Genomic DNA, 50,121 nt, shown 5'->3' with positions numbered 1-50,121 from the left:
GCAAGGACGCCACCGTGGCCACGCCGTACGACTGGCTGACCGCCTCTATCGAGGTGGTGCGCGACCGCATCATCGACCAATGGATCAAGGCGACCAAGGAAGCCTACGAGGAAAAGGAAAAGCGCGTCTACTACCTGTCGCTGGAGTTCCTCATCGGCCGGCTGATGCGCGACGCCTTTTCCAACCTCGGCGTGATGGAGACGATGCGCGCCGCGCTCGCCTCGCTAGGCGTCGATCTCGACCTGATCGCCGGGCTGGAGCCGGATGCGGCGCTCGGCAACGGCGGGCTGGGGCGGCTGGCCGCCTGCTTCATGGAGTCCATGGCCTCGCTCGGCCTGCCGGCCCACGGCTACGGCATCCGCTACGATTACGGCATCTTCCGGCAGGTTCTCGCGGAGGGCGTCCAGCACGAGGTCCCGGAGGATTGGCTCGCCTTCGGCAACCCTTGGGAATTCGAGCGGCCCGACCTCTCCTGCCCGGTGGGATTCGGCGGCCATGTCGAGGAGGTGACAGAGGAAGACGGAGCCGTCCGCCACGTCTGGCACCCGGCCGAGACGGTGACGGCCGTCCCCTACGACACCCCGGTCGTGGGCTGGCGCGGCCGGCGCGTGAACACGCTGCGGCTCTGGTCGGCCCGCGCGCCCTCCCCGCTCGATCTCGACGCGTTCAACCGGGGCGACCATGTCGGCGCCACGGCCGGGCGGGCCCGCGCCGAGGCCATTTCCCGCGTCCTCTATCCTTCGGACGAAAGTCCGGCGGGGCGCGAGCTGCGCCTGCGGCAGGAATACTTCTTCACCTCGGCCTCGCTCCGGGACCTGATGCGGCGCCACCCCGACCCCGGCAAGCTGCACGAGCATGCGGCGGTCCAGCTCAACGACACCCATCCCGCCCTCGCCGTCGCCGAATTGATGCGCCTCCTCGTCGACGAAAAGGGCATCGGCTGGGAGCAAGCCTGGACGGTCACCCGCGAGACCCTGAGCTACACCAACCACACCCTCCTGCCCGAGGCCCTGGAGACCTGGCCGGTCGAGCTGATGGAGCGGCTCCTGCCGCGCCACATGCAGATCATCTACCTGATCAACTGGCACAGCCTCCAAAGCCTGGAAGGGCCGCGGACGGAGGATTTCATCCGAAGCGTCTCGCTGATCGACGAGACGAGCGGCCGCCGCGTGCGGATGGGCCACCTCGCCTTCCTCGGCTCGCACAAGGTGAACGGCGTCTCCGCGCTGCATACGGACCTCATGCGCGAGACGGTCTTCCGGGATCTGGCGTCGCTCCATCCCGGCCGGATCGTCAACAAGACCAACGGCATCACCTTCCGCCGCTGGCTCCAGCAGGCGAATCCCGGCCTGACCGCGATCCTGGTCGACGTCCTCGGCCCCGGAATTCTCGACGATCCGGGCCTGCTCGCGGGCCTCGCGGCCCATGAGGGCGACCCCGCCCTGCGCGAGCGCCTCCGGGCGGCGAGGGCGCGCAACAAGATCGCGCTCGCGCGGCTGATCGAGGAGCGGGCAGGCACCCGCGTCGATCCGTCCGCGATCTTCGACGTCCAGGTCAAGCGGATCCACGAATACAAGCGCCAGCTTCTCAACCTCGTCGAGACCGCCGCGCTCTACGAGGCGATCCGCGCCGAGCCGCACCGGAACTGGACGCCGCGCGTCAAGATCATGGCCGGCAAGGCGGCGCCGAGCTATCACAAAGCCAAGCTGATCATCCGCCTCGCCCACGACCTCGGCCGCCGGATCGAGGAGGACCCGTCGATGCGCGGGCGGCTGAAGCTCGTCTTCCTGCCGAACTACAATGTCAGCCTCGCCGAGCGGATCGTCCCGGCCGCCGACCTCTCCGAGCAGATCTCGACCGCCGGCATGGAAGCCTCGGGCACCGGCAACATGAAATTCGCGCTGAACGGCGCGCTCACCATCGGCACGCTCGACGGGGCCAATGTCGAGATCCGCGAGCATGTGGGGCCTGACAACATCACGATCTTCGGCCTGACGGCGCCGGAAGTGGCGATACGCCGCTCCGATCCCGACCACGGCCGCGCCGCCATCGCCCGCTCGCCCCGCCTCGCTTCCGCGCTCCATCTCATCCGGTCGGGGGGCGTCTCGCCGGACGAGAAAGGCCGCTACGCCGCCCTCGTGGACGGCCTTTCCGACGACGACGCCTTCATGGTGACCGACGATTTCGACGCCTATTGGGAGGCCCAGCGCGGGCTCGACGCGCTCTGGGCCGACCAAGCCGCCTGGTGGCGCCGCAGCATCGCCAACACGGCAGGCATGGCCTGGTTCTCGTCCGACCGGACGATCCGGGAATATGCCCAGGATATCTGGCGCATGCCCGTGGAGTGAGAGGACGTCGCCGGCGGTTCGGGCTGCCTATCAGTCCGCCGCCCCGCCGCCGGTGGCTGCGCCCGGATCGGGCCGCGTCTTCCTCGGCCCCCGCAGCCTCGCGATTTCCGCGAGGCGCCGGGCCATGGCCTCGCCGGCCGCCCTGTAGCCAAACCGGCGCTCCAGATCGCGCCTCGCTCTCCCGCCCAATTCGCGCGCGAAGGCGGGATCGTCGAACAGCCTGCGCATCTGCCGGGCGGCATGCGCGACCGAGGGCTCGGCCCAATGCAATCCCGCCTCGAAAGACGGGATGCCGTCTTGCGGCGGGACCAGCCGGCAATCGACCAGCAGGCTGTTGTCGTCGTCCATGAAGTCGAGATTGCCCGAGAATCGCGTGGCGACGACGGGCCGCCCGAGCAGCATGGCCTCGGCCATCGTGAAGCCCAGGCCCTCGCCGCGGTGCAGGGAGACATAGGCATCGCCGGCCGCGATCAGGCTCAGCGTCTCCCGGCGCGAAAACGTCCCATCGATGACCGTGACGTTCGCGCCCTCGGCGGCCGCCTCCAGCAGCGCGAGCGAGGCCGGATGCTCCTCCCCGAACGAGGTCTTGACGACGAGCCGGGCGCGCGCCTCCCCGGCGAAGGCCTTCTTGAACGCCTCGATCAGGCCGAGCGGATTCTTGCGCTCCATCCCGCTCGTCATGGGAAACGCGAAGACGAACACGAACTCGTCACCGAGGCCGAAGGCGGAGCGCGGCAACGGCTCGAAGGGCTCGATCTCGATGCCCGGCCGCATGACGTGCACCGGCTGGCGGCAGCGCTTCCTCAGGCGGCTCGCGACGAATTCCGTCGGGGCCCATAGCTCGTCGCATTGAAGGGCCATGCGGTCCCAGGAGGCCGGGATCTCGTCGAACTCCCCGTACCAGTAGCCGATCCGGTAGGTCGCCTCCTTCCGCGGCCGCAATCCGGCGAGGGGAAAGGCCCGCAGGAAAAGCGGCTCCGGCTGGACGTGGATAATCGTGGTGTCATGGACTTCCAGCCCCTGGAAGCGATGGCCGATCGCCTGGTCTGTCGGCAGCGAGACCGGAACGTCGCGCAGGCTGCACGCGACGCCGTTCAGGGCGAGGCCCTTCGCGATGCTCTCGCTGGAACTGCGCAGGCCGGACAGGCAGGCGAAATGTCCCAGGATATTCACGCCCGGCTGGACGATCTCGCGCGCCAGGCCGCGGTCGAGGCGCTCCGACAGCCAGGAGCGGGGCAGGAAATGCAGATCGCAGGCACGCGAGGCGAGGTGATCCAGCAGCGCCTGCGCCGAATCCTCATCCTCCATGGCTCCGGGAAAGCGTGCGCGCCAATCCGGGCGCGCGGCATAGGCGACGCGGATCTGGTCCGCATCGCTCATGATCGTCGGATACGTCTGGGCGAAGATGCCGTCATCGGAGCAGCCATGGGTCTCCGCCACCCACTCGGCCAGCTTCGCGACGCCGAAGACCGTCCCCCCGTCCGGCACAGCCTCCTGCCAGGACGGGGTCATGGCCCAGGTCTCGCAGAGGGCGGCCTGGGCGTCCTGCGCATTCGCGACGAGAAACCACCAGACGCTCTCCAGCGTGACGGCCTCGCCACCGAGCGCCGCGAACAGGACCCGGCAAGCCTCCCCGGCGCCGCCCGGCAGCAGGAACAGCGGCACCTCCTGCCGCAGCGAGCGGTCGAAGACCAGGATTTGGCGGGCGGACGCGCCGAGATCGGCCTCGAAAGCCGCGTCGATCCAGGCGCGATGCTCCGGCGGGAGGCCGAGCAGGCGCAGCCCCTCGGTCTTGACCCAGAGGGCGAAGCCGCCCTGCGCTCCGTCCCGCAAGGCGGTCGGGAAGAGCGCGCGAAGGTCCCGACGCCGCCGGATGAATTCCAGCACGATCCGCGCCCCCGCCCGGAGGCCGGGTTCCATGTCAAGCGGATCGAAGGGCCAGTTCACCTCGCTCCACGGGATCCCGGCGGCCGTTGCCACGGCACCGTCATCGAAGATGTCGAGCGCTCCGCCGGCCTGTCCCGCGAGCCGATCCACGTCGACCTGGATCGGGGTCGGGCCACCGCCGGCCGCGGGAGCCTTGCGCAGAACCGGCACGAAGCTCCCGGTATCGAGGCCCGGATGGAAGAACGGGTCGGCGGCCAGGCCACAGGAGCGGATATGCCTCGCGAAAAGGATCTGGTCGCTCGAGGGATTGGTATATCCGCGCGAAGCGCCTTCGTGATGCACGAGCACGGCAGAGGGCACATAGACCGTTCGGAAGCCCGCCCGGGCGATATCCATGCACAGCGCGACGTCGCTGTACGAAATCCGAAAGCGCTCGTCGTAGCCCCCGACGAGATCGAACCTCTCGCGCCGCATGAGCTGGCAGGCCCCCGTCACGGCGATGCAATTGCGCGTGGTATTCGGCGTGCCGATCGGCCCCCAGTGATTTTCGGGCGCACGATGGAACACGTGGGCGGCGAGCGTGAACAGGCCCAGCACGACCCCCGCATGCTGAATCCCGCCGTCCGGGTAGAGCAGCTTCGCGCCGACCACGCCGATTCCGGGCTCGCTCGCCTGCCGGACCAGCTCGTCGAGCCAATCCGGCTGGATCACCTCGATATCGTTGTTCAGGAACAACAGGAACTCGCCGCGGGCTTCGGCGGCGCCGAGATTGCAGGCGCGCGAATAGTTGAAAGCCTCGTCGAACGGCACGATCCGAGCCGCCTTTTCCCGAAGCTCGTCGTAAAGCTCGAGCGTTTCCGGCTCGGCCGAGCCGTTATCGACGATGATCAACTCGAAATTGTCGTAGGCTGTCTTGTGATAGAGACCGTCGGCGCAGACGCGCAGCAGATGAGAACGGTCCTTGTTCGGGATGATGACGGAAACGAGCGGGCGCTCGGGGAGCGCCCAGCTCGCCCGGAAGGTCCCGTCCGGCGCGCGGGTGACGCGGGCCTCCCGGCCGCGCCGGCGCCAGCAGGCTTCGAGAACCTCGACATGGTGCCGGGCATCGCCCTCGGGGAGCCTGCGGTCCCGCGCATCTTCGCCGGCGCGCCGGCACAGGATCTCGGGCAGGTGCGCGATCGCCCGCGTGCGCTCGGCGACGCGCAAATTCAGATCCCATTCCGCCGCGGCCCCCGCCGCAGCCGAGGGGAGCGCCCCGAGCGCGACGCTCCGGCGGATCGCCGTGAGCCGGCCGAAATAATTATAGGCCGTGAGAAGATCCGGCGACCAGCCGGGCTTGAGCACCGCCTTGCCGCCGGACGGCTTGCAGACCTGACGCTCGTCGCCATAAGCGACGTCGCAGGCCCGATCGAGGATGAATCCCGACAGCCTCGCGAGCGCATCCTCCTCGACGACATCGCCCGCGTCGAGGAGGACGATGAAATCCTTCCTCGCCGCAGCGATGGCGGCTGCGAGAAATGCATTTTGCGCCACCGCGACGATCCGGATGTCCGAACCAGCCTCGCTTGTGACGCGGCGCTTCAGTCCCTCGACGGTGTCGGCCGCGGCGGCGCCGGCCGGGCCCAGGACCAGCTCGAAGAAAACGCCGGACTGGACGGCGAGGCTGCGGAAGGTTGCGCGCAGATCGGCTGGGTCTCCATCGGCGCAGATCAGGCTGAAGCTCACGGGCTCCGCCTTGCCGGGCCTCGCGCTCGGCCGCGGATCGGGGGCGAAGGTTCGTCCCTCGCCGAGGCCGAGCTCGATATAGTGCACCAGGGGATTGAACCCGGATGCCGCAACATCCGGGTTGGCGTTCAGGTAGGCGCGGGTGTCGAAACGCGGGCCCGCCGCCCGGCCCTCCGCCACCCCGACTTCAAGAAAATGGGCAAGCGGCCCGCCCGGGAACCCGATCGCATCCGGGTAGGCGCGAACGTACCAGTCAGCATCAAAAAATCCCGACGCTTCTATGATCTTTTTATTTCGAAGAAATCTTTGCTTTGATTTTCTATTCTTCTTGAGAAAGAATAGATTGCGCCACATCGTCGATTTTTCCGCCATAAATCCCAAGGGCACCATCGGTGCAATCGACGAGACATATCGACGTTGAGCCGCAGGTTCAAGAATTTCGCCACCCCGGCGACGGCATGCCCTACGTTCCAGGCCAGACCGGCACGCCGATCAGGAGCGGGTGCAGCCAGCGCGCGAAGACGTACCAGGCGAGCGTGCCGAGGACGAGCGCGACCGCATCCGCCCAGGCGCTGGGGGGAACAGCCGTCGCCTCTGCCGTCTCCGCGCGCCGCTTGAGGCTGATCCGCGCGATCACCGCCCAGGCGAGGAAGCCGCCGAAGAGCAGGATCGAGCCGAGATCGCCATTGGCCAGGAGATGAGCCGTCGCCCACAGCTTCACCGCCACGAGCATCGGATGCTTCAGCACGCGCCGAATATGGCCCGGCAGATACGCCGCCGGAAGGCAGATGAAGGACGCCCAGACGAGCAGCAGCGCGAGATGGCGCGTCCAGAGCGGCGGGTTCCAGATCTCGATCGGGCCCTCGCGCCGATAGACGCCGAAGCCATGGGCGATCAGAACGAGGCCGAGCAGGGCGAGAAGGGAATAGGCGCCCTTGTAGGGCAGCGGCCCCAGGCGCTCGATCAGTGCGGCGCGCGCCGCGCGGCGCGTCGTGAGCAGGTGCACGCCGAGGAACAGCGCCAGCCCCGCGATCAGGAAAGGCATCGCGAATCTCCGAAATGTCCCGGCAAGCTACACCGGGTAGAAGCAGGAGGGAGAATTCGCCGCCGCAGGGAAGTTCCACGCCCGTTGCCCCCCCCGACCGGCCTCCTCGCCGCCCTCGCCGTGCTCGGATGGCCCGCGGCCGCGGCGAGCGCCGCGCCCGCGGCGGCCGCGCCCCCGCCCCTGGTCGCCGTGACGATCGTCGGGGCTCCCGAGACCGTCTATTCCCCTGCGCGCGGCGCCTGCGACGGCGACGACGTCCCCGACGCCAATGCGCGCGCCTTCCGCGATGCCGAGGGTCATGTGGTCCTCTTCGCGATGCATATGAAGAACCGCGCCCTGCGCGGGCCCGATTTCGACCGCCTCGCCCTGGATTGCACGCCGCCCCTCGCCTCGCGGGGCGATCCCGACCCCGCCCGCTACGACGATGCGAGCTGGATCACGGCAACCTGGACCGAGGACGGCAGGCGCGTCGAGGCACTCCTCCATCACGAATACCGGGCGAACACCCATCCGGGCCGCTGCACGCATCGGGACTACCTCGCCTGCTGGTACAACACGGTCGTCGCGGCCCGGTCCGCGGATGGGGGGCGAAGCTTCCAGCGCGATTCGCCGCCAGCCGTCGTCGCGGCTCCCCCCTTCCGGCAGGAGGTGGGGCAGGGCCGCCATCGCGGCTTCTTCAACCCCTCCAACATCTTCGGCGAGGGCCGCCACCGCTACATGATGACCTCGAGCACGGGCTGGGCGGGCCAGCCCGGCGGCCCCTGCCTCTTCCGCACCGACACCCCCGACAGGCCGGAGAGCTGGCTGGCCTTCGACGGCCGGGCCTTTTCCATCCGCTTCGGCGATCCCTATCGGGACGCGCCGAAGCCGAAGCCCTGCCAGGTCCTCGCCCCCTTTCCGGCCCCGGTCGGGGCGGTGGTCCGCCACCGGGCCAGCGGCGCCTGGATCGCCGTCTTCCAGGCCAGGGCGGATGGGCGCCTCTTCCCGCAATCGGGCTTCTACACCACCGCCTCGCGCGACCTTCTGCATTGGGACGAGCCGCGGCTCCTGCTCGCCGGCGCGACCCTCTACGACGATCCCTGCGGGGCGGGCGGAAGCCTCGTCAACTATCCCTCGATCATCGACCGCAACGCCCGCGGCCGGAACTTCGACGATATCGGCGACACGGCCGATCTGTACTTCACGCGCCTCGCGGTCGAGGGCTGCCGCGTGACCTCGGACCGGGAGCTGCTGCGCCGCCGGCTGGCGATCAAGGTCCTCTGACGACTGGCCCGCCCTCCCCGAACCCGCGCCCGGCGACGCAAGCGGAAGCAAGGACGGACGACGTTTCAGCCATGCTTCCAAGGCGGACATGCGGGCCAACTTCGGACGTCCGTACAGGATAGGACAGTACATATTCGAACGATACGGCTGCTTTGAAGGCAAAAAATCCTATATCTTGGGAGGACACACAAGCTTTCGTGAGATCTATCCGGCGATCGCGAACCGTCTTCAAGCCACGCGTCGGGCCGGAAATACCAGACGCGACATGAACGATCCGGGTTTTTGTTCGTTGGCTGCCCATGTTCTCGCTCAATCATGGAGGCATACTGATGAACAGACCGACGCTGACCACCCTTCTCCTCGCTTCCTGCCTCGCGGCAGGCTCGGCAAGCGCGCAGACCACGGCCCCGTCATCGCCCGCGCCGGGCATGACTCCGGCCGAACGGACTGTGCCGTCCGAGCGGTTCGTAAAGATGCAGGGCATGGACGAATTCAAGGCGTCGAAATTCGTGGGCCTCGCCGTCTATGGCAGCGAAGGCGAGAAGATCGGGGATGTGAGCGAAATCCTGCTCGATGCACGCGGGAACGCGAAGGCCGTCGTGATCGGCGTCGGCGGCTTCCTGGGAATCGGCCAGAAAAACGTCGCCCTGCCCTGGTCGGCCGTCACCTGGTCGAACGAAGCGGCCCCCAGCCGCACGGCCGGGGCCGATCGGCCGTCCACGACGGGAAGCACGACACGTCCCGCCAACCCGATGGGAACCGGCCCTGCCGGCATGCCGCCGACCCGCGGCCCGGCCGAGCAGGCCGCCTATAACGGCTACCCGGATCACGGGGTGGTCCGATTGTCCAAGGCCGAGTTGAAGGAGGCCCCCGCCTTCCGATACGTGGCGGATACCGGCTCGACCAGCCGCTAGCGGCAATCGGCCAACAAGCCTCGGCGCCCCGGCGCCGAGGCTCACTCGATTCTCTGCCGGCTACAGGGATCCCGATTCGATGTTCGCCGCGCGCGTTTCGAGCGTCCTGCGGTTGATGGCCAGCGCGAGCAGGGTGCAGATGGCTCCCGAGAGGAGATAGACGCCGACCCAGGCGAGGCCGAGGCGGCTCGAAACCGTCAGCGCGACGAGGGGAGCGAAGCCCGCCCCGATGAGCCATGCCAGGTCGGAGGTCACGGCCGAGCCGGTATAGCGATAGCCGGCCTCGAAATTGGAGGCGACGGCGCCCGCGGCCTGCCCGTAGGAGAGGCCGAGGAGGCCGAAGCCGACGACGACATAGATGGTCTGCCCCGCGAGGCTGTCGCCGAAGACGAGCGGCGCGGCGATGCTGCACAGGCTGAACACGCCGATCAGCGCCGCGGTGATGGCCAGGAGGGTCTTGCGCCCGATCAGATCGGCGATCAGGCCGGAGGTCATCATCGAGCCGCCCCCCACGATGGCGCCGGCCACCTGCACCATCAGGAACTCGGCGACCGAGCGGCGGGTGAACAGGTTGATCCAGCTCACCGGAAAGATCGTGACGAGGTGGAAGAGCGCGTAGCTCGCGAGCGGCACGAAAGCGCCGATCAGGACGTCGCGGCCGCTGGACCGCAGCACCTCCGAGATCGGCACCGCCTGGAGGTCGCGGCTCTCGAAGAGATCGGCGAATTCGGGCGTCGCGACGATGCGCAGCCGCGCGAAGAGGGCCACGACGTTGATCGTCATGGCCACGAAGAACGGGTAGCGCCAGCCCCAGCTCTGGAAATCCTCCGCGGTGAGTGAATCGAGGAAGAAGGCGAAGAGGCTCGCCGCCAGGATGAAGCCGAGGGGCGCGCCGAGCTGCGGCAGCATCGCGTACCAACCGCGCCGATTCGGCGGCGCGTTCAGGGCGAGGAGCGAGGAGAGCCCGTCCCAGGCGCCGCCGAGCGCGAGCCCCTGTCCGACCCGGCACAGGATGAGGATGAAGGCGGACCAGTGGCCGATGGTCGCATAGCCGGGAAGGAAAGCGACGGAAGCCGTGCATAATCCCAGCAGGAACAACGCGATGGTCAGCTTGGCGACGCGGCCGTGCCGCCGGTCGACCGCCATGAAGATCACGGAGCCGAGCGGCCTGACGACGAAGGCGAGCGCGAAGACCATGAACGCGTAGAGGGTGCCGGTCACCCGGTCCACGAAGGGAAAGACCAGCGTCGGGAACACCAGCACGCAGCCGATGCCGAAGACGAAGAAATCGAAGAATTCCGACGTCCGGCCGATGATCACCCCGAGCGCGATCTCGCTCGGCTCGACCTTGTGGTGGTGGTGATCGTCGGAAGCGGCCCTCGCGCCGGGTCCGATCGCCGCGCTGTTGGGGTCGGCAGCTGCTGCGGTGCTCATGACCGTTTCCCTGCTGGTGCGAGACGGCGTTCGGAATGTCTAGCGCCGCGCGTTCCGACTGGATTAGGATGCGAACGGCCGGCGCGTCAAACGCCGCGGTTCGGGAGGGGGGCATCCGTTGGTTTTGCATCGGACGAAGATGACGTTGCCCCGGAAGCCGGCGCGGCCCGCGCTCTTCGCGCGGCGCGCCTCGGCCCTCCTGCTCCTGCCGCTCCTCGCGCTGCTGGGCGGCTGCCAGGCCGTGCTGCTCTCTCCCTCGGGGGACGTGGCCCTTCAGCAGCGCAACCTGATGCTCGTCTCGACGGCGCTGATGCTCATGATCGTCGTGCCGGTGATGGCGCTGATCGTCTACGTCGCCTGGCGCTACAGGGCCACCAACCAGGCTTCCGAGGCCGAATACGCGCCGGAATGGAATCACTCCCTGCCTCTCGAAGTGGCGATCTGGACCGCGCCGCTCCTCATCATCATCGCCATTGGAGCCATCACCTGGCTCAGCACCCATCTTCTCGATCCGTTCCGGCCGCTCGGGCGAATCGACACGAATCGGCACATTCCCCAGCTCACCGAACCGCTCCAGGTCGAGGTCGTCGCGCTCGACTGGAAATGGCTGTTCATCTATCCCGAGCTCGGCATCGCCTCGCTGAACGAGATGGCCGCGCCCGTCGACCGGCCGATCTCCTTCCGAATCACGGCGTCGCACGTGATGAACTCGTTCTACGTCCCGGCCCTGGCGGGGCAGATCTACGCGATGCCGGCCATGCAGACGCAGCTTCACGCCGTCATCAACGAGCCGGGCGCCTATAAGGGCTTCTCGGCCAATTACAGCGGCGCGGGCTTCGCGCGCATGACCTTCACCTTCCACGGCCTCGAGGACAGCGACTTCGACAAGTGGGTCGCCAAGGCGAAGAGCCAGGGCACCGGGCTCGACCGCGCCGTCTACACGGAAATCGCGAAGCCGAGCGAGGCCGATCCCGTGCGGTATTTCTCCACCGTCGAGAAGGGGCTCTTCAATGCGATCGTCAACATGTGCACGGCCCCCGGCCAGATGTGCGTGGATGAGATGATGCGAATCGACGCCAAGGGGGGCGCGGGCGTCCATAGCCGGGAGAACCGGGAGCGCCTGCGCTACGACCGGGTGCGCGACGTCCCCGGCCACGGGGCGGGACACGAGACGCCCGCCGCCCCCGCTCCCGGGGCGAACGGGGGGCACCAGGGCCATGGCGGCCCCGCCCCGGCCAAGTCCGGGATCTGACCGAGCACAGAACGGCGGGGGCCGGCAGGCCGCGCAAACACAAGATCGACGAGACTCAGAATGTCCTCAGGCTCCACCCTTCAACATCTGATCTTCGGCCGCCTCACGCTCGATGCGATTCCCTACCACGAGCCCATCCTGATCGTGACGTTCCTCGGCGTGGCGGTCGGCGGGATCGCCCTCGTCGCCCTCCTCACGCGTCTCAAGCTGTGGGGCTACCTGTGGACGAACTGGATCACCAGCGTCGACCACAAGAAGATCGGGATCATGTACATGATCCTCGGCCTCATCATGCTGCTGCGCGGCTTCTCCGACGCGCTGCTGATGCGGGCCCAGCAATCGGTCGCCTTCGGCGCCAACGAGGGCTTTCTTCCTTCCCACCATTACGACCAGATCTTCACCGCCCACGGCGTCATCATGATCTTCTTCGTGGCGATGCCGTTCGTCACGGGCCTCATGAACTACGTGGTGCCCCTGCAGATCGGCGCGCGGGACGTGGCCTTTCCCTTCCTGAACAATTTCAGCTTCTGGATGACGGTCGGCGGCGCGGTCCTGATCATGGCGTCGCTGTTCGTGGGCGAGTTCGCCCGCACCGGCTGGCTCGCCTATCCGCCGCTCTCGGGGGCGGCCTATAGTCCGGGCGTCGGGATGGACTACTATCTCTGGGCGCTTCAGATCGCGGGCGTCGGGACCACGCTCTCCGGCATCAACCTCATCGCGACGATCGTGAAGATGCGCTGCCCCGGCATGACGATGATGCGCCTGCCCGTCTTCACCTGGACCTCGCTCTGCACGAACGTCCTGATCGTGGCGACCTTCCCGGTCCTCGCCGCCACGCTCGCGCTCCTGACCCTCGACCGCTATGTCGGCACGAACTTCTTCACGAACGACCTCGGCGGCAACCCGATGATGTACGTGAACCTGATCTGGATCTGGGGCCACCCGGAGGTCTACATCCTGGTCCTGCCGGTTTTCGGCGTGTATTCCGAGATCGTCTCGACCTTCTGCGGCAAGCGGCTCTTCGGCTACGCCTCGATGGTCTATGCGACGGTCTGCATCACGATCCTGTCCTACCTCGTCTGGCTGCATCACTTCTTCACGATGGGGGCCGGCGCGAGCGTGAACTCGTTCTTCGGGATCGCCACCATGGTCATCTCGATCCCGACCGGGGCCAAGATCTTCAACTGGCTGTTCACGATGTATCGGGGCCGCATCCAGTTCGAGGTGCCGATGATGTGGACGGTGTCCTTCATGCTGACCTTCGCGATCGGCGGCATGACGGGCGTCATGCTGGCCGTGCCGCCGGCCGACTTCATCCTGCACAACAGCCTGTTCCTGATCGCCCATTTCCACAACGTGATCATCGGCGGTGTCGTGTTCGGCATCTTCGCCGCCATCACCTTCTGGTTCCCCAAGGCCTTCGGCTACAAGCTGGACCCGTTCTGGGGGAAATGGTCCTGCATCCTCTGGGTCTCGGGGTTCTGGGTCGCCTTCACGCCGCTCTACGTGCTCGGCCTGATGGGGATCACGCGCCGCCTGAACCGGTTCGAGGACACCTCGCTCCAGATCTGGTTCGTGATCGCGGCCCTCGGCGCGCTCCTGATCGCCGCCGGCATCGGCTGCTTCCTGATCCAGCTCGTGGTCAGCTACCTGCGGCGCGAGGAGCTTCGCGACGTGACGGGGGATCCGTGGGGCGGGCGCACGCTCGAATGGTCCACCTCCTCGCCCCCCCCGGACTACAACTTCGCCTTCACGCCGGTCGTGCACGAGCTCGATGCCTGGGCGGACATGAAGAAGCGGGGCTACCGGCGGCCGATGGGCGGGTTCCGGCCCATCCACATGCCCAGGAACACGTGGGCCGGTGTGGTCCTGGCCGGCCTCTCCACCGTCTGCGGCTTCGCGCTGATCTGGTACATCTGGTGGCTCGCGGCCTTGTCCTTCGCGGCGGTGATCGCCACGGCGATCTTCCACACCTTCGACTACGATCGCGATTTCCACATCCCGGCCGACGAGGTCGTCCGAACCGAAGAGCAGCGCTCGCAGCTGCTCGGGCAGGCGTGACATCATGAGCGATCATGCGACCGCGCTGAGCGGATACGACCGGAACGTCTTTTACGTCCAGGAAGAGCACGGGCACCACGAAGGCTCGACCATGCTCGGCTTCTGGATGTACCTGATGAGCGACTGCCTCGTCTTCGCCATCCTCTTCGCGACCTACGGAGTCCTGGGCCGCTCCTTCGCCGCCGGGCCCTCCGGCGCCGACCTGTTCGACCTGCGGCTCGTCGCCCTCAACACGGCGATGCTGCTCTTCTCCTCCATCACCTACGGCTTCGCCATGCTGGCCATGAACGGCCACGATGCCGGGGCGACGCACGGCCGGCGCTTCCTCGCCAAGTTCCAGGGCGCGGCCAATGCGGCGAAGGTGGAGCAGACCATCTCCCGCGTCTTCGGCGATGCCGGGCGGATGCAGGTGTGGCTCGTCGTGACCGGCCTCTTCGGCGCGGCCTTCATCGCCATCGAGCTCTACGAGTTCTCCCATCTCATCCACGAGGGCGCGACGCCGCAGCGCAGCGCCTTCCTGTCCGCCTTCTACGCGCTCGTCGGCACGCACGGGACGCACGTCACCTTCGGCCTGATCTGGCTCGTGACGCTGATGGTCCAGGTGAAGAGGCGGGGCCTGATTCCCGAGAACCGGCGCCGGCTGCTGTGCCTCAGCATGTTCTGGCACTTCCTCGACGTCGTCTGGATCGGCGTCTTCACCTTCGTCTACCTGATGGGTGTGCTGCCATGAGCGGAGCCGCAGCCGAAACGCCGCATGCCGAAGCCGGCCACGGCCACGGGGAAGCCCATCATCATCACGACGCGACCGGGCACGGCACGCTGCGCGACTACGTCACCGGGTTCGTCCTCTCCGTCATCCTGACCGCCATTCCCTTCTGGCTGGTCATGGGCAACGTGCTCGGCAGCTCGGTCGCCACGGCCCTCACGGTCATGGCCTTCGCCGTGGTCCAGATCGTGGTCCACGCGGTCTATTTCCTGCACATGAATACGAGATCCGAAGGCGGCTGGACGATGCTCGCCTTCATCTTCACCATCATCGTCGTGGTCATCTGCCTCTCGGGATCCCTGTGGGTGATGTACCATCTCAACGACAACATGATGCCGCCCCACACCATGCACGACATGCGCACCATGCCGTGAGCGAGGCCGGAAGGGGGGATCGCGATCCCCCCGCCGCGGACGCGGTGCGGACGCGGCGGCAGGCGATCGTCATCGGCCTCCTCGCCGCGACCGCCGCCGTCACCTGTTTCGGGCTTGGAATCTGGCAGCTCGAGCGGCGGGCCTGGAAGCTCGACCTGATCGCGCGCGTCGAAACGCGCAGCACCGCGCCTCCCGCCGCGCTCCCGCCCCCCTCCGACTGGACCGGCCCCGCCCTCGCCGGGTTGGAATATCGCCGGGTGAGCGCATCGGGGCGCTTTCGGCACGACCTCGAGACCTTCGTCCAGGCCGTGACCGAATACGGGCCCGGCTTCTGGGTGCTGACGCCGCTCGAGACGGAGGGCGGCTTCACCGTCCTCGTCAACCGGGGCTTCGTGCCGCCCGAGCGACGCGACGCGGCGAGCCGCGCCGCCGGCAATGTCGGTGGGACCATCCATGTGACCGGGCTCGCGCGCCTGAGCGAACCGGGCGGCGCCTTCCTGCGCAGGAACGACCCGGCGGCCGATCGCTGGTATTCGCGCGACATCGCGGCGATCGCGGCCGCGCGCGGCCTCGACCGCGTGGCGCCCTATTTCGTGGACGCCGACGCGACGCCCAATCCCGGCGGATGGCCCGTCGGCGGGCTCACGGTGCTCGCCTTCCGCAACACGCATCTCGTCTATGCGCTGACCTGGTTCGCGCTGGCGCTGATGGCGACGGGCGCCCTCGCCTATCTCATCCGCCAGGAAGCCGCGTCCCGTGGCGGAAAGCACACATCTCCGTGAGACGATGCTCCGCGCCGCCCCCGGTGCCTTGATCGAGCCACGTTCCTGGGCTGGTAGCATGCCACGGGCGATCGAAGGAACATCCGTGGCCATTCTCTCCAATTTCCAGATCACCGATCTCATCGCCCATTACGGCTACTTCGCCATTTTCGGCGTGATCCTGCTGGAAAGCGCAGGACTTCCTCTTCCGGGAGAGACGATCCTCCTGTCCACCGCCGTCTATGCCGGCTCGACCGGCCAACTCGACATTCGGCTGATCGTCGGGGCCGCAATGGTCGCGGCGATCCTCGGCGACAATATCGGCTATTGGGCGGGGCGCTGCTTCGGGCTGCCGCTCCTCGTGCGCTACGGCCACAAGATCGGGCTCGACCACGGGCGCCTCAAGCTCGGCCAGTATCTCTTCCAGAAGCATGGCGGGAAGATCGTCTTCTTCGGCCGCTTCACCGCCATGCTGCGGGCCTATGCGGCGGTCCTGGCCGGCGTGAACCGCCTGGACAGCCGCCGCTTCATGTTCTTCAACGCGGTCGGAGGCATCGCCTGGGCCTCGCTGATGGGCTTCGGCGCCTATCTGTGCGGGCGCTCGATCGAGCATGTCGTCGGCCCCATCGGCCTCACGCTCCTCGCCCTGGTAATCTTCGGCAGCGTGGCCCTGTGGCGCTTCATGCGACGGCACGAGGCGCGCCTCCTCGTGGCCGCCGAGGCGGCCCTTCCGGGGCCCCTCGTCCGCTAGATTCCCTGCCGGGCCCTCTCTCCCGGCAAACATTTCGCCATGGTTTCGCCGGGTGGGCGTGTCATCCGGTCGCCCGCATGCGTCGGTGCGATTGACCTCGCCACGTCGCGACGATACCTCGCATCCCGTCAGGCTCCCGCCCGCGCGAGCCCGAGGGCTTTCGAAAGCTTCCTCATGCCGTCCTTCCTCCGCCGTGTCCGGCCGCTCCTCCTGTCGGCGATGCTGTCCGCCGCCGCCCTCGCGCCCGCGGGCGCGCAGACCGCCTTCACGCCCGACCAGCGCACGGCCATCGAAGGCATCATCAAGGACTATCTCCTGAAGAACCCGGAAGTGCTTCAGGAGGCCATCGGGGAACTGGAGAAGCGCCAGGCCGATGCGCAGCGCAAGGCGCAGGCCGACGCCCTCGCCGAGGTGCGCGACGAGGTCGTGTCGGCGAAGCACGGGGTCGTCGTCGGCAATCCCCAGGGCGACACCACCCTGGTCGAGTTCTTCGACTACAATTGCGGCTACTGCAAACGCGCGCTCTCCGACCTGCGCGGCCTGATGAAGGCCGATCCGAAGCTTCGCGTCGTGCTGCGCGACCTGCCCGTGCTCGGGCCGGATTCGGTCGAAGCCTCGAAGATCGCCATCGCCGCGAAGGCGCAGCTCTCCGGGGAGAAGGCGTTCGAATACCATTCGCGGCTCCTGGAGAGCCGCGGGCGCGTCGGGGGCGAGCAGGCTTTGGCGCTGGCCAAGTCCATGGGCCTCGACATGCCACGCCTCCAGCGCGACCTGGAGAATGCCGAGATCCGCGCGACCGTCGCCGCCAATATGAGGCTCGCCGAGCGCCTCGGCATGACGGGGACGCCCGCCTATGTCGTCGGCAACGAAGTGATTTCAGGAGCCGTCGGCATCGAGCCCCTGCGGCAGGCGATCGAGACGGCCCGCAAATGCGGGAACGCAAACTGTTGAGCAATCGAGCCATGAGCCGTCAGACGGCCGAGTCCTCCTCGTCCAAGGGCAAGTCGTCGGGCAACCGTCCCTTCGATCCCGAGCTCGTGCGCGAGCTTGCGAACCTCATCTCCGATACGGATCTGACCGAGATCGAGGTCGAGAAGGGCGACTTGCGCATCCGCGTCGCGCGCACGATCTCCGTCGTCGCGGCGCCCGTTGCCGCGCCGGCCGCGATCGCCCCGATGGCGCCGGCCGCCCCCCACGCGGAGGCCAGGGCTGCCGACGCCAAGCACCCCGACGCCATGACCTCGCCCATGGTGGGCACGGCCTATCTGCGCCCGGCGCCGGGCGCGAAGCCCTTCATCGAGATCGGCTCCAAGGTCGCCGTGGGCGACAAGCTCATGCTCATCGAGGCGATGAAGACCTTCAACGACATCGTGGCCGCGCGGGCCGGCACCGTGACCGCCATCTATGTCGAGGACGGACAGCCGGTCGAATACGGAGAGCCGCTCGTGGTGATCGAGTAGGCGGGCGGTGCGCGTGTTCGACAAGATCCTGATCGCCAATCGCGGCGAGATCGCCCTCCGCATCCTGCGGGCCTGCAAGGAACTCGGCATCGCGACCGTCGCGGTCCATTCGACCGCCGATTCGGACGCCATGCATGTCCGCCTCGCCGACGAGAGCGTCTGCATCGGCCCCCCGCCCGCCCGCGAAAGCTACCTCAACATCCCGGCCCTGATCGCCGCCTGCGAGATCACCGGGGCCGACGCCGTCCATCCCGGCTACGGCTTCCTGTCGGAGAATGCGCGATTCGCCGAGGTTCTCGAGCATCACGGCATCGCCTTCATCGGCCCGAAGGCGGAGCATATCCGCATGATGGGCGACAAGATCGAGGCCAAGAAGACGGCGCGCCGCCTCGGCATTCCCTGCGTGCCGGGCTCGGAAGGCGGCATTTCCGACGATGCCGAGGCCGCGCGCGTCGCGGCCGAGATCGGCTTTCCCGTCCTCATCAAGGCGGCCGCCGGCGGCGGCGGACGCGGCATGAAGGTCGCTCGCACCGCCGAGAGTCTCCCCGATGCCCTCGCCACCGCCAAGGCCGAGGCGCTCGCCGCCTTCGGGGACGATGCGGTCTATCTCGAGAAATATCTCGAGAAGCCGCGCCATATCGAGATCCAGGTCCTCGGCGACGGCCAGGGCGGGGCCATCCATCTCGGCGAGCGCGACTGCTCGCTCCAGCGCCGGCACCAGAAGGTCTGGGAAGAAGGCCCCTCCCCCGCCCTCAACGAGGAGGAACGTGCGAAGATCGGCGGCACCGTGGCCCGGGCGATGCAGGAATTGCGCTATGCCGGCGCGGGCACGGTCGAGTTCCTCTATGAGGACGGCCGCTTCTACTTCATCGAGATGAACACCCGCGTGCAGGTGGAGCATCCGGTGACGGAGATGATCACCGGCATCGACATCGTCAACGAGCAGATCCGGGTCGCGGCCGGGGGCCGGCTCTCGGTCACCCAGAGCGAGGTCAGGCTCTCGGGCCATGCCATCGAATGCCGCATCAATGCCGAGCATCCGACCACCTTCCGGCCCTCGCCCGGCCAGATCACCTACTTCCATCCGCCGGGCGGCTTGGGCGTGCGGGTCGATTCGGCCGCCTACCAGGGCTATCGCATCCCGCCCCATTATGATTCGCTGGTCGGCAAGCTCATCGTGCACGGGCGCAACCGCAACGAATGCCTGATGCGCCTGCGCCGCGCGCTCGACGAATTCGTCGTCGACGGGATCGAGACCACGCTGCCGCTCTTCCGCACGCTGGTGCGCAACCCGGATATCCAGAACGGCCAGTACGACATCCATTGGCTGGAGCATTTCCTGGCCAGGGAGGGAGTCGTGGCGTGAGTCGCGCCCGGCGCTGAGGACGCCCGAGCATGGCCGGCCCGCAACGCGCCGAGATCACGCCCGAGATCCTGCTGCGGGCCTATGCCGCGGGCCTCTTCCCCATGGCCCAGGATGCGGACGATCCCGGCCTTTTCTGGGTCGAGCCGGAGCAGCGGGGAATCTTCCCGCTCGACGAGATCCATATTCCCCGCCGGCTCGCGCGGACGGTGCGTCAGGATCCGTTCGAGATCAGGATCGACCACGATTTCGACGCCGTCCTCGCCGGTTGCGCCGAGCCGATGGAGGGTCGCGAGCGGACCTGGATCAGCGGCCGCATCCGGCAGATCTACGGCGCGCTGTTCGAGGCCGGCCATTGCCACACGGTCGAGGCGTGGCAGGAGGGGCGACTGGTCGGCGGGCTCTACGGCGTGCGGCTCGGCGCGGCCTTCTTCGGCGAATCGATGTTCCATCGCGCGCGCGACGCTTCGAAGATCGCCTTCGTGCATCTCGCCGCGCGCCTGCGCCGCGGCCGCTTCCGGCTGCTCGACGCGCAATTCGTGACCGATCACCTCGAAACGCTCGGCGCGGTCGAGCTGGCGCGCGCCGACTACCTGCCGATCCTCGCCGAGGCCGTCGCCGCCGAGGCGCAATGGTGGTCCTGGCCGAGGGGCGAGGCCGTCTCCGGCCGCGAGGCGCTGGACGCGCTCAGCGCGCCGGGTTGAAGCCGCCGTAGCCGGGCGGGCTCGGGGGAGAGGCCGTCGCGCCCTCGTTGGTCGGATAATAGCGCCGGCTGGCCTGGCGCGGCTGCACCTCGCGGCCGCGCGGGCCTTCGACGTCGATCTGCCCGGCGGAATTGGTGCGCTTGGCCTGGCGCTGCTGGCGCTTCTCGGGCTTCGCCTCGGCCGTGGGCGGGGCGTCGTCCTTTTCCTTGGCGTCGGCGATGACGGCCGTGCCGCCCTTACAATCGGTCAGCCAGACGTCATAGATGGGATGCTCGACGCCGTGCAGGCCCGGGCTCGCCGCGAACATCCAGCCCGAGAAGATGCGGCGATACTTGTTGTCGAGCGTCACCTCGTCGACCTCGACGAAGCCATCGGTCTGCGGCGCCTCGGTCGGCGGACGCGAATAGCAGACGCGCGGGGTGATCTGGAGCGCGCCGAACTGCACCGTCTCGTCGACGGCGACGTCGAAGGCGATGATGCGGCCGGTGATCTTGTCGAGGCCGTTGAACACGGCGGTCGGATTCTTGATCTTGTCCGCCCGGGCCGGGGCGAGGGCGAGGAGGACACCTCCCGCGACCAGGAATCCGGCCGCGATCCCCGTCACCGCCTTGATGGCTCTCGTCTGCATTCTCGGCTCAATCCCTCGGCGCGCCGTCCGGCACGCTCTTGCGCCGCGCGATTCCGGCGCGGCTGGCCTTCCGAGCCGTCCCATCTCATGCGCTCTGGACGAAAGTAAGGCTGCCTTGCGCTGCCGGGAGCGGCGCTCCGGTCAGCCGGCTCGATTCGCCGCCTCGTCCGGGGACCAGGCGACGTAATCGCCCGTGGCCGGCGGCCGGCGGCCTGTCGCCTTGGTGGAACCCGGCGGGCGATACGCCTCGGGCGTGCCGGTCATGTTGGGAAGATGCGGCAATTCCCATTCGCGAGGCGTGTAGTTCTCCTCGGAGGGCGGGATGTCGTGGGTATGGGCGAGCCAGGCCCGCCAGGAGGGCGGCACGTTCGACATCTCGACCGTGCCGCTATAGATCACCCAGCGAAGCTCGGGCCCCGCCGAAGGGTCGATGTGGCGGGCGAGCCCCTTGTAGTAGACGTTGCCGAACTCGTCCTCGCCGACCCTCTCGCCGTGCCGGCGGGTGAACCAATAGGTTCCCCAGGTCTGGCCGTTCCACCAGGTGAAGGTGCGGGTGAGGAAGTCGATGAGTTTCATGCCGTCGCCGAACGCTCGCGCCGAAACCTCCGGTTAGGCCGAGCGGCGCCCCGTGTCCAGCGCCGAACGCTCCGATGCATCCGCGCAACGCTCGCATTCTCCTCGCGCCGCCATCCCCGTCATCCACAGCCGCGCACAGCGAAATCGGGCTTCCGGCGATTTCGTCCATGGCCGGACAAGCCTTTGATCCGCTTCGGCAACCCTTTTTTAGGAACCGCCACCCCACCATATCTAGTGTGCGGAACGGCCGCACCACGCAACACGTAGTGGTCCGACCCATGATTGACGGTGAGGCGAGACTCGCACTAGCGTCGAATTCCGCTGCGGATGCGCGCCAGGATGCGCGCCCCCGCGGCCTCCTCAGTGCGACGCGTGCCCCTGCCGGACTGTCTTTCCGGGACGGGCGGAGCCTTGCGCGGCACTGACGGATTTGGAACGGGCGGCGGCCCGGCGCGGAAGGGACGGAACGATGCGGATCGAGCGGCGACACACCACGGCCAATGCCTCTCCCTACGAGGCCATCCCCTTCCGCACGGCGACCAGCGAGATCCGCAACCCGGACGGCTCGACCGTCTTCAAGGCGGACGGGATCGAGGTGCCGGAGGCGTGGTCGCAGGTCGCCTCCGACGTCCTGGCGCAGAAATATTTCCGCAAGGCCGGCGTCCCGGCGCGCCTCCGGAAGGTCGAGGAGAACGGCGTCCCCTCCTGGCTCTGGCGCTCGGTGCCGGACGAGGAGGCTCTTGCCGCGCTTCCGGAGGGCGAGCGCTACGGCTCCGAGAGGACGGCCGCGCAGGTCTTCGACCGCCTCGCGGGCTGCTGGACCTATTGGGGCTGGAAGGGCGGCTATTTCTCGGCCGAGGAGGATGCGAGCGCCTTCCATGACGAGTTGCGCTTCATGCTGGCCGCGCAGATGTGTGCGCCGAACTCGCCGCAATGGTTCAATACGGGCCTGCACTGGGCCTATGGCATCGACGGGCCGGGCCAGGGCCATTTCTACGTCGATCCCTTCACGGGCGAACTGACCCCCTCCGCCTCCGCCTATGAACACCCGCAGCCCCATGCCTGCTTCATCCAGGGCGTGCGGGACGACCTCGTCAACGAGGGCGGCATCATGGATCTGTGGGTGCGCGAGGCGCGCCTGTTCAAATACGGCTCGGGCACGGGCTCGAACTTCTCGCGCCTGCGCGGCGAGGGCGAGCGGCTCTCGGGCGGCGGCAAGTCCTCGGGCCTGATGTCCTTCCTGAAGATCGGCGACCGGGCGGCCGGCGCCATCAAGTCGGGCGGCACGACGCGGCGCGCCGCCAAGATGGTGGTCGTCGACATCGACCACCCCGACATCGAGACCTATATCGACTGGAAGGTGCGCGAGGAGCAGAAGGTCGCAGCCCTCGTCACCGGCTCGAAGATCGTCAAAAGGCATCTCAAGGCGGTGCTCCGGGCCTGCGTGCAATGCGAGGCCGACGGCGACGCCTGTTTCGAGCCGGAGAAGAACCCCGCCCTCAAACGCGAGGTGAAGCTCGCCCGGCGCGCCCAGGTGCCGGACAACTATATCCGCCGCGTCATCCAGATGGCCCGCCAGGGCCTGACCGAGATCGATTTCCCGACCTTCGACACCGACTGGGATTCGGAAGCCTATCTCACGGTCGCGGGCCAGAACTCGAACAATTCCGTCTCGCTGACGGACGATTTCCTGCGGGCGGTCGAGGGAGACGGCGACTGGCACCTGACCTCCCGCACCACGGGCAAGGTGACGAAGACGCTGAAGGCGCGCGACCTCTGGGACAGGATCAGCGCCGCCGCCTGGGCCTCGGCCGATCCGGGCCTGCATTTCAACACCACCATGAACGACTGGCATACCTGCCCGGCGGGCGGGCGGATCAGGGCTTCCAATCCCTGCTCCGAATACATGTTCCTGGACGATACGGCCTGCAACCTCGCCTCGGCGAACCTCCTCGCCTTCTACGACCGCGAAACGCGCCGCTTCGACGTCGACGGCTACGAGCATCTCTGCCGGCTCTGGACGATCGTGCTCGAGATCTCGGTCATGATGGCGCAGTTCCCGAGCCGGGAAATCGCGGAATTGTCCTACGAATACCGCACGCTCGGCCTCGGCTACGCCAATATCGGCGGCCTGCTCATGACGATGGGCCTCGGCTACGATTCCGACGAGGCCCGCTCGCTCTGCGGCGCGCTGACAGCCATCATGACCGGCACGAGCTATGCGACCTCGGCCGAGATGGCGAGGGAACTCGGCCCCTTCCCGCGCTATGCGGAGAATGCCGAGGCGATGCTGCGGGTGATCCGCAACCACCGCCGCGCCGCCCATGGCGAGACCTTCGGCTACGAGTTCCTTCAGACGAACCCGGTCCCGCTCGACCGGGCCCATTGTCCGCAGGTCGATCTCGTCCAGCGCGCCGCGGCGGCCTGGGACAGGGCGCTCGACCTCGGCAAGAGCCACGGCTTCCGCAACGCCCAGGCGACCGTGATCGCGCCGACCGGCACGATCGGCCTCGTCATGGATTGCGACACGACCGGGATCGAGCCCGATTTCGCGCTGGTGAAGTTCAAGAAGCTCGCCGGCGGCGGCTATTTCAAGATCATCAACCGCGCCGTGCCGGATGCCTTGCGCGCGCTCGGCTATCGCGAGCACGAGATCGCCGAGATCGAGGCTTACGCGGTCGGCCACGGCTCGATGGGGCAGGCGCCTGCCGTCAATCCGGCGACGCTCAGGGCGAAGGGCTTCACGGACGAGGCGATCGCGGCCGTCGAAGCCGGCATGAAGAGCGCCTTCGACATCAAGTTCGTCTTCAACAAATGGACGCTCGGCGCCGATTTTCTCACGAAGGTGCTGAAGGTCCCGGCCGAGAAGCTGGACGACCCCTCCTTCGAGCTTCTGCGCCATCTCGGCTTCCCGAAGGACGAGATCGAGGCGGCCAACGTCCATGTCTGCGGGGCGATGACGCTGGAGGGCGCCCCGCACCTCAAGCGCGCGCATTACAGCGTCTTCGACTGCGCCAATCCCTGCGGGCGGCTCGGCAAGCGCTATCTCTCGGTGGAGAGCCACATCCGCATGATGGCGGCGGCGCAGCCCTTCATCTCGGGGGCGATCTCCAAGACCATCAACATGCCGAACGACGCGACGGTCGAGGATTGCGCCAAGGCGTATATGCTCTCCTGGCGCCTCGCCCTGAAGGCGAACGCGCTCTACCGCGACGGCTCGAAGCTGTCCCAGCCGCTCAATTCCGCCCTCGTCTCGGACGAGGAGGACGAGGTCGACGATGCGGTCGAGGCGCTTCTCGCCCAGCCGACCGCCGCCCGCACCGCCCAGATCGCCGAGCGCATCGTCGAGAAGGTGATCGAGCGGGTGGAGAAGGTCGAGGTGCCGGTGCGCCTGCGCGAGCGCATGCCCGACCGCCGCACCGGCTATATCCAGAAGGCCGTTGTCGGCGGCCACAAGGTCTATATCCATACGGGCGAATATGCCGACGGGCGCCTCGGCGAGATCTTCATCGACATGCACAAGGAGGGCGCGGCCTTCCGGGCGATGATGAACAATTTCGCCATCGCCATCTCGCTCGGCCTGCAATACGGCGTGCCGCTCGAGGAATATGTGGAGGCTTTCACCTTCACCCGCTTCGAGCCGGCCGGATTCGTCGCCGGCAACGAGCGCATCAAGAACGCGACGTCGATCCTCGACTACGTGTTCCGCGAGCTGGCCGTGTCCTATCTCGGCCGCACCGACCTCGCCCATGTGAACCCGGAGGAGATCGGCCACGACGTCCTGGGCTCCGGCGAGGGCGAGGGCCGCCCGGCGCCCGCCGAGGCGCAGCCCGCCGGGAGCCCGGCGGCACCGGCGAGGCCCCTCCCCGCCGGCATCGCCTCCACCGGCTTCCTGCGCGGCAAGCCGGCCGCGCTCCAGGTCTTCGAGGGCGGCCGCTCGGTCGCGGCGGGCTGGGCGACGGCCGGCGCCACGGCGCTGAAGGCGGATGCTGTGCTCGACCCGGCCACGGGCCAGCTCGGCTTCCTCGCGGTCGCCGACGCGCCGCCGGTCTCCAAGGCGTCCCGGCGCGAGGCCACGGTCGCCGAGCGCCGCAGCGAGGCGCGCATGAAGGGCTACGAGGGCGAAGCCTGCCCCGAATGCGCGAATTTCACGCTGGTGCGGAACGGCACCTGCCTGAAATGCGACACCTGCGGCTCGACGACGGGTTGCAGCTGATTCCGCCGCGCCCCCCTCCCCCCGCTTGCGGTGGGGAGGGCCGGGCCGGAGCGAAGCGAAGGACCGGGGTGGGGGGCGGCTCAGCCTGCCGACAGGTCGGGCATTCGCGTCAGCGCCCCCACCTCGGTCGCGCCTTCGGCGCGACTCGGCCCTCCCCGCCACTTCGTGGGGGGAGGGTGGGTGCGCCCCTCAGAGCCCCGAAACCGTGTGCCCGCCATCGACCGTGACGCAGGTTCCCGTCATCCAGCGGGACGCATCGGTGGCGAGGAGGAGGAAAGGCGCGTCGAGATCCTCGAGCTGGCCGAGCCGGCGCATGGGAATGCGCTTGATCAGCGCAAGACCGGGCTCGGACTGAAAGAACTCCTCGTTGATCTCGGTCGAGATGTAGCCGGGGGCGAGCGCGTTCACACGGATGCCGTAGCGCGCCCATTCGAGGGCGTGGGCCGCCGTCATCTGCACGACAGCGGCCTTGGTCGCCGCGTAGATCGAGACGGCACCCGCCACCCGGTGCGCCAGGACCGAGGCGATGTTGACGACGGCGCCCGGCCGTCCCGCCGCCCGCCAGGCGCGCGCCGCCTCCGTCGAGACCGCCCAGACCCCTTTCACGTTGGTATCGACGACCGCATCGTACAAAGCCTCGTCGATATCGAGCGCGGGCCGGTTGTCGGCGATGCCGGCATTGTTGACCACCACGTCGAGGGGAGAGGCCATGCTCGCGCCCGCGACCGCCCTCTGGACGGAGGCCACGTCCGACACGTCGAGTTCCACCGCCTGGGCGCCCTCGGCGCCGAGCTCGAGCAGCTTCTCGACCAGGGCCTCCAACCGGTCCCGCCGGCGCGCGCCGACGGTGACGAGCGCGCCGTGGCGCGCGCAGAGCTGCGCGAAATGGCGCCCGAGCCCGCTCGAGGCCCCCGTGACGAGGACGTGACGTCCCTTCAGCATCGCACCGAGATCCAAGGCCCCCTCCTCCCGAGAAGCAGCTCAGGCGCCGCCGTGATTGCGCGACAGCGCGGAAAGCTGAGCGTTCGTGCGCTCCAGGCGGCTGGCGAGCTCGCGCATCACCGCGATCGACATCTGCGGGAATTGCGTGAGCAGGTCCAGGAAAACGCGCTTGTCGATGCGCAGGGCGGAGACGGGCTCCGTCGCGACGATGGTGGCGCTGCGCGGACTGTCCGACAGGATTCCCATCTCGCCGACGAGGGCGTTGCGCCCCAGCTCGGCCACCTTGAACTGGCCCTCCTTCGATCCGAGGACCACGTCGGCCTTGCCGTCGAGAATGACATAGGCCGCGTCGGCCGCATCGCCCTGGGTGAAGAACCGCTGGCCCGGCGCGAAGCTGATGCGCTCCGAGGTGAAGGCGAGCAGCTTCAGGCGCGAGCGCTCGATGCCCCGGAACATCGGGACCTGGCGCAGGGATTGAACTTCGCTTTCGAGCGTCATGTCTCGCCTTCCGGTCTATTCGGCCGCATCGCGCCGCGGAGTCTCGCGCGCATCGCTCGTGTCGTCCCCGGCATCCGGCTCCCCAGCCTTCGAGGCGATCTCGACGATGGCACCGTCCTTGAACCCGATGGCCTCGCCGAAAAGCGGAAGGAGCCGATCGTTCGGCAGGACCATGACCAGCGTGCGGCCGGCCATGCCTTCCTGGAGGAATCCGACCAGATCGGGAAGGGAGCGTTCGGCGAAGGGCGCGAGCGCGCCGTCCACGACCAGGATGTCGGGCCGCCCCACGAGGCAGCGGATGAGATTGATCGCGGCGCGCTGCTGCGGCGTGAGGCGCCGGCCGGCGGGGCCGACGGCATGGTCGAGCCCGACGCGCTCGATCTCCGTCGACAGCTCCATCTCGGCGATCACCCGCGCACCGACGGCGCGGACCTCTTCCCTCGCATTGGCGATGGTCTCGTCCACCCGCCCGAACAGAAAATCGTCCCGGAGCGGAGCAGCCAGGGCGACCTTGTCGGGATCATAGAACTCGACGCCGGGATCGGGAGCCTCCTCGAGCATCGCGCGCATCTTCCCGCGCGCCGCCAGCAGGCGCTCGCGCATCCGCCCGTCGAGCAATCCGAGACGATGGCGCGGCTCGATATAATCGAGCGGCAGCGTCAGCAGGCGCCGGCGCTCCTCGCGCGAGAGCCTCCCCCGCCCCTTCCCCTGCGCGCGCTTCACGATCGCCCCGAACTCGTCCAGCTCCTCGGCATGGACAAAGGAGAACTGCTCGAAGAGCGGATGTCCGGGCGGCAAGCCGCGGAAGATGTCCGTCATCGTCTCGGCAATGGCGACGCCCATGCCCACGAGATCGTCCGTGAGATGCTCGCCGTCGAGGACGCGCCGGAAGCCGGCATGCTCGACGATCGCCGCCCCCTTCAGCTCCGGCGAGACGGGCACGCCGAAGAGGAGATTCTCGACGATGGTCGATTGCGTGTTGTAGCGCGCCGGATCGAAGCTCTCGACATAATGGGCCATGCCCTCCTCAGCGAGGCGCTCCTGGAAACGGCGGCGCGCCTCCACGATGCGCTCGGCGAGGCCCGGCTGGCGCGCCGGATCGATCATCCCGTCCAGGCCGAAACGATAGACATCCTCCCCGAGCCCGATCCGGTTCAGGAAGGAAATGAGCTTCGCGTCGAGTTCGAGGCCGTCCGTGGTCCCGCTCCTGTCGAGATCGAGCCATTCCGCCTGGATGCTGGCGAGGGGATTGCCCGTCCGCCGCGCCTCCGCGACCCGCAGAAGCTCCCCTTCGGTCTGCGAAACCTCGCCGATCTGGTGCTGGCGCAGCCCATAGACGAGATTGTCCCTCAGGCTTCCCGCGAAGAGGTTCGGCTCGTGCCCCGCATAGGCGATGCGGCGGCCGACGCTCTCCGGGCCGAGGCGCAGCAGGTCGCGCTCGCCGATCCTGACCTCGCCCGAATGGTGCTCGGCGCGGCCCGCGAGGAGGCGCGCGAGAAGGCTCGCGGCGGCCGTGCCGTCCGAGAGAATGGCCAGACTCCCCGGCAGGGACACGACCGCCTCGCCGCCGTCGATGACCGCGACGCCGTGGCTGTCCCACATCTGGAGCGCATCGATGCGGAGCTGGCCCGCGAGAGGGAAATCCTCTCCCTCCTCTTCCTCCGATTCCAGCTTGTCGGGGGAGAAATAGGCGACGACCTGATCGTATTTCACCTGCACGTCGAGACGCTGCTGGTCCCAGTCGATCAGCTCCTTCAGCGGCGGCGGCAGCTCGCGATAGGCCGCGATCACGGCCACGAGCTGGCCGATATCGAGCTTGCCGGTCAAGGCGAAATAGCCGCCCACCGAATAGAAGAAGAACGGCGTGATCTGCGACAGGAGATTGTTCAGGAACTTGACGATGAACTTGCGCTTGTAGATCCTGAAGCGGATATCGAACAGCTTGTAGAGCCGGTCGCCGATCTCGGCTTTCTCCCAGCTTTCGGCGCGGTGGACGTGGACGGCCTCGATTCCGTCGATGACCTCGCTGACGCGTCCGGCGAATTCGCGCGAGGCGAGCTGGCGCTGGCGGCCCAGCACCAGCAATTGCCGGCGCAGGCGCGGGATGATGATGAACTGGACACCGACGACGAGCGCGGCCAGGAGCCCGAGCCACAGGCTCTGCATCAGGATGAAGCTCATCGCCGTCAGCGCCTGGCTGCCGAGCATCAGGGGCTGGATATAGGCGTCGCCGATGAAGCCGCCGATCGGCTCGACCTCGTCCTTGATGATGGTCGCGGCCTCGGCGGAGCGGACGTTGCGCTGGGCCTCGGGCGTGAAGCGCAGCGCATAGCCGAACAGCTCGAAGCGCAGCCGCCGCATCATGCGCTCGCCGAGCGCGCCCTTGGCGACGTTGATCCAGTACTTGAAGAGGCCGTTCACCAGGACGAAGAACAGGAATACGAAGGAGAGCCCGAGCAGCAGCCCCACCCGGCCGACCTCGAAGCCGGGAAAGAAGACCGTCTCCCCGCCACCCAGCCACTTGGGCCAGGAGAGCGACAGGTCGAGGAAGGTCGCCGTCATGCGCCCGGCCTCGAAGGCGCGCCCCTGGATCGCCTCGTTGACGATCTTCTTCGGCAGGTCGAGCGAGGCGTAATAGAAGGGCAGCGAGGCGAGCACGACGGCAAAGATGAGCAACTGGTCGCGCTTCGAGTGGCGCCAGATATATGTGAACAGGCTCTTCGTCATCGGATCGCCGTCTTAGCACGGCGGAGCGAAGCGGCCATATCGCCCTTGCGTGCGCTGCCGCGCATGCGGGCTGGACGGGCGGGGATGATCGGCGCGCGGTTCGTGGTAATCTGACGGCTCGGACAGGGGTCGCGCGGGGCGACCGGAAGCTGCCAGGATCTGGGATGCCCAATATCTGCGAAGAGGCGGCGCGAGGGCTTGCCCGGCCGCCCGAGGCGGCCCCCCGCGCGCGGGTGATGATCTACAGCCACGACACGTTCGGTCTGGGTCATCTGCGCCGCTCCCGCGCCATCGCGAATGCGCTCGTCGCCGAGCGCCCCGGCCTTTCGGCGATCATCGTGTCCGGCTCCCCGGTGATCGGCTCCTTCGAGTTCGGGCCGGGGGTCGATTATGTCCGCGTGCCTGGCGTGACCAAGCTTCCCGACGGCGACTACCGCTCGCTCAACCTCAATCTTTCGATCGACGAGGCCACGCGGCTGCGCGAGGCGCTCATCCTGCAAACCGCCGAGACCTTCGATCCCGACGTGCTGATCGTCGACAAGGAGCCGACAGGCTTTCGCGGCGAGGTGCTGCCGACGCTCGACGCCATGAAGCGGCGGGGCTGCCGGATCGTGCTCGGCGCCCGCGACGTCATGGACGAGCCGAGCCTCCTCGTTCCCGAATGGGAGCGCAAGGGCGCCGCCGAGGCGCTCGCAGCCTATTACGACGAGATCTGGGTCTACGGCCTCGGGGAAATCTACCGCCCCCTCGACTGCCTGCGGCTGCCCGAGACGCTGGGGCGAAGCATCCTCTATACGGGATATCTGCGCCGCGAATTGCCGGCCGAGCCGGCCCTGACCCGCTATCCCGCCATCACGCGCCGGCCCTTCGCACTCGTCACCACCGGCGGGGGGGGCGACGGCGACGACGTCATCGAATGGGTGCTCTCGGCCTACGAGGCCGATCCGGACATTCCGCTTCCGGCCCTCGTCGTCTTCGGCCCGTTCATCAACCGGGACCGGCGGCGCCTCTTCCTGGAGCGGATCGCGCGCCACCCCATGCTCGACGCCATCGCCTTCGACACCAAGCTCGAATTGCTGATGAGCCGCGCCGCGGCGGTCGTCGCGATGGGCGGCTACAACACGTTCTGCGAGATCCTGTCGCTCGACAAGCCCGCGCTCATCGTGCCGCGCACCCGCCCGCGGCGCGAGCAGCTCATCCGCGCCGTCGAGGCCGAGCGTCTCGGGCTCGTCTCGACCCTGGTCGAGAGCGAGACCGGCCGCGACCCGATGGCCATGGCGAGCGCCCTGCGCGCCCTGCCCTCCCGCCCCCGCCCCTCGGAGGTCACCGTGCCGGGACTGCTCGACGGCCTCGATTCCATCCGCGGCCGCATCGCCTCCATCCTGGAGGCGGGCAAGCGCACCGCCCTGCCCCAGGCGGCGGAATAGGCGGTGGACGCCCCCCGATTCGCGGTCGTGCTGAAGGGATATCCGCGGCTGTCGGAGACCTTCGTCGCGCAGGAGCTTCTCGGCCTCGAGCAGCGCGGCCTCGCCTTCGACATCTGGTCGCTGCGCCATCCGACGGACCGCGCGATCCATCCGATGCACAAGGCGATCCGGGCGTCGCGGCGCTATCTGCCGGAATATCTCCATCGCGAGCCCCTTCGCGTCCTGCGCGGATTCGCCGATGCCGTGCGCCGTCCGGGCTTCGGCGCGCTGATGAAGGTCTTCGCGGCCGATCTGCGGCGCGATCCGACCGCGGGCCGGCTGCGCCGCCTCGGCCAGGCCTGCGTCCTCGCCCGCGAGCTCGATCCGCGGATCCGCCATCTCCACGTGCATTTCCTGCACACGCCGGGCTCCGTCGCCCGCTATGCCGCCCTTCTCAGCGGGCGAAGCTGGAGCTTCTCGGCCCACGCCAAGGATATCTGGACCATTCCCGACTGGGAGAAGCGCGAGAAGATCGCGGACGCCCGCTGGGGCGTCACCTGCACGCGAGCAGGGCAAGAGCATCTCGCCGCCCTCGCGCCCGATCCCGGGCGGGTCTCCCTTCTCTATCACGGGCTCGACCTGTCCCGCTTCCCGGAACCGCCGGCGAGGCCGCCGCGCGACGGCAGCGATCCCGCCGATCCCGCTCGCATCCTCTCGGTCGGACGGGCGGTCGAGAAGAAGGGCTTCGACCTGCTGCTGTCGGCACTGGCCGCCCTGCCGCCCGACCTGCATTGGACCTTCGCCCATTGCGGGGGCGGCCCGCTCCTGGCCGCGCTGAAGGCGCAGGCCGAGAGGGCCGGGCTCGGCCGCCGCGTCGCCTTTCTCGGGCCCAAGGCGCAGCCGGATATCGTCGCCCTGATGCGCGAAGCCGATCTCTTCGCGCTGCCCTCGCGCAAGGCCGCAGACGGCGACCGCGACGGCCTGCCCAACGTGCTGATGGAAGCCGCCTCCCAGCATCTGGCGAGCGTGGCGACGGATTTCTCCGGCATTCCCGAATTCCTCCGGGACGGCCGGGAAGCGCTGCTGGTGCCGCCGGGCGAATGGGAGCCGCTCTCCAACGCGCTCAACCTGCTCATCCGCGACCCGGCACAGCGGGAAGCGCTCGGCCGCGCGGCGGGGGAGCGCCTACGCGAAGCGTTCGGCGCGCAGGCCGGGCTCGACCGGCTGGCGGCGCGCCTTCTCGCCGAGACGGGAGCCTCGCCCCGCCGCGAGGACGAGGATGCGCGCGGCGCCGCCGGCGCATGATCCCGCTCGCCTTCTACGCTCCTCTCAAGAGCCCGAACCACCCGGTCCCCTCGGGGGACCGCGCCATGGGCCGCCTTCTCCTCTCGGCGCTCCGCCTTGCCGGGTTCGGGCCGGAACTCGCGAGCGAATTGCGCAGCCTCGACCTTGCGGGCGATGCCGAAGCCCAGCAGCGCATCCGGGCGGCGGGGGAGACCGAGGCCCGCCGGCTCGCCGCCGTCTATCAAACCCGGCCGCGCGAGAGCCGGCCCCGGCTCTGGCTCACCTATCATTGCTACTACAAGGCACCGGACTGGATCGGCCCCCCCGTCGCCGAGGCGCTCGGCATTCCCTATGCCGTGGCGGAAGGCTCGCGGTCAGCGCGGCGCGCCTTCGGCGCCTTCGCCCTCGGCCATGCCGGATCGGAAGCCGCACTCGACCGCGCGGATTGTCTCTTCGTGATGACGCCCCATGACGAGGAAGACCTCGCAGCCGCGCTCCGTCCCGGCCAGCGCCTCGTCTCCCTGCCGCCCTTCCTGCAAGCGGATGCCTGGACACCGCCTCCCCGCGAGGCGCCGCACGGCGATCCCTCTCGCCTCCTCGCCGTCGCCATGATGCGCGAGGGAGACAAGCTCGCCTCCTACCGGCTTCTCGCCGAAGCCCTGGCGCGGCTGCCGGCGGAGGCGCCCTGGCGTCTCGACATCGTCGGGGACGGGCCGGCACGGGAGGCCGTGGAAAGCCTCTTCGCGCGCTTCGGGGAGCGGGCCTGCCTGCGCGGCGCCGTCCTCGAACCGGCAGCCCTCGCCGCCCTCTACGGCGCGTCCGATCTCCTCGTCTGGCCCGCCATCGGCGAAGCCTACGGCATGACGCTGCTCGAGGCCCAGGCTTGCGGCTGCCCGGTCCTCGCGGGGCGCGAAGGCGGCGTGCCGGCGATCCTGCGCGAGGGCGAGACCGGCCTGCTGGCGCCCCCGCGCGATGCCGGCTCCTTCGCGGCGATGCTCGCGGGCCTCCTGGCCGATCCGGCGCGCCTGCGCGCCATGCGCGAGCCGGCGCTCCGTTTCGTCCGCTCGGAGCGCGACCTGCCCCAGGCCGCGGCCATCCTCCGGTCGGCGCTGGGGCCACTCGCCGACGCAACGCAGGCGGCATCATGAGCCTGCGCATCCTCATCGCCGTCACGCATCTCCTGGGCGCGGGACATCTGGTGCGCGCGAGCGCGATCGGCCGGGCCCTGGCGCGCCGCGGCCACCACGTCACGCTCGCCTCGGGCGGGGCGCCGATGCCTCTCGCGGATGCGAGCGGGCTCGACCTCGTGCAGTTGCCGCCGGTGAGAGCGCCGCTCGGCGATTTCTCGGTGCTCCTCGGCGAGGACGGCCAGCCGGCCGGTCCCGCCTATCTCGACCGGCGCCGCCGGCTTCTCCTCGCGACCTTCGCGCGCCTGCGCCCGCATGTCGTCGTCACGGAGCAGTTTCCCTTCGGCCGCCGCAATCTCGCGGGCGAGTTCCAGGCGCTTCTCGACGCCGCGGCGGCACAGGTCCCGCCGCCCGTGCTCCTCGGCTCGGTGAGGGACATCCTGGTCGCACCAGCCAAGCCCGAGAAGATCGAGCGCGCCCACGCCCTCGTCGCCCGCCGCTATGCTGCCATCCTGGTCCATGGGGACGAGGCCGTCGTGCCGCTCGGGCGCTCCTGGCCCGTCGACGAGGCACTGCGCCGAAAGCTCGCCTATACCGGCTATGTCGGCCCCGGCGAGGCGGCGATCCTGCCCGCAGGACCCGACGACGGCTCGATCCTGGTCTCGGGCGGCTCGAGCGCCGCGGCCCTGCCGCTCTATCGGGCGGCCCTCGCCGCCGCCCGCCTCGATGCCTCGCGGCCCTGGCGGGTGCTGGTCGGCTCCGCCGTCGAGGAGGAGGTGTTCCGGCAGCTTCTCGCCGAGGCGCCGCCCGGCGCCGCCGTCGAGCGCGCCCGGCGCGACTTTCGGTCCCTCCTGGCGCGGGCTGCTGTCTTCGTCGGCCAAGCCGGCTACAACACCGTGATGGACATCGTCGCGACGCGCGCCCGAGCGGTGCTCGTGCCCTTCGAGCTGGGACAGGAGACCGAGCAGCGGCTGCGGGCCGAATGCCTCGCAGGAGAGGGCCTCGCCACCCTCCTGCCCGAGGCCGAGCTGACGCCGCAAAACCTGCTGGCCGCCGTCGCCGCCGCGGCCTCCCGCCCGCGTCCCGCCTTCGCGATCGGCCTCGACGGACAGGAGCGCAGCGCCGACCTCGTCGAAACATTCGCGGCCGCCCGGACCGGATCCGGCGCCGAGTCGGCGCAATGAGCGCCGCGGCGATCGCGGCCCTGCGGGGCGAATTCGACCGCCTCGCGGCCGAAGGGCGCCGCATCGGCTTCTGGTGGCGGGACGACGATGCGGTCGCGCCGGGCGCAACCCTGGACCGCCTTCTCGGTACGCTATCGAACTGCGGCCTGCCCGTCTCCCTTGCGGTCATCCCGTCCCGCGCCGAGCCGGCCCTTGCCGAGCGCCTGCGGGGGGAAGACGGTGTCACGGTTCTCGTGCATGGCTGGCGGCATGCGAATCACGCGCCGCCCTCCGACAAGAAGGCCGAGTTCGGCTCCCACCGCCCGCTGGCGGAGCGAGCCGGGGAAGCCGGAAAAGGGCTCGCGGCGATCATGGAAGCCTTCGGGCCGCGCGCGCTCCCCGTCTTCGTGCCGCCCTGGAACAACATCGCGTCCGATCTCGTCCCACGCCTGCCGGTCCTCGGCTTTCGCGCCCTCTCCTGCTTCGGGGAGCCGCGGGGAACGGGGCAGATCGACCGGATCGACACGCATCTCGACCCGATCGACTGGCCGGGCACGCGCAGTCTCCTCCCGCCGGAAGCGCTCGTCGCCATGATGCGGCGCGCCCTCGCCCGCGGGGTCGAGACTTTCGGCTTCCTGACGCATCATCTCGTGCACGACGAGCGGCTGTGGTCCTTCTGCGAGGGGATCGCCGCGCTCGCCGCCGATCATCCGGCGATCCGGCCGATCGGCCTGCGCGACATGCCGCCCCGGGCGGAGCCGGCGCGGACATGACGCGGCTGCCGCTCCTCTCGGTGCAGAATCTCGGCGTCGAGATCGCCTCCGACGGCGGCCGGTTCCCGGCGGTCCAGGGCCTCAGCTTCTCCATTCCGAGGGGGAAGACGGTCGCGATCGTCGGCGAATCGGGGTCGGGCAAATCGGTGACCGCGCAGGCGATCATGCGCATCCTGCCGAAGGTGGCGCGGATCACCTCGGGCTCGATCCTGTTCGACGATCCCCAGGACCGCCACCCTCCCCTCGACATCACGGCGCTGCCGGCCGGGAGCGAGACGATGCGGCAGATCCGCGGCGGGCGCATCGCCATGATCTTCCAGGAGCCCATGACCTCGCTCTCGCCGCTCCACACGGTGGGCGACCAGGTGACGGAAGCGCTCCGGCTGCATGCCGACGTCACCGCGGCCGAGGCGAAGGCGCGCGCCGTCGAGGTCTTCCGCCGCGTCGGCTTTCCCCATCCCGAGCGGGCGCTGACGACCTATCCTTTCGAGCTGTCGGGCGGCCTGCGCCAGCGGGCGATGATCGCCATGGCGCTGATCACGCGCCCGGCCCTCCTCGTCGCCGACGAGCCCACGACCGCCCTCGACGTCACGACCCAGGCCCAGATCCTCGACCTGATCCGCGAGCTTCAGGAGGAGACGGGCATGTCCGTCCTCCTGATCACGCACGATCTCGGCATCGTCGCGAACATGGCCGACGACGTCGTGGTCATGTATCGCGGGCGCGTCATGGAGGCGGGCGACCGCGAGAGCATCTTCCGCCGCCCCCAGCATCCCTATCTCAAGGCGCTGATGCGGGCAGTTCCCCGCTTCAACATGGAGCCGGGCGAGCGCCTGACCCCGCTGCGCGAGGCGGCGAGCGCGGTGCCCGCCGCGCGGCTTGCGCCGCCGCCGGATCGCACGATCCTGTCGGTCGAAAACGTCTCCAAGACCTTCACGCTGCGGGCCGGGCTCTTCAGCGGCCGGGTCCGCACGATCACGGCCGTGGACGAGGTCAGCCTCGCGCTCCGCTGCGGCCGGACGCTCGGGCTGGTCGGCGAATCGGGCTGCGGCAAGACCACGGTGTCGAAGATCATCTCGCGCGCGCTCGCCCCCGATCGCGGACGCGTGATGTTCGACGACGGGTCGGGCCCGCGCGACGTGCACCAACTCTCCGGCGCAGCGCTGACGCGCTACCGGCGGACAGTGCAGTTCGTCTTCCAGGACCCGTTCTCCTCGCTCAACCCGCGCATGACGGTCTACGAGATCCTGACCGAGCCGATGGTGATCCACCGCATCGGCACGAGCGACGAGCGATACGAGCGGGCCAAGATGCTGCTCGACATGGTGGGGCTCGACCGGCAGAGCCTGCGCCGCTACCCGCATTCCTTCTCCGGCGGCCAGAGGCAGCGGCTCGGCATCGCGCGGGCGCTCGCGCTCGAGCCCGAGGTGCTGCTCTGCGACGAGCCCGTCTCCGCCCTCGACGTGTCGGTCCAGGCGCAGGTCCTCAACCTCCTGAAGGATTTGCAGAAGGCGCTCGGCCTCTCCTACGTCTTCGTGTCCCACAACCTCGCCGTGGTGGATTACGTCGCCGACACCATCGCGGTGATGTGCCGGGGCCATATCGTCGAGGAGGCGGCGGCCGGGACGCTGTTCCGCAATCCCGTCCATCCCTATACCCGCGCCCTCCTCGCCGCCGTGCCCGAGCCCGATCTCGACCATCCGCTGGATTTCGCCCGGCTGAGGAGCGACCGGCTCTCCGATCCGGCGAGCTGGCCGGAGCCCTATCGCCTCCTGCCGGGCGATCCGGGACGAATGACGGCGGTCGGGCCCGACCAGAATGTGCGGCTGATGAGCGCCGGAGCGCTCGAGGAGGCGGCATGAACGCGGCTTGGGCGCGGAGAATCCTGCTCGTCCTCGCGCTCCTCGCGGGGGCCGCGGCGGCGCGGGCGGGAGACTTCGTCGAGACGCCGAGTCTCGCCGCCAAGGTGGCGGACGGGCAATTGCCGCCTGTCGCCGGGCGGCTTCCGAAAACGCCCTATGTCGCCGATCTCGAAGAGAGCGGGCGGACGCTCGGCAAGTCCGGCGGGGAGATCGTGTCGCTCGTCCCGCGGGCGCGCGACATCCGCTACCTGTCGGCCGTCTCCTATGCCCGGCTCGTCGGCTACGACCCCAAGCTGCGGCTGCGACCCGACATCCTGGAGCGGGTCGAGAACCAGGGCGAGCGGGTCTTCACCCTCGTCCTGCGCGAAGGGCATCGCTGGTCGGACGGCCATCCCTTCACCTCGGAGGATTTCCGCTACTATTGGGAGGATGTCGCGCTCGACAAGGATCTGAGCCCCGGCGGCCTGCCGGACTTCCTCCTGGTGGACGGAAAGGGCCCGCTTTTCGAGGTGATCGACGAGCGCACGGTCCGCTTCACCTGGGACAAGCCCAATCCACGCTTCCTGCCGACCCTCGCGCAGCCGCGCGATCCCTTCATCTATCGGCCCGCGCATTACCTGCGCCAGTTCCATGCCCGCTACGCCGACAAGGCGGCGCTGGAGGAGATGGCGAAGAAGGAAAAGCTGAAATCCTGGGCGGCCCTGCACAATCGCCTCGACGACATGTTCGAGAACACGAATCCGGACCTGCCGACGCTCCAGCCCTGGATGCCGACCACCCGGGCACCCGCGAACCGCTTCGTCTTCGAGCGGAACCCCTTCTATCACCGCGTGGACAAGGCCGGGCGGCAGCTTCCCTATCTCGACCGCATCATCCTCGACGTCGCGGCGAGCGGACTCATGGCGGCCAAGGCCAATTCGGGCGATGCGGACCTTCTCTTCCGCGGACTCGCCATGGGCGACATCCCGATCCTGAAGGAGGGCGAGAAGGCCCATAACTACCGCACGCTCCTGTGGCCGACCGCGCGCGGAAGCGAGCTTGCCCTCTATCCGAACCTGACCACGACCGATCCCGTCTGGCGCAAGCTGAACCGCGACGTCCGCTTCCGGAGGGCCCTGTCGCTCGCCATCGACCGGCGCATGCTCGACAATGCACTCCTGTTCGGGCTCGGGCGGGAGGGCAACAACACCATCGCCGAGGAGAGCGTCCTCTTCGAGCCGCGCTTCCGCACGCTCAATGCCGGCTTCGATCCGGCGGCGGCCTCGCGCCTTCTCGACGAGATCGGGCTCACAAAGCGCAACGGGGCCGGTATTCGCCTCCTGCCGGACGGGCGCGAACTCGAGATCATCGTCGAGACGGACGGCGACAGCACCCTGATCGTGGACGGCCTGACGCTGATCGCCGAGTTCTGGCGCGATATCGGCGTCAAGCTCTTCGTGAAGCCGCAGGACCGCACGGTGCTCCGCAACAGGGCCTATAGCGGCTCGACGGTGATGGTCGCCGCCCAGGGCCTCGACCTCGCCCTGGCGACCGAGGCCATGCCGCCCTCGGAACTGGCTCCCATGCGCCAGGACAACTACGCCTGGCCGCGCTGGGGCCAGTATCGCGAGACGGGCGGGACCGCGGGCGAGCCCGTCGACATCCCCGAGGCGCAGGCGCTGGCCACCCTCTACGAGCGCTGGATGTCGTCCACGAGCGAGGCCGAGAAGACCCAGGTCTGGAAGGAGATGCTGGAGAACCACGCCGAGAACCAATGGTCGATCGGCACCGTCGCCGGCGCGATCCAGCCGATCGTCCTGCGGACCGGCCTCCAGAACCTGCCCAAGCGCGCCATCTATTCCTGGGACCCGACCGCCATGCTCGGCGTCTATCGAATCGACCAGCTCTACTGGGACCACGGCCCCGGCCGCGAGACCTGGATCCGCCGCCGCCTCAGGAAGACGGCGACGCAGCCCGCGGCGCCGGCCGCGCGGATGTCCGACGCGCAGAGGGGCGTGCGCCAGTGATCCGCTTCCTCTTCTGGCGCGCCCTGACGATGGCGGTCACGCTCCTCATCATCTCGGCGCTCGTCTTCACCATCATCAAGCTGCCGCCGGGCGACTTCCTCACCAATCAGATCGCCGAGCTGCGCTCGCAGGGCGAGGCCGCCTCGATCGCCAAGGCCGAGTTCCTGATCAGGCAATACGGGCTCGACCTCCCCGTCTGGAAGCAATATCTCGTCTGGCTCGGCGTCTGGCCGGGGCCGAGCGGCTATTCGGGCCTGCTCCAGGGCGATTGGGGCTGGTCGTTCGAATATGACCGGCCTGTCGCCGAGGTGGTCGGGGACGCGCTCTGGCTGACGCTCCTCATCAATCTCGTCGTCGTGGTCTTCGTCCACGTGGTCTCGATCCCGATCGCGATCTATTCCGCGACGCGGCAATATTCTGTGGGCGACTATATCGCGACCTTCATCGGCTATATCGGGCTCGCGATGCCGAGCTTCCTCCTGGCTCTGATCCTTCTCTACTACATGAACCGCTGGTTCGGCATCTCGATCGGCGGGCTCTACGATGCGAAATTCGCCAACCAGCCCTGGACCTGGCCGAAGATCCGCTCCCTCATGTCGCATCTCGTCGTGCCGACCATCGTGATCGGCCTCGGCGGCACGGCGGCGATGATCCGGCGCATGCGCGCGAACCTCCTCGACGAGCTGGGCAAGCAGTATTTCGTGACGGCCAAGGCCAAGGGCCTCCCGCCGACGCGGGCCCTTCTGAAATATCCCTTCCGGATGTCGCTGAATCCCTTCATCGCCGATATCGGCAACCTGCTTCCGCATCTCGTCTCGGGATCGGTGCTCGTCTCGCTGGTGCTCAGCCTGCCGACCGTCGGCCCGATCCTGCTCGCCGCGCTCAAGAGCCAGGATCAGTTCCTGGCCGGCTTCATCCTGATGTTCGTCGCCGTGCTGACCGTGGTCGGCATGCTGGTCTCCGACCTCCTGCTCGCGATGCTCGACCCCCGCATCCGCCTCGGGGAGAGGTCGGTATGACCGCCCGTCCGGTCGGCGCCGGGATGCCACCCTTGCCGCGGCACTATGTCGACGAGGCGCCCTTCGATCCCGGCCGCAGCGAGCCCATCGGGGGCGAGGGCGACGATTTCTACCGCGCCTCGGCCTGGCGCCTGACCTGGTGGAAGTTCAAGCGCCACCGGGTGGCGGTCGCGGCGGCCTTCGTGCTGCTCGGCTTCTATCTCCTCGTGCCCTTCGTCGAGATCGTCGCGCCCTACGGACAGGGAAAGCGCGACGGGAACTTCCTCTACGCGCCGCCACAGAGGCTGCATCTCTTCCACGAGGGGCGCTTCGTCGGGCCCTTCGTCTATCCCTACCATTTCACCTTCAACCTCGAGACCTTCCAGCGCGACTACATCGTCGACAAGACGAAGCCGCAGCCGATCCGCTTCTTCTGCTCCGGCGATCCCTATCTGTTGTGGGGCCTCCTGCCGGCGAGCTTCCATTTCGTCTGCCCGCCGGAGGGGGGGACCATGTTCCTCCTCGGAACCGACCGGCTGGGCCGGGACCTCCTGTCGCGCATCATCTACGGGACGCGCGTCTCGCTGACGATCGGGCTCGTCGGCATCGCCGTCTCCTTCGCGCTCGGCCTCTTCTTCGGCGGCCTTGCCGGCTATCTCGGCGGCTGGGTGGACAACGTCATCCAGCGGGTGATCGAGATCATCCGATCGCTTCCCGAATTGCCGCTCTGGCTCGCGCTTTCGGCCGCCCTGCCGCCGAACTGGAGCCCGCTCTTCGTCTTCTTCGGCATCACCATCATCCTCGGGATGCTCGACTGGCCGGGCCTCGCCCGCGCGGTGCGCTCCAAGCTCCTGGCGCTGCGCGAGGAGGATTTCGTGAAGGCGGCCGAGCTGATGGGGGCTTCCAAGGCGCGCATCATCGGCCGCCATCTCATTCCCAATTTCATGAGCCATCTCATCGCCTCGGCGACGCTCTCGATCCCCTCGATGATCCTCGGCGAGACCGCCCTCTCCTTCCTGGGGCTCGGCCTGCGCCCGCCGATCACGAGCTGGGGGGTGCTGCTGAACGAGGCGCAGAACCTCGCGGCGGTGCAGCTCCATCCCTGGCTGCTGACGCCGATCGTGCCTGTGGTCGTGATCGTCCTCGCCTTCAGCTTCATGGGCGACGGCATGCGCGACGCCGCCGACCCCTATCACTGAGGGCGCCCTCGGATTGTCATCCCCGGCGGCCCGAAGGGCCGGGAAGGGGATGACACGGGGGCGCCTCACCCGATCGTCCTGGTTTTGCGCACCGCGACGGTTGACCTGCCCGCCCCCTTGGCCGACAGCGTCACGGGAGAAATCCAGCACGCCACAGGCATCTTTCGCAGCGGATCGTCGCCGATGAGCACCAGGAACACGGAGCAGGTTCTCTCCGTCCATCATTGGACGGATTTCCTGTTCTCCTTCACGACCACCCGCGATCCGGTCTTCCGGTTCCGGAACGGCGAGTTCGTCATGCTCGGCCTCGAGGTGGACGGGAAGCCGCTGCTGCGCGCCTATTCGATCGCCTCGGCCAATTACGAGGACAAGCTCGAATTCTTCTCCATCAAGGTGCCGGACGGGCCGCTGACCTCCCGCCTCCAGCACCTGGAGGTGGGCGACCGCATCATCCTCGGGAAGAAGACGACCGGCACCCTCGTCGTCGACAACCTCAAGGACGGGCGCAATCTCTACCTGATCGGCACGGGAACCGGGCTCGCGCCCTTCCTCAGCATCATCAAGGATCCGCAAACCTACGATCGCTTCGAGAAGGTCGTGCTGATCCACGGCTGCCGCCACGTGAATGAACTCGCCTATGGCGAGTTCATCACCCAAACGCTGCCGCAGGACGAACTGATCGGCGAGCTGGTCCGCGAGAAGCTGCTCTATTATCCGACCGTCACCCGCGAGCCCTTCCGCAATCGCGGTCGCGTGACCGACCTCATCACCTCGGGGAAGCTCTTCGCCGACCTCGGCCTCGCGCCCCTCGCGCATGAAGAGGACCGCGTAATGCTCTGCGGCTCGCCGCAGATGCTGGAATCCATGCGCGCCCTCCTCGAAGAGGCGGAGTTCGTCGAGGGCAACCACGGCGAGGCGGGCGAGTTCGTCGTCGAGAAGGCTTTCGCCGAGCGATAGGCTAGGGGGAGAGGGACGGATCTTGGCGATATCCGAAAGCGACGTGCTGAAGGCCCTCGCGGGCGTGCGGCTCGGGGAGAGGACGCTGCCCGAATCCGGCCGCCTGTCGCCGGTCGTCGTCGATCCGTCCGGCCGCGTCGTCGTCTCGATCGCCGTGGATCCGTCCGAGGCGCTGGCGAGCGAGCCCGCGCGCGCCGCCGCCGAGGCCGCCATCAAGGCGCTGCCGGGCGTGAGCGCCGCCCTCGTCAGCCTGACGGCCGAGCGGGCCGGCGGCGCGCCCTCCCCTCGCCCTCCGGCGGGACCCGGGGGCCGTGCGCGGATGCCGCGAGCCCAGACGATCGAGGGCGTGAAACACGTCCTCGCCGTCGCCTCCGGCAAAGGCGGGGTCGGCAAATCCACCACCGCCGTGAATCTCGCCCTCGCGCTGCAAGCCCAGGGGCTGAGGGTCGGGCTGCTCGACGCCGACATCTACGGCCCCTCGGCGCCGAAGCTCCTCGGGCTCGGCGGGCAGAGGCCGCGCGTCATCTCGGGCCGCATCCTGGAGCCGCTCGACGGCTACGGCCTCCAGGTCATGTCGATCGGCTTCCTCGTCGAGGAGGAGACGGCCATGATCTGGCGGGGGCCGATGGTGATGTCCGCCATCACGCAGATGCTGCGCGAGGTCGCCTGGAACGATCTCGACGCCCTCGTCGTCGACATGCCGCCGGGCACGGGCGACGCCCAGCTCACCATGGCCCAGGCCGTGCCGCTCGCGGGCGCGGTCATCGTCTCGACGCCGCAGGACCTGGCCCTGATCGACGCGCGGAGGGGCGTCGCGATGTTCAAGAAGGTCGAGGTTCCGATCCTCGGCATCGTCGAGAACATGGCGAGCTTCGCCTGCCCGCGCTGCGGAACGGTCTCGCATATCTTCGGCCATGGCGGCGCGCGGCAGGAGGCCGAGAGGCTCGGCGTGCCTTTCCTGGGCGAGGTGCCGCTCGACATGACGATCCGCGAGACCTCCGACAGCGGCCGCCCCGTCGTCGCGACGGCGTCCGAGGAGCCCCATGCCGCGGCCTACCGCGCCATCGCCGCCGGGGTCTGGACCCGCATCACGGGAGGGACGGCGAGCCGTCCCTCCCCCCGGATCGTGATCGAATAGAAGCGGCCATGAGCCTGGGCTGGGAGCCTCTCGAAGCGGAGGATCTCGACCGCCTCGACGCCATTCAGCGCGTCGTCCACGCGGACCTGCACGAGCCTCGCGCGCTTCTTGCCGAGAAGCGGAGCCTGTTTCCGGCCGGCTGCCGAAAGCTCGTGGGGAGCGCCGGCATGGTCGGCTACGCCCTCTCCCATCCCTGGAGGCTCGGCTGCGTGCCCGTCCTCGGCGCGCCGCTCGGCCCCCTCCCCGCCTGGCCCGATTGCCTCCACATGCACGATGTCGCGATCCTGCCCGAGGGCCGCGGCCAGGGCGCCGCGGGCATCTACGCGGCTCATCTCCGCGCCCTCGCGCGCGCCCGCGGCATCGACGCCCTCGCCTGCGTCTCGGTCTACGGCACGGGGCCGTTCTGGACGCGCCACGGCTTCGCGGCCGCGAGCCCGCAGCCGGCCCCCGGAGCCTTGCGCTCCTACGGGGCCGGCGCGGTCTACCTGACGGCCCGCCTCACGGCGTGAGGATGACGGCTCCCGTCGTCTCGCGGCCTTCGAGGGCGCGATGCACCTCCGCCGCGTCCGCGAGCGGCGCGCGCCGGCTGATCGCGATCTTCACCGCCCCAGAGGCGACGACCTCGAAGAGACGTCCCGCCATCTCTTCCAGCCAGGCCCGCCTGGGGATGAAGGTGAAGAGGGTCGGGCGCGTCACGAAGAGCGAGCCCTTCGGCCCGAGAATGCCGAGGTTGAAATCCGAGACCGGCCCCGAGGCGTTGCCGAAGCTTGCGAGCACACCGAGCGGACGCAGGCTGTCCAGAGAGCCCTCGAAGGTCGTCTTGCCCACCCCGTCATAGACGACGTTGCATTTCTCGCCCTTCGTGATCTCCGCGACGCGCTTGGCGAAATCCTCGCTGCGATAGAGGATGACGTGGTCGCAGCCGTTCTCGCGCGCCAGCGCGGCCTTCTCCTCGGTCCCGGCCGTTCCGATCACGGTCGCGCCGAGATGCTTGCCCCATTGGGTCAGGATCTGGCCGACGCCGCCCGCCGCCGCATGGACGAGGATCGTGTCGCCGGGGCGCACCTTGTAGGTCCGGTGCAGGAGATATTCGGCGGTGAGACCCTTCAGCATCATCGCCGCCGCGGTCTCGTCGGAAATGGCGGCCGGCAGCTTCACCGCCATGGCCGCCGGCACGTTCCGCTCGGCCGCGTAGCAGCCCAGCGTCACGACATAGGCGACGCGATCGCCGATCGCGAAACCCTCGACGCCCTCGCCGAGCGCGGTCACCTCGCCGGCCGCCTCGTTCCCGGCGATGAAGGGAAGCTGCGGCGCCTTGTAGAGGCCGGTGCGGAAATAGGTGTCGATGAAATTGACGCCGATGGCTTTCTGCCGCACCCGTATCTCGCCCTTGGCGGGGGGCGGCAACTCGATCTCCTCCAGCTGGAGAACTTCCGGCCCGCCATATCGATGAACCCGGATCGCCGCGACCATGCTCAGACTCCCTCGTTCCGGCCTGGAGGCTTAAGGGTGGACGGCGCGGCCGGCAATGGCGGCAGAAAGCGGGGCGGCAGGTGACGGAGAGCTTCGAGATCGCGGTGGTGGGAGCGGGGCCGGTCGGCCTCCTCGGCGCGCTCGCCTTCGCGCGCGCGGGACACCGCACCTGCCTCGTAGGCCCCCTGCCCCCCACGCGCGACGGACGCACGGCAGCCCTGCTCGGACCGTCGGTGCCTTTCCTGGAACGGCTCGGCCTGTGGGCGCGCTTGGCGCCCCACGCGGCCCCGCTACGGCGGCTGCGCATCGTCGACGATTCGGACAGCCTCTTCCGGCCCCCGCCCGTCGAGTTCTCGCCGGAAGAGCTGGGTCTCGACGCCTTCGGCTGGAACATCGAGAATGCGCGCCTCGCCGACCTGCTCGCGGAGGCGATCCGGGCAGATGCCTCGATCTCCTGGCGCGAGCTTTTCGTCGAGGAGTTCGTGACCGGCGATCCCGCCCGGCTCCTCCTCGCGGACGGATCGGAAATCCAGGCGGATCTGGTCGTCGCGGCCGATGGCCGGCGCTCGCGGGTGCGCGAGAGCGCCGGGATCGGCACGCGCGAGCACCGCTACCGCCAGACGGCCGTGACGGCGATCCTGCGCCATGCCCGGCCGCACGGGGACGTCTCGACCGAGTTCCACAAGCGCAGCGGCCCCCTGACGCTGGTCCCGATGCCGCCGGACGGGCGGTCCGGCTGGCGCTCGAGCCTCGTCTGGGTCACCGAGCCGCATCACGCGCGCCGTCTCGCGGCCTTGGACGACGCCGCTCTCGCCGGCGCCGTCGAGGCCGCCTGCCATCGCCTTCTCGGCGCCATGGAGCTGGACGGGCCGCGGGGCGCCTTTCCCCTCGCCGCCATGCGGGCGAACCGCTTCGTCGCCGAGCGCCTGGCCCTTGCGGGAGAAGCGGCCCATGTCCTGCCGCCGATCGGGGCGCAGGGCCTCAATCTCGGCTTCGCCGATCTCGCGATGCTGCTGCGCCTTTTCGCCGAAGGAGGCGATCCTGGCAGCCCCTCGCTCCTCTCCCGCTACGACCGCGCAAGGCGCGCGGATGCCGGATTGCGCGCCTTCGCGGTGGATGGCCTCAATCGGGCGCTTCTCTCCGGCTCCCCGCTATTGGATGCCGCGCGCGGATTCGGCCTCGGCCTCGTCGGGCGGATCGGCCCCCTTCGCCGCGCCGTGATGCGGGCCGGGCTGCCGCAACGGATCGCGACGTGAGAGAAGCAGCCATGGGACGTTCGCTTCGCTTCCTCGGCCTTGCCGCGCAGATCTCCCTCGCCGCCCTGGCGGCCTGGTCGCTTTCCGATTCGGCTGCGCAAGCCACCGGCTCTCCCCCAGCGCCCGCTCAGGAGCAGCCGGCCACGAACCCCGCTCTCGCGCAATTCCGGGAGGTGCTGGAGAGATACGGCACCATCGGAGAGCATTCGCGCTACGGCGAGGTCTGGCTTCCGGGCGCCGTCGCGCAGGATTGGGCGCCCTACCCGCCCTGCTACTGGGCCTATGATCGCCGGCGGAAAGCGTGGAGCTACCAGGATCCGACCGAATGGGGCGCGATCGTCCATCATTACGGCCGCTGGGCCCATGACCGGCACTATGGCTGGATGTGGATCGCCGGCATCGATTACGGCCCCGCCCAGGTCTCCTGGAAGGACGAGGACGACCGGGTGGGCTGGGCTCCCCTCGCGCCGGAGATCGACAACCAGCCGGTCCCGACCGCGGGCTGGCGGAGCCAGGATCGGCAGACCTTCTCCGCCGGCTGCCCGACCGCCCCCCGGCCGACGACGGCCGATGCGTCCGGCCCGCCCCCGCCCGCTCCCGGAAGGCCGCAGTCCCTGGCGGCGATTCTCGGCCCTCACTGCCAGCGCTTCCCGGCGAGCCCGGCCTGCAAAGGTCACCCGGCCGAAGCCGGGACGCAGAAGCCGCCGCCGCCCAAGGCCGTCGCCGCCGAAGCCCCCGTCATCTCGCCCTCCATGCGGCCCGGGACGGCCAAGCCGATCTACGGCCTGCGGCCAAGCCGGGCCTTCAAGCCCGTCCACGTCACGGGAGGCCACAGGCTCGTCTATCGGCAGAAATCCCGGCGTCGCGCGGAGCATCGCCGCAAATGAGCCGGGCCGCGTGACAGGTTTCTCCCCGGAGGGAGAGAGAAAAGGCCGTTTTCATCACGAACGTCATGGCCGGCCTTGTGCCGGCCATCCACGCCTGTCCGCCTATCCTGCGGTGAACGGGCTCGCAGGCGGCTGCCGCGCTCGTGGATGGCCGGCACAAGGCCGGCCATGACGCGCGGCAGAGAACGGGCCAAGCTGATCTATCGATTTTCGTATCACGCGAGCTTCATCGTTATGGCCGGGACAAGCCCGGCCATAACGAAGAAGAGCGAGGGAGCACGGAAGCGGAATCACTCCGCGGCGGGCGGTAGTTCCTCGATCTGGATCTGGGCCGCCGCGGCCGCCTCGGCGTTGCGCTGGGCGAGGATCAGCTCGTCGCGGCGCGTCGCGATCTGGCGGATATCCGTGTTGATGGCGCCCGTCCCCGCGGGGATGAGCGAGCCCACGATCACGTTCTCCTTCAGACCTTCCAGCGTGTCGACCTTGCCGTTCACCGCCGCCTCGGTCAGCACCCGCGTCGTCTCCTGGAAGGAGGCGGCGGAGATGAAGGACCGCGTTTGCAGCGACGCCTTGGTGATGCCGAGGAGGACGGGCACGCCCACGGCCGGCTTCTTCTTCTCGGCCACGAGCTGCTCGTTGATCTCCTCCAGCTCCAGCCGGTCCATCTGCTCGCCGGTGAGAAGCTCCGAGTCGCCCCCCTCGGTGATCTCGACCTTCTGCAGCATCTGGCGGACGATCACCTCGATGTGCTTGTCGTTGATGTTCACGCCCTGGAGCCGGTAGACCTCCTGGATCTCGTTGACGAGATAGGCGGCCAGCTCCTCGACGCCCTTGACCGCCAGGATGTCGTGCGGCGCCGGGTTGCCGTCCACGATGAAGTCGCCGATCTCGACCTGGTCGCCGTCCTGAAGGTGGATGTGCTTGCCCTTCGGGATCAGGTACTCGACCGGGTCGGAGCCGTCATGCGGGTTCAGCGTCAGGCGGCGCTTGTTCTTGTAGTCGCGCCCGAAGGCGATCGTGCCTGATTTCTCCGCGATGACGGCCGCATCCTTCGGCCGGCGCGCCTCGAACAGCTCCGCCACGCGCGGCAGGCCGCCCGTGATGTCGCGCGTCTTGGCGCTGTCGGTCGAGATGCGGGCGAGGACGTCGCCGGCCTTGACCGACTGGCCCGGATCGACCGCGAGGATCGCCTCCACCGGCAGGAGATAGCGCGCATCGCCGCCGCGCGAGAGCTTGCCGATCTTGCCGTCCTTGGTGCCGACCGTGATCGCGGGCTTGAGATCCGAGGTCCGGGCCGAGCCGCGCCAGTCGATGACGACGCGCTTGGAGATGCCCGTCGCCTCGTCCGTCGTCTCGGTCATGGACATGCCGTCGGTGAGGTCCTCGTAGCCGGCGATGCCGTCGATCTCCGTCAGGATCGGCCGGGTATAGGGGTCCCACTCGGCGATGCGCTGGCCGCGCTTGACCTTGTCGCCGTCATCGACCTTGAGCTTCGAGCCGTAGATGATGCGGTGAACCGCCCTCTCCTGCCCGTCCGCGCCCACGATCACGACCGAGTTGTTGCGGCCGACCGCGACGAGGTCGCCGTCCGTGTTCTTGGCGATGGCCTTGTTGCGGATGCGGACCGTGCCCTCGAAGCCGGATTCGACGAAGGACTGGTCGGCGATCGTGGCCGCGCCGCCGATGTGGAAGGTCCGCATCGTGAGCTGCGTGCCCGGCTCGCCGATCGACTGCGCCGCGATGACGCCGACCGCCTCGCCCATGTTGACGGGCGTGCCGCGGGCGAGGTCGCGCCCGTAGCAGGTGGCGCAGACGCCGTTCTTCGATTCGCAGACCAGCACCGAGCGGATCTTCACCTCCGTGATGCCGGCGGCGGTGATCGCCTCGATATGCTTCTCCTCGATCATGGTGGTCCGGGCCGGCACGATCACCGTCCCGTCCGGCGCCACCACGTCCTCGGCCACGAAGCGGCCGATGATGCGCGAGGCGAGCGAGGCCACGATCTGGCCCGCATCGATGATCGCGCGCATCGAGATGCCCTTGTCCGTGCCGCAATCGGGCTCGCGGATGACGGCGTCCTGCGCGACGTCGACGAGGCGGCGGGTCAGGTAGCCCGAGTTGGCGGTCTTCAACGCCGTGTCCGCGAGGCCCTTGCGGGCGCCGTGGGTGGAGTTGAAGTACTCGAGCACGTCGAGCCCTTCCTTGAAGTTCGAGATGATCGGGCTCTCGATGATCTCGCCCGAGGGCTTGGCCATCAGGCCGCGCATGGCGGCGAGCTGCTTCATCTGCGCCGGCGAGCCGCGGGCGCCCGAATGGCTCATCATGAAGATCGAGTTGACCGGCTTGTCGCGGCCCTTGTCGTCCTTCTGCACCGAGGAGATGCGGTTCATCATCTCGCCGGCGAGCCGGTCGGAGCATTTCGCCCAGGCGTCGACGACCTTGTTGTACTTCTCGCCCTGGGTGATCAGGCCGTCCTGGTATTGCTGCTCGTAATCCTTGGCGAGCGCGCGGGTCTCGTCGACGATCTGCCACTTGTTCTCCGGCACGACCATGTCGTCCTTGCCGAAGGAGATGCCCGCCTTGAAGGCGTGGTGGAAGCCGAGCGCCATGATCCGGTCGCAGAAGATGACCGTCTCCTTCTGCCCGCAATTGCGGTAGACCGTGTCGATGGTCCCGGAGATCTCGCGCTTCGTCATCAGCTTGTTGACGACGTCGTAGGGCACCTTCGGATGCCGCGGCAGGACGCGCGAGAGGATCACGCGGCCGGGCGTCGTGTCGTAGAAGCGCGTCACCGGCTGGCCGTCCTCGCCGAGGCCCTCCCAGCGGTAGCGGATCTTCGAATGCAGGTGCACGACCTTCTCGTGCAAGGCATGCTCGAGCTCGCCGAAATCGGCGAA

Annotated in this window: 37 protein-coding genes and 1 pseudogene; 28 read left to right on the top strand and 10 right to left on the bottom strand. The window is 68.7% G+C overall.

Annotation, left to right across the window (positions count from 1 at the left end; translation table 11 throughout):
* Positions 1 to 14 precede the first annotated feature (14 nt).
* Positions 15 to 2,348: a glycogen/starch/alpha-glucan phosphorylase gene (locus tag PKD06_RS06555; protein ID WP_324378798.1), complete on the top strand. Its 2,334-nt coding sequence runs from the start codon at positions 15 to 17 to the stop codon at positions 2,346 to 2,348.
* Between the two features lie 30 nt (positions 2,349 to 2,378).
* Here the strand turns inward: PKD06_RS06555 and PKD06_RS06550 are convergent, their stop codons facing one another.
* Positions 2,379 to 6,140, bottom strand: coding sequence for a glycosyltransferase (locus tag PKD06_RS06550; RefSeq protein WP_324378792.1), 3,762 nt, complete (start codon positions 6,138 to 6,140; stop codon positions 2,379 to 2,381).
* Between the two features lie 283 nt (positions 6,141 to 6,423).
* Positions 6,424 to 7,005, bottom strand: coding sequence for an NnrU family protein (locus PKD06_RS06545; protein WP_324378790.1), 582 nt, complete (start codon positions 7,003 to 7,005; stop codon positions 6,424 to 6,426).
* Between the two features lie 120 nt (positions 7,006 to 7,125).
* Here PKD06_RS06545 and PKD06_RS06540 point away from each other — a divergent pair, with 120 nt between their 5' ends.
* Positions 7,126 to 8,268, top strand: coding sequence for a hypothetical protein (locus PKD06_RS06540; RefSeq protein WP_324378796.1), 1,143 nt, complete (start codon positions 7,126 to 7,128; stop codon positions 8,266 to 8,268).
* A 329-nt stretch (positions 8,269 to 8,597) separates the two neighbouring features.
* Positions 8,598 to 9,182: a PRC-barrel domain-containing protein gene (locus tag PKD06_RS06535; protein WP_324378788.1), complete on the top strand. Its 585-nt coding sequence runs from the start codon at positions 8,598 to 8,600 to the stop codon at positions 9,180 to 9,182.
* 60 nt (positions 9,183 to 9,242) lie between these two features.
* On the opposite strand, the gene PKD06_RS06530 is transcribed toward PKD06_RS06535, so the two are convergent.
* Entirely contained in the window at positions 9,243 to 10,616 is a 1,374-nt protein-coding gene (locus PKD06_RS06530; RefSeq protein ID WP_324378786.1) for an MFS transporter, read from the bottom strand.
* Between the two features lie 139 nt (positions 10,617 to 10,755).
* Here PKD06_RS06530 and cyoA point away from each other — a divergent pair, with 139 nt between their 5' ends.
* The 10 genes from cyoA to aat all read left to right on the top strand — a co-directional run bounded on the left by cyoA (position 10,756) and on the right by aat (position 20,108).
* Positions 10,756 to 11,868, top strand: coding sequence for a ubiquinol oxidase subunit II (cyoA, locus tag PKD06_RS06525; RefSeq protein ID WP_324378784.1), 1,113 nt, complete (start codon positions 10,756 to 10,758; stop codon positions 11,866 to 11,868).
* 60 nt (positions 11,869 to 11,928) lie between these two features.
* Complete coding sequence (gene cyoB, locus PKD06_RS06520; protein WP_324378783.1) at positions 11,929 to 13,929, top strand: cytochrome o ubiquinol oxidase subunit I; 2,001 nt, start codon at positions 11,929 to 11,931, stop codon at positions 13,927 to 13,929.
* Between the two features lie 4 nt (positions 13,930 to 13,933).
* Positions 13,934 to 14,659 (top strand): cytochrome (ubi)quinol oxidase subunit III, encoded by a 726-nt coding sequence (locus PKD06_RS06515; protein WP_324378781.1) that lies wholly within the window; start codon positions 13,934 to 13,936, stop codon positions 14,657 to 14,659.
* Positions 14,656 to 15,069 carry a cytochrome o ubiquinol oxidase subunit IV gene (gene cyoD, locus PKD06_RS06510; protein ID WP_324378779.1) on the top strand — a complete coding sequence of 138 codons (414 nt, stop codon included), beginning with the start codon at positions 14,656 to 14,658 and terminating at the stop codon, positions 15,067 to 15,069. Before PKD06_RS06515 ends, cyoD begins: the two co-directional genes overlap by 4 nt.
* Positions 15,066 to 15,851, top strand: coding sequence for an SURF1 family protein (locus PKD06_RS06505; protein WP_324378777.1), 786 nt, complete (start codon positions 15,066 to 15,068; stop codon positions 15,849 to 15,851). The genes cyoD and PKD06_RS06505 overlap by 4 nt, the downstream gene beginning before the upstream one ends.
* Before the next feature lie 85 nt (positions 15,852 to 15,936).
* On the top strand, positions 15,937 to 16,581 hold the full coding sequence (locus PKD06_RS06500) for a DedA family protein (RefSeq protein WP_324378775.1): 645 nt from the start codon (positions 15,937 to 15,939) through the stop codon (positions 16,579 to 16,581).
* 174 nt (positions 16,582 to 16,755) lie between these two features.
* Complete coding sequence (locus PKD06_RS06495; protein ID WP_324378773.1) at positions 16,756 to 17,532, top strand: DsbA family protein; 777 nt, start codon at positions 16,756 to 16,758, stop codon at positions 17,530 to 17,532.
* 11 nt (positions 17,533 to 17,543) lie between these two features.
* A complete protein-coding gene (accB, locus tag PKD06_RS06490; protein ID WP_324378771.1) occupies positions 17,544 to 18,041 on the top strand; it encodes an acetyl-CoA carboxylase biotin carboxyl carrier protein in 498 nt (165 codons plus the stop codon).
* 13 nt (positions 18,042 to 18,054) lie between these two features.
* Entirely contained in the window at positions 18,055 to 19,407 is a 1,353-nt protein-coding gene (gene accC, locus PKD06_RS06485) for an acetyl-CoA carboxylase biotin carboxylase subunit (RefSeq protein WP_324378769.1), read from the top strand.
* 29 nt (positions 19,408 to 19,436) lie between these two features.
* Positions 19,437 to 20,108 (top strand): leucyl/phenylalanyl-tRNA--protein transferase, encoded by a 672-nt coding sequence (aat, locus tag PKD06_RS06480; protein ID WP_324378767.1) that lies wholly within the window; start codon positions 19,437 to 19,439, stop codon positions 20,106 to 20,108.
* On the opposite strand, the gene PKD06_RS06475 is transcribed toward aat, so the two are convergent.
* Both PKD06_RS06475 and PKD06_RS06470 read right to left on the bottom strand, forming a co-directional pair.
* The gene (locus PKD06_RS06475) at positions 20,092 to 20,736 is read right to left on the bottom strand and encodes a DUF2155 domain-containing protein (protein WP_324378765.1); all 645 of its coding nucleotides are present in this window, start codon (positions 20,734 to 20,736) and stop codon (positions 20,092 to 20,094) included. The genes aat and PKD06_RS06475 overlap by 17 nt on opposite strands.
* Positions 20,737 to 20,877: 141 nt before the next feature.
* On the bottom strand, positions 20,878 to 21,312 hold the full coding sequence (locus PKD06_RS06470; RefSeq protein WP_324378763.1) for an NADH:ubiquinone oxidoreductase subunit NDUFA12: 435 nt from the start codon (positions 21,310 to 21,312) through the stop codon (positions 20,878 to 20,880).
* Between the two features lie 469 nt (positions 21,313 to 21,781).
* On the opposite strand from PKD06_RS06470, the gene PKD06_RS06465 reads away from it, so the two are divergent.
* Entirely contained in the window at positions 21,782 to 25,528 is a 3,747-nt protein-coding gene (locus tag PKD06_RS06465) for a vitamin B12-dependent ribonucleotide reductase (protein WP_324378761.1), read from the top strand.
* Between the two features lie 189 nt (positions 25,529 to 25,717).
* On the opposite strand, the gene PKD06_RS06460 is transcribed toward PKD06_RS06465, so the two are convergent.
* The 3 genes from PKD06_RS06460 to PKD06_RS06450 are packed head-to-tail and all read right to left on the bottom strand — an operon-like array spanning position 25,718 to position 29,695.
* The gene (locus PKD06_RS06460; RefSeq protein WP_324378759.1) at positions 25,718 to 26,485 is read right to left on the bottom strand and encodes an SDR family oxidoreductase; all 768 of its coding nucleotides are present in this window, start codon (positions 26,483 to 26,485) and stop codon (positions 25,718 to 25,720) included.
* Between the two features lie 24 nt (positions 26,486 to 26,509).
* Positions 26,510 to 26,968, bottom strand: a complete 459-nt coding sequence (locus tag PKD06_RS06455; RefSeq protein WP_324378756.1) for a Crp/Fnr family transcriptional regulator — start codon at positions 26,966 to 26,968, stop codon at positions 26,510 to 26,512.
* 15 nt (positions 26,969 to 26,983) lie between these two features.
* Positions 26,984 to 29,695, bottom strand: a complete 2,712-nt coding sequence (locus tag PKD06_RS06450; protein WP_324378754.1) for an ABC transporter transmembrane domain-containing protein — start codon at positions 29,693 to 29,695, stop codon at positions 26,984 to 26,986.
* A 164-nt stretch (positions 29,696 to 29,859) separates the two neighbouring features.
* Between PKD06_RS06450 and PKD06_RS06445 the strand changes: the two genes are divergently transcribed.
* The 12 genes from PKD06_RS06445 to PKD06_RS06390 all read left to right on the top strand — a co-directional run bounded on the left by PKD06_RS06445 (position 29,860) and on the right by PKD06_RS06390 (position 44,117).
* On the top strand, positions 29,860 to 31,122 hold the full coding sequence (locus tag PKD06_RS06445) for a glycosyltransferase (protein WP_324378752.1): 1,263 nt from the start codon (positions 29,860 to 29,862) through the stop codon (positions 31,120 to 31,122).
* Between the two features lie 3 nt (positions 31,123 to 31,125).
* Positions 31,126 to 32,406, top strand: coding sequence for a glycosyltransferase (locus tag PKD06_RS06440; protein WP_324378750.1), 1,281 nt, complete (start codon positions 31,126 to 31,128; stop codon positions 32,404 to 32,406).
* Positions 32,403 to 33,533, top strand: a complete 1,131-nt coding sequence (locus PKD06_RS06435) for a glycosyltransferase family 4 protein (protein WP_324378748.1) — start codon at positions 32,403 to 32,405, stop codon at positions 33,531 to 33,533. The genes PKD06_RS06440 and PKD06_RS06435 overlap by 4 nt, the downstream gene beginning before the upstream one ends.
* Complete coding sequence (locus tag PKD06_RS06430; RefSeq protein ID WP_324378745.1) at positions 33,530 to 34,696, top strand: glycosyltransferase; 1,167 nt, start codon at positions 33,530 to 33,532, stop codon at positions 34,694 to 34,696. Before PKD06_RS06435 ends, PKD06_RS06430 begins: the two co-directional genes overlap by 4 nt.
* Positions 34,693 to 35,448: a polysaccharide deacetylase family protein gene (locus tag PKD06_RS06425; protein WP_324378744.1), complete on the top strand. Its 756-nt coding sequence runs from the start codon at positions 34,693 to 34,695 to the stop codon at positions 35,446 to 35,448. The genes PKD06_RS06430 and PKD06_RS06425 overlap by 4 nt, the downstream gene beginning before the upstream one ends.
* Positions 35,445 to 37,310: an ABC transporter ATP-binding protein gene (locus PKD06_RS06420; protein WP_324378742.1), complete on the top strand. Its 1,866-nt coding sequence runs from the start codon at positions 35,445 to 35,447 to the stop codon at positions 37,308 to 37,310. The genes PKD06_RS06425 and PKD06_RS06420 overlap by 4 nt, the downstream gene beginning before the upstream one ends.
* Complete coding sequence (locus tag PKD06_RS06415; RefSeq protein WP_324378740.1) at positions 37,307 to 39,316, top strand: ABC transporter substrate-binding protein; 2,010 nt, start codon at positions 37,307 to 37,309, stop codon at positions 39,314 to 39,316. The genes PKD06_RS06420 and PKD06_RS06415 overlap by 4 nt, the downstream gene beginning before the upstream one ends.
* The gene (locus tag PKD06_RS06410) at positions 39,313 to 40,335 is read left to right on the top strand and encodes an ABC transporter permease (RefSeq protein ID WP_324378738.1); all 1,023 of its coding nucleotides are present in this window, start codon (positions 39,313 to 39,315) and stop codon (positions 40,333 to 40,335) included. The genes PKD06_RS06415 and PKD06_RS06410 overlap by 4 nt, the downstream gene beginning before the upstream one ends.
* Positions 40,336 to 40,358: 23 nt before the next feature.
* A complete protein-coding gene (locus PKD06_RS06405) occupies positions 40,359 to 41,513 on the top strand; it encodes an ABC transporter permease (protein ID WP_324378794.1) in 1,155 nt (384 codons plus the stop codon).
* A gap of 183 nt (positions 41,514 to 41,696) precedes the next feature.
* Complete coding sequence (locus PKD06_RS06400) at positions 41,697 to 42,470, top strand: ferredoxin--NADP reductase (RefSeq protein ID WP_324378736.1); 774 nt, start codon at positions 41,697 to 41,699, stop codon at positions 42,468 to 42,470.
* Positions 42,471 to 42,492: 22 nt separating this feature from the next.
* Complete coding sequence (apbC, locus tag PKD06_RS06395; protein ID WP_324378734.1) at positions 42,493 to 43,608, top strand: iron-sulfur cluster carrier protein ApbC; 1,116 nt, start codon at positions 42,493 to 42,495, stop codon at positions 43,606 to 43,608.
* A gap of 8 nt (positions 43,609 to 43,616) precedes the next feature.
* The gene (locus tag PKD06_RS06390; protein ID WP_324378732.1) at positions 43,617 to 44,117 is read left to right on the top strand and encodes a GNAT family N-acetyltransferase; all 501 of its coding nucleotides are present in this window, start codon (positions 43,617 to 43,619) and stop codon (positions 44,115 to 44,117) included.
* Here the strand turns inward: PKD06_RS06390 and PKD06_RS06385 are convergent.
* On the bottom strand, positions 44,107 to 45,081 hold the full coding sequence (locus tag PKD06_RS06385; RefSeq protein ID WP_324378730.1) for a quinone oxidoreductase: 975 nt from the start codon (positions 45,079 to 45,081) through the stop codon (positions 44,107 to 44,109). The two genes, PKD06_RS06390 and PKD06_RS06385, sit on opposite strands and share 11 nt — an antisense overlap.
* An 80-nt stretch (positions 45,082 to 45,161) precedes the next feature.
* Between PKD06_RS06385 and PKD06_RS06380 the strand changes: the two genes are divergently transcribed.
* Positions 45,162 to 46,337, top strand: a complete 1,176-nt coding sequence (locus PKD06_RS06380) for an FAD-dependent monooxygenase (RefSeq protein WP_324378728.1) — start codon at positions 45,162 to 45,164, stop codon at positions 46,335 to 46,337.
* An 11-nt stretch (positions 46,338 to 46,348) separates the two neighbouring features.
* The gene (locus PKD06_RS06375) at positions 46,349 to 47,224 is read left to right on the top strand and encodes a DUF6600 domain-containing protein (protein WP_324378726.1); all 876 of its coding nucleotides are present in this window, start codon (positions 46,349 to 46,351) and stop codon (positions 47,222 to 47,224) included.
* 290 nt (positions 47,225 to 47,514) lie between these two features.
* Here PKD06_RS06375 and PKD06_RS06370 read toward each other — a convergent pair.
* Positions 47,515 to 50,121: pseudogene (locus PKD06_RS06370) on the bottom strand (DNA-directed RNA polymerase subunit beta'); the annotation flags it as partial.

Source organism: Enterovirga sp., from assembly GCF_035325185.1.
Taxonomy (GTDB): domain Bacteria; phylum Pseudomonadota; class Alphaproteobacteria; order Rhizobiales; family Beijerinckiaceae; genus Enterovirga.
This window is presented reverse-complemented; position numbering and strand designations above follow the sequence as displayed.

Coding starts and splice junctions, on each gene's coding strand:
- aat (WP_324378767.1), top strand. CDS start 19,437: ATGGCCGGCCCGCAACGCGCCGAGATCACGCCCGAGATCCTGCTGCGG.
- cyoA (WP_324378784.1), top strand. CDS start 10,756: ATGACGTTGCCCCGGAAGCCGGCGCGGCCCGCGCTCTTCGCGCGGCGC.
- PKD06_RS06530 (WP_324378786.1), bottom strand. CDS start 10,616: ATGAGCACCGCAGCAGCTGCCGACCCCAACAGCGCGGCGATCGGACCC.
- PKD06_RS06450 (WP_324378754.1), bottom strand. CDS start 29,695: ATGACGAAGAGCCTGTTCACATATATCTGGCGCCACTCGAAGCGCGAC.
- PKD06_RS06495 (WP_324378773.1), top strand. CDS start 16,756: ATGCCGTCCTTCCTCCGCCGTGTCCGGCCGCTCCTCCTGTCGGCGATG.
- PKD06_RS06475 (WP_324378765.1), bottom strand. CDS start 20,736: ATGCAGACGAGAGCCATCAAGGCGGTGACGGGGATCGCGGCCGGATTC.
- PKD06_RS06425 (WP_324378744.1), top strand. CDS start 34,693: ATGAGCGCCGCGGCGATCGCGGCCCTGCGGGGCGAATTCGACCGCCTC.
- PKD06_RS06545 (WP_324378790.1), bottom strand. CDS start 7,005: ATGCCTTTCCTGATCGCGGGGCTGGCGCTGTTCCTCGGCGTGCACCTG.
- accB (WP_324378771.1), top strand. CDS start 17,544: ATGAGCCGTCAGACGGCCGAGTCCTCCTCGTCCAAGGGCAAGTCGTCG.
- PKD06_RS06470 (WP_324378763.1), bottom strand. CDS start 21,312: ATGAAACTCATCGACTTCCTCACCCGCACCTTCACCTGGTGGAACGGC.
- PKD06_RS06385 (WP_324378730.1), bottom strand. CDS start 45,081: ATGGTCGCGGCGATCCGGGTTCATCGATATGGCGGGCCGGAAGTTCTC.
- PKD06_RS06405 (WP_324378794.1), top strand. CDS start 40,359: ATGCCACCCTTGCCGCGGCACTATGTCGACGAGGCGCCCTTCGATCCC.
- PKD06_RS06400 (WP_324378736.1), top strand. CDS start 41,697: ATGAGCACCAGGAACACGGAGCAGGTTCTCTCCGTCCATCATTGGACG.
- PKD06_RS06375 (WP_324378726.1), top strand. CDS start 46,349: ATGGGACGTTCGCTTCGCTTCCTCGGCCTTGCCGCGCAGATCTCCCTC.
- cyoB (WP_324378783.1), top strand. CDS start 11,929: ATGTCCTCAGGCTCCACCCTTCAACATCTGATCTTCGGCCGCCTCACG.
- PKD06_RS06465 (WP_324378761.1), top strand. CDS start 21,782: ATGCGGATCGAGCGGCGACACACCACGGCCAATGCCTCTCCCTACGAG.
- PKD06_RS06415 (WP_324378740.1), top strand. CDS start 37,307: ATGAACGCGGCTTGGGCGCGGAGAATCCTGCTCGTCCTCGCGCTCCTC.
- PKD06_RS06535 (WP_324378788.1), top strand. CDS start 8,598: ATGAACAGACCGACGCTGACCACCCTTCTCCTCGCTTCCTGCCTCGCG.
- PKD06_RS06435 (WP_324378748.1), top strand. CDS start 32,403: ATGATCCCGCTCGCCTTCTACGCTCCTCTCAAGAGCCCGAACCACCCG.
- PKD06_RS06445 (WP_324378752.1), top strand. CDS start 29,860: ATGCCCAATATCTGCGAAGAGGCGGCGCGAGGGCTTGCCCGGCCGCCC.
- cyoD (WP_324378779.1), top strand. CDS start 14,656: ATGAGCGGAGCCGCAGCCGAAACGCCGCATGCCGAAGCCGGCCACGGC.
- PKD06_RS06420 (WP_324378742.1), top strand. CDS start 35,445: ATGACGCGGCTGCCGCTCCTCTCGGTGCAGAATCTCGGCGTCGAGATC.
- PKD06_RS06390 (WP_324378732.1), top strand. CDS start 43,617: ATGAGCCTGGGCTGGGAGCCTCTCGAAGCGGAGGATCTCGACCGCCTC.
- PKD06_RS06455 (WP_324378756.1), bottom strand. CDS start 26,968: ATGACGCTCGAAAGCGAAGTTCAATCCCTGCGCCAGGTCCCGATGTTC.
- PKD06_RS06515 (WP_324378781.1), top strand. CDS start 13,934: ATGAGCGATCATGCGACCGCGCTGAGCGGATACGACCGGAACGTCTTT.
- PKD06_RS06430 (WP_324378745.1), top strand. CDS start 33,530: ATGAGCCTGCGCATCCTCATCGCCGTCACGCATCTCCTGGGCGCGGGA.